The organism is Flexistipes sp. (assembly GCF_036172515.1).
Lineage (GTDB): Bacteria > Chrysiogenota > Deferribacteres > Deferribacterales > Flexistipitaceae > Flexistipes.
Genome location: NZ_JAXKVW010000002.1, coordinates 1 through 57,671 on the forward strand (window position 1 = coordinate 1; position 57,671 = coordinate 57,671).

The following is a 57,671-nucleotide window of genomic DNA, read 5'->3' on the forward strand; positions in this document are numbered from 1 at the left end:
TATTAATACCGAAAGGCATTAGTAGCAGTAATAAAAATGTTTATATAAATATTGGGGTGGTTTTACTACTTTTTTTCAGTTTATTTGTTGTGGTTCGTAATTATTATTATGATGAAAAAATTTACAATGATATTAAACTTGTGAAACAATTTGGTGTTACTGACAATTTTATTCAGAATGTTAATGAAATGGAAGAAAAAAACAAATTTATATATTCATATGCAAATAAAGATCTTGTGTATTATGCAACATATAACAAAGACGATGACATAGCAAAAATGCTTGAAGAGAATGTCCAGGATGCTTTAAAATTTCAAAAATCACACTTAACATATTATTCCAAAGCATGGAATATGATTTATAGTACAGATAACTTTCTATCTGATTATGATGGCATTGTTGATACAATTAAAAAAGGCATAGATTTAAAACCTGACTATGAGAAGTTATGGACGCTATTGCATTATGTAAATATGAAAAAAGCTTCTGAGGTAACTGGAAAGCCAATTGAGAATTTTCTTTTATCTGAAGAAGATAGAAAAAATCTTTTAGATAAAATGCAGAAAACTATGGAGGCAATTAAAGAAGGCAAAAAATAAGTGTTAGTGGAAATAGAGACAGATGAATAATACTTAACAAAAAAAATTCCTCAACGAGGTAGGGAAAACTTTTTCCCAAAAATAGGGAATTTCCACTTGCAAAAAAAATGCTTCAGAATGTTCAACACTCATGGGGGCGGAAACGATGCAATCTCTCTTTTTTTGTTATTTTTGATTGTCACAACGTAATATTTGATTTCACAGAATAGCTGAGTTTTTATTTTTTGAAACTGATATAATTAAATAGGCTTCTTTTTATTTTACTAAAGCAGGTGACTTATGAAAAAAGATACCATAATTATCGCTAACGAACGAGAGGGTTTTACACTGATTGAAGTGCTTACGGTTATTGTTATTATAGGCATTTTGGCAGTTATTGCTATTCCGCAGTTTGCAAGTTACAGGATTAGCGCCTTTAATTCTGCAGCTCAAAGTGATTTGAGAAATGCCAAATCACACCTTGAGGCTTATTATTTAGAGCATGGAACGTATCCCGCCGATTAAAGTATGAACCAATCTCACACTTACGAAGTGTGAGAATATCAATAGTGGATATTAAGCACTTATAGTAAAAATATCTGGCTCTATTTTAGCGATTCCTCAATTTTTTTGGGTTCATTCTTCCCCTAAGGCAGGGGAAGGAACTGGTTTCTCCCTCTAAATTAGGGGAAGATCGAGAGGGGGTATTTCTTTGTTATATCAAATATATCTGCGTACCTGCTTATTAAAATATACAAAAGTACATTAAGCGAATATTGACAAAACATCAGCATAGTTTATACTTTTAAGTGTAAACTGTATGAGGATTAAAACTATGGAAGCTACTGCTAAAGATTTGAGATTTTACTCAAAAGAACTTTTGGAAACAGTAAAAAGGGGTGAAGAAATTACCATTACATATAGAGGAAAACCATGTGCAAAGCTGGTTAAGTTTGAAAAACCAAAACAAACAAACAGTGGAAATGAGCTTTTTGGAATTTGGAAAGATAACGATAAAGTAAAAAATGTTGAAAACTACGTAAGAAATTTAAGAAAAGGTAGATTTTAATGCTTGTGGATACTGATGTAATTATTTGGTATTTGAGAGGAAACACCCGGGCATATGATTTAATAGAAAGTTTGGATAATTTTTTTATTTCTTCAATAACTTATATGGAACTGGTTCAGGGAATGAGAAACAAAAAAGAGCTTAATCTTTTTAGAAAAAGTCTGCATAACTGGGGCACAGAAATAATATATATAACTGAAGAAATTTCAGCGAAAGCTGTATTTTTTATTGAAGAATTCTATCTAAGTAACTCAGTTGAAATTGCTGACTCTTTAATAGCATCAACCGCCATTGTATATGGTTTACCTCTTATAACCGGTAATGATGAACATTACAAACCGTTGAAAAATTTGCAGATTAAAGTATTCAGACCTGATGAATAAAGTATAGCTTTAAACCTTATTCATAGGGCCAGCTGCGATGGAAAATTGGCGGGAGTGTGTAGGAATCGAACTTAGCGTAAAGTGTTATAAATAAAGAGAAAAAAGTATAAGTGATTATGGTTGTGATTATTTTTAAAAGTCACTTTATAATCATTTATAACAGATTATAATTAAAATTTATCACACTTTTATCACTTAAATCTAATTAAAAAAAAGTTAACTGCCCAGAGGCCAAAATTAATACAAAGAAAGTTTATGTTTTGTTTTCATAAATAACGATAAGCTATTTAAAATAGAATACTTTTAAGATAAAAAATAAAGGTTGCGTGTCTTAAAAATAGAGTAAAAATTTTGCTGTAAGTTTGCTTTTGAAATTGTGAAATGCTATACTTAATTCTAAAGGGGGTTTTTGAAGCTTGGTAAAATATTCAGATCTTCTTGGAGAAATAGACGTTAAACATAGATTCCGAGATCCTATATATGGTTTTATCTGGTTAACAGAAGATGAGCTGAAGATTGTGGATTCAGAACTTTTTCAAAGGCTGAGACGTATTCATCAATTAGCTTTAACTAAATATGTTTATCCTGCAGCAGAAAACACAAGATTTCCACATTCTTTGGGTGTTTTACAATCTGCTACTAATATATTTCTTGAGTTGTATCGTAATAACTATAATAGTTTAAATGAGGTGATGGGCGATACTGTAAATCTTTTTAAAGAGTTACGTTTTGCTGCTCTTTTACATGATATTGGACACATGCCCTTTTCTCATGCTACTGAAGATATATTTTTGGATGAAGGTACTACCCATGAAGATGTAAGTAAGCATATTGTATTAGATTATAAACCTTTTTTGAGTATTTTTAAAAAGAATAACATAAAGCCTGAAGTTATAGCAAATCTTTTCAAAGGCAAATTAACAAGTGAGTATAGGATTTTAAAAAAAATTCTTTCTGATTCATTTGATGCTGATAGAGCGGATTACTTGCTACGCGATTCTTATATGTGTGGGGTTAAATATGGGTTATATGATTTCCAAAGATTTATAAGTAGTTTTGATTTTTCAAAGAAGACTAAAGATTTTACCATAAAGTACGGTAATATCCATTCAGTGGAATCGCTTTTGCTAGCTAGGTACTATTATAATATGCAAGTACCTTTTCATAGAACAAGAAAAGGTTACGATATAGTTCTTAAAAAATTTATCGAAAAATATAAAGAAGAGATAGATTGCGGGATTGTTATTGAAGACGGTAAATTAAAAATGGACTTTGAGCAATTTTTCTTTTTTGACGACAATTATGTTTTTGAAATCATTAAAAGGAAGTATAAAGAAGGAGATAAGTTTGCCAAGACTTTAATGCGTGGTGAAAATAAACTTCATGCTGTATTTGATTTAGAAGTAAAAGCAGAAGAAAAAGAATATGCAAATGAATACGGTGAATTTATTCAAGAGTTAAAAGAAAAAGGTTTTAAAGAAAATGAGGATTATTTTAAGTTTAAAGAAACTATAAAAATTCATAAGTTGATTAAACAAAGTGATGAGAAAGAAGAAACGGACTATGTAGTTATTAAAGATGGTAAGGAATATGACTTGCTTGATTTATCTGCAATTTTGAAAAGCTTGAAGGAACCTATTGTAATTTATAGGGTTTACATTGTATCGGAAAAAAAGGGAGAAGCCGAAAAAATATATAAAAACTTAAAAGAACGGCACAAAAAAATAAAGGGAAATCTATAAGGAGGAAATTTATGTCAAATCGTGAATGGCTCTTAGGGTTAATAAAAAGACTTAACGACCTTAATAATGATATCACAAAAATTGTTTTACAAAAAATAACTTTTTTTCTTCAGGAACTAGGTGAACCTTGTCAATATACTTTTGAAGGTTATAAGTATGGACCTTTTAGTCATGGCCTTGCTAGTGAGATTCAATTTTTAGAGCAAGAAGGTTTTATCGATATTGAAGGCAATAGCATCTTATTTAAAGATAACACAGAGCCTATTAGAGAAAAAGATGAAAAATTAGATAATAGATTAACTTTTCTGGAAAAAGAAATTTTTAATTTTGATCATAGTTTCAATAAGATGGAACTATTGGGTACGATGCTTTATTGTAAAATGGCATTAGAGGAGTTAGGTGATGAAACCTGTAAAGATAATGTTTTTAAAGAGTTTAAGAGTTGGAAAGGTGATAAATTCACCGAAGAAGATTTAGAAAATGCATATCAGAAAGTGCAATATTTTTTAAATAAGGGGAAGTCTGAGTTGTAAGATCATAGTTGCAAAAAATTGTGGAAATATTAGTATGGTCAGAAAAACGAGAGAGTTTAGTTTCTTCTGTATATATCCCATTAAAAACTAATTTTCATCGCCCCAGACTTCGGAGATTTTACTTCAATTTTCGTTTCCATTTTTTCAATTAGTTTTTTGTTTGAATTAACAATTTGCTGTTCGGCTTCAATTTCTTTTACGATTAGTTCTTGGACTTGTATAGATGGTAAAGGCACTTGAATTTTGGATAAATAGTTCCAAGAAACTCTTGGTAATTGAGCACCACCAAGCCCTTGTAAAACTTTATCGTTAAAAAGTTTACTTCTTAAATAATAAGTTAAAAAAAATATCTGTTTCTATTTTAACGATTCCTCAATTTTTTTTGGGTTCATTCTTAAATCAAGTACCCTATATACCAGAATTACACTCTGCTAAATCTTCAATGGTTGAAGAAAGTATTTTCAATTTCATTCAAACCTTTTTAGAAGTTCTTTTTTTGCTGTATGCCAGTCTTTTACACTTTCTTCGTTATTTTTAAGTCTGTTCTCAGTCTCAGAAAGAGCTTTTTTATGCCAATTCGGGGACGATAAATTTTCTTCGTTCTTCGAGAGATCTTCCCAAATTGCTTCCATTAATCTGATTTTTTCGTCTTTCGAAAACTCTTCTAAGTTAATATTTTTTTGCATTATACTTACCTTTTCCTTTAATATAGCATCCAGATCAAATTATGTCAAAATTATATGACTTGGCACCCCCCCATTTTTTAAAGCTATGGCAATACGCAGATATTGTTAGTACATAGATAGAGATCCCTCGGCTTCGCTTGCCCTGTTGAATAATAGCTTTGCTATTTGCCTTCGGCATTCAACAGGGCGAGGGATGACAAAATGCTGTCTAGCATCCGCCTTGGGCGGATAAATAGAATGTAAACATATTTACCAGTCTAAAAGACTGGTGCTAGCCGCAGGCATTCTTTCGAACAAAGTGAGAAATCTCTACCATATGAAACGACATAACGAATAAATATACAACTGTGCTTAATATTGGGATATCTTCATGCATGAAAATCCCGATATTTAGATAAAGTATTGTCAAATTGCACAAGTACAAAAATTTTGGGAGGCTGCTAATATATGACCTAATTCTGTCATCCGATTTCTTTGCTCATTAAATAATCACCGTTTTTACCAATTTCTCTTCCATATTTTTTGATAGATATTTGTTACATACTAAAAATGGACAAAGTTGCAAGAGGAATTCCCGAAAGTTGCATGAAATAATTGAATAAATTGATAGAATAAATTTTCACTGGTGCTGGTTTTGCTATCAGAATTTATTGGCTCTCAGTTCCGGAAAGGTGGCTCAATTCATAACGGACACCTGGCTCTATCAAGACGGAATATTCACATTGCAAAGTACAACTGATATAAACTTTGTTGCCAGACAGTTAGGACACAGCTCCCACCAAATGATTTATAAGACTTACGGCAGGATTATTTCGTTAATAAATGGTGAAAAAAATGAGATGGATAAGTTTATCTTTGCGTAGAAATTATCACAATTTTATCACACTGGCTTTTTCTGAAAAGTTAAGTTACTGATAACAAGGATAAATTTGGCGGGAGTGTGTAGGAATCGAACCTACCTCCCGCCTAACAGGCGGGACAGTCGGCTTTGAAGGCCGCGGGGCGCACCAGCTGCCCAACCACTCCCGTAACAAGACCTTTGAATAATGTATTCTTATAAATTTTACCACCCCTTAATCCCCTCCTAACTCTTTGATAGGAGGGGAGATAAAACTCCTCCCCTAATTTAGGGGAGGTTGGGTGGGGTACTTATTCAAAGGTCCCGTAATGCAATATGAATATACATATATTAAAAAATTCATCAAGACAAACGAGAATTTGTTTTGGCACCCTCCATTTTTTTGAATAAGCTTAAACGAATAAATTATTAGCATATAAACATAGAAATCTTGGCGTCCTCCCATTTTTTAGAGCTATGACAATATCTGCATATCTGCTTACCCCATCTTAGCCTTCCCCTAAGATAGGGGAAGGAACTGATTTCTCCCATTAATTTATAGGGAGACCGAGAGGGGGTATTTTTTTACTAAATCAAATATATTTGCGTTTCTGCTTATGCAGACCCAGACCTCTCCGCTGCGGTCGAGGTGACATTTCTTTGTGTTTTTTCATTTTTTGAGACATTTGAAGAATGTATTCTTATAAATTTTACCACTCTTTGCGCCCTTCCTAACTGCGCACTTAACGCATTAAGTGCGGTTAAGCGGAATGCTTACTCAAAGGCCTCGGATGTATAATTTTGAAAGGTTGCCAAAATTTGTTTAATTGACAAATCGCCAGATTCTGTCTAAATAATCAAAACGCGAGATTTTTGGATAATGTATTTTTATAAATTTTACCACCCCTTAATCCCCTCCTAACTCTTTGATAGGAGGAGAGAAACTGAACTCACTTAATACTAAAGAGTTTGGATGGCTAAGGGGGTAAAGCTTATAACGGTTCAATTGTTCAAAGTTTTCAAACAAAAACCGGAGGTTTGTTTATGCTGGTTGCTCCTTCTCTTTTAAGTGCCGATTTTGCCAATCTTCAGAAAGAGGTTGAAGCAGTTGATAATGCAGGCGCTGACTGGATTCATTTTGATGTGATGGACGGTCATTTTGTTCCTAATATTACTATCGGCCCTATGGTTGTCAAATCGCTGAGAAAGTATTCAGATAAAATTTTTGATGTGCATCTTATGATAGAAAACCCGGAAAAGTTTGTGAAGGAATTTGCAAATGCCGGTGCAGATTTTATCACAGTGCATCAGGAGGCAACGGTTCATATCCACAGACTCATTACATTGATTAAAAGCCTTGGCTGTAAAGCCGGTGTATCAATCAACCCGGGTACTCCTGTTAGTGTGCTGGAAGAAATTTTGCCGTATATTGATATGGTTCTGATAATGAGTGTTAACCCCGGTTTCGGCGGTCAGAAATTTATCGAAACCTCGGTAGATAAAATAAAGAAGCTTCGGGGTTTAGCGGATAAAGCTAATCCTGAACTGCTTATCCAGGTGGACGGCGGGTTAAGTGGCAAGAACATAAATATGCTGGAAGAAGCCGGTTGTAATGTTGCAGTTGCAGGAAGTTATATATTTGGATCAGATGACTATAAAAAGGCCATAGACTCGCTTAAGTAAATTATTTCAGGTTGTTCAACTCTATAACGATTTCTGATATTTCTTCGTCGGAGAATCCTTTTTCTTTTGCAGCTTCCTCTATAGTACCCCATATCGGCTCACCGCACAAAATGCACCTTATCCCCTTATTTTTTAGATACTGGACGGCTTCATCCTTTATCTCCACCAAATCTTCAATTGTCGTTTCTTTAGTTATCATTTTTTACCCTTTACAGAAAACTTTTTAACTGATCCAGGTTTATTTTCCACAGCTCATCCTGAACTTTTTCATCAAAAGCAATCTGTGCCGGTGCTATGGCTTTTTTATCCATAAAATATGCACCGGAAACCTGTTCAGACTCTTCCGATTCCACTGCATAGAGGATATTGTTTGCACCTTTTTTAACATCGGCTCCGAAAGCACCCCATCCTTCTTTAAGTATTTTTGTATTTATTACGCCGGGATGCAGGCAGTTGACTGTAATTCCGTCGGGGCGGGTAATAGCCGCAAGTTTTTTGGTAAACAGAATGTTGCATAATTTGGACATTGAATAAGCTTCGTAACCGGCGTGCTCTCCACCTTTTTTGACTTCTTCAAGATCAATGTCAGAAGCGTGAGCCATCGAAGCGACATTTACAATTTTCTTCTTTTGGCTGTGCTTTATATTTTCAAGAAGTTTTAATGTGAGCAGAACGGGTGCCAGGTGGTTGACCTGGTATGTTATTTCATATCCATCTGCGGATTTTTTATATTCACTTGAGTATATGCCCGCATTATTTATTAAAATATCCAGCTTTTTGAACTGCTTTTTAACCTCTTCGGCAAATTTGTTCACATCACTTAGATTTGCATAGTCTGCAACAAAACCGTAAAATTCACTGTTTTTATTAATATTTTCCAGCTCTATAACTGTATCCTGAACCTTTCCGGTGTTTCTTCCGTGAATTATCAGTGTATAATCTTTTTCAGCCAGTTCTTTAGCCGTTTGTTTGCCGATGCCGTCTGTTGCCCCGGTTAAAAGTATAACAGGTTTTCTTTCCATTATCGCCCTCCTGCCGGAATTCTTTTACAACTAAATTAATACAATTTTTCACATGCTTAAAGGGTTTTATTGCTTAATTCTATACTTTTGAATAAGTACCCCACCCAACCTCCCCTAAATTAGGGGAGGAGTTTTATCTCCTCTCCTATCAAAGAGTTAAGAGGGAATTAAGGGGTGGTAAAATTTATAAGAAAAAATTATTCAAAAGTCCCATTCAGGCAATCAGTCTGTTTATTGATTTATTCATAATCGGATAAAGGAAGGTATTGGAAAAAAGTCTGCCTATAACGAAAGAGATGGCGGCGACAATGGCACCGGGGATTGCTGAAAAACTGATAAAGCAAAAAAGAGAAGTTATAATAACCATAACCTCGATCAGTGTCGCCACAGAAATGGGGGTGGTTATTTTATCCTTGACTAGTACAGATCTTTCAAAAGATATAAACACTGTCAGAGCAGGCAAAAGAGACATTATCATTGCGGGAATTATTGCGAAATCTGCCAAATCGGGTGTGAGTGCGGAAACTTTTATAAACCAGAGGTCAGCAAGTGGGGTTGCGGTTAGCAGAAAAACTGCCGATGTTGAGCCAAAGGCAATCATAAATGCAAAATTGCGTACTTTTTTGTAATATGCTTTAGCATTCTCATTCAGAAAGGTTATGGCTACTTCCTGATATGAGAGCCCCATACTTCTGAAAATAAATGTAAGGGAATGAACCACAGGCATTACCGCAAGTGAGTCAATAGGGCGGACGCTCTTTGCCAGAAAAAGTGTTACTATTGGCTGGGCGGAAAGTGCTATGAAAGGTGTAAGTGCAAGGGGTACATAAAATTTTGTAATTTTATTGTATGTGAGGTCGTTGTCTATGGTGTTATCGTTCAGTCTAACTTCGGATATAGAGCTTTGTGCAAGAAAATAGGCTGCCAAAGCTTCAGCTATTACACCTGTACTTAGAGCAATTGTCCCGACATAAGCTCCCTTAAGGTTTGTGATATTAAAGAGAGTGATTGCGGTAATGCCCATGAAAACGAGCCTGAAAACCGTTGTATAAGCTACAACCCTTGTTAATCCCGACCGTATCAGGATGCCCTGATAAAACCTTCTGAATCCGATGGCAGCAGGCCAGGGAATCAGAAAAACGGTGGCAAGATGGGTAATTTCAGCTATTTTATCAGGGATTTGAAGAATTTTATAAGCCACAAAATCAAAAACAGGAGGAATGATAAGGATGACAATGAAAAGTGTGACAAATAAATTGATATAGATAGTAAAATTTTTGAGTTTGCTGTATGTGAATTCATTTTTAACCAATGTTGTGGAAGCGCTCATCAGCATAATTATCGGTGCCTCAACAACGAGACCGAAAGAGTAAGCAATCCCGTATGCAGCAAGGTTGAGCTTTACTTCGCCCATTCTTGCTATAACTGCAGCCAGAAAAGGACCTTCGATGGACATCATTATCCAGGTCAGTGCCAGCGGGTACCAGAAGACAAAAATTCTGCTGTATTTAAGTTCAGTTTGAGATTGTGACATAAGACGGCTTATATATGTCAAATTAACTTAAAAATAAAGGGAAAAAATACCGCGATGAGTGATGCGTAAAGCGTGATGGGTGATGGGGATGTTTTTGAAGGTGAAGTTATTCGTGGGCTTTTTGTTTGATAATATCGTAATAACTCATAATACGTCTGACATATCTTACCGGCTCTGTTCCCCGTGCATATCCATACGTTGTATTTTTGTAATATTTTCTCTCTCTTAAAAGCGGCAGAGCTTTTTTCAGGGATGACCATTTCTCAGGGCCCCACCCTTTTTTCCTGCATATATCCTGGGCATCTCTTACGTGACCGTAACCAACATTGTAGCTGGCAAGTGCAAACAGCATTTTTGTTTCCGGGTCCTTAATTTCATCAAAGCGATGATATATTTTTGCCAGATATCCTACTCCGGCTTTCACACTTTGTGCCGGTTTCATCCTGTTGTTAATTCCCATCTCTCGGGCAGTTCTTTGTGTAACCTGCATCAAGCCCCGCACACCTGTATAACTTCTGGCATAGGGATTGAAGTGGGATTCCTGATAAACCATTGCTGCAATCAGACGCCAGTCGAATCCGTGTTTTTCCGCAGCTTTTTTGATAATATCTTTGTATTTGGGAAGCCTTGTTTTCAATCTTCTGTGAAATGTTTTGATATCCACGTAATCAAATATAGAAACATTCCTGTAATAACGCTCATAAATCTGACTGAATGTCCCGTTTTTTTCTATTTTATGAAAAAATTCATTGATTTTTTCCCGCAGTTTGTCGCTGTTGTTTCTCACCGCCCAGCCTAACTGCTGGGACTCAGATATGGGAAAAGCTATCCTGATATCGGGATAATAGCGTTGATTAAGTCTTGCAATGTTTGAATCAGCTACAGTTACTTCTATTTCTTTTTCAGCTACCATACGGATAAGTTCCTCTGTAGGCATATTTTCATGAAATACGATATCAATATTAAGACCATTGCTTTTTAATTCTTCAAGGCGCTGTTCGTACGATGTCTGAGGTCGTATGTGAATCTTTTTGCCTTTTAAATCTTTGATTTTGTCAATGGAGTCATTGTTTTTATGAATAATGACCTGCTGCTGTACTTCCAGATATCCTTCTGAAAAATCGGCCAGCTTTTTTCTTGGCTTTGTTATGGTGACTCCCGCTGCAATCATGTCTCCTTCACCAGAATTGAGTGCCTGGAACATTTCGTCCCACCCGGGTGTTATAACGTCTAATTTTACCCCGAGAAACTCTGCGAACTTTTTTACAAGGTCGTATTCAAAACCCATATATTCATCCCGGTAACTGTAATAAACATTAGCATTGTTGGTCATGATAACGGTTATTTTGCCTTTTTCTTTTATATCTTCCAGGGTTCCCTTGCTTGCAGGCTCAGCAATAATATGGAAAAAAATATAGAACACAGACAGTATCGCGATTATAAGCAGCTCTTTATGTTTTCTAATGCTCATTATTATCTCCATTCGTTTGGTAAAGCCCTGTACAAAAAAAGTGAGGTATCACAACCTCTGCCTACCTAATAAGATTAGCCTCTGAAAGGAAAAAATGCAAATTTTATCTTTTTTGCCACTCTTATATTTGTTGGTGAGAGAGTGAGGGGGGAGAGAGTGAAGTGGTGAAGTAGTGAAGTAGGGAGATAGATAGGATGCCTGTTAAAAGTTCTGTTGTTCAAAAGAGAAAAACATGATAACTTTTCAATATAGCCATCAGTAAAATAATAAAAGAGATTAGACATATGTGGACAATAAAAAAGACCTTCAGAAATCTTGGTAGAGTGAGGGAGATATTTTCCCAGGTGGTTTATTACGGTTTCGGACGTTTTCTGGATGAAACCAACCTGTCATCTTTAATAGGTTACGGGAAAAAAATAGTTACTCTGGGCAAAGCTAAAGATATTGAAAAACTGCCGGAAGAGGTACGTTTCAGAAAACTGCTGGAAAGCCTGGGGCCCACTTTTGTAAAAGTGGGGCAATTTCTCAGTACAAGAGGGGATATTTTCCCTGAGAAGTTTACCAAAGAACTGGAAAAGCTGCAGGATGAAGTACTGCCGTTCAAGTACAGTGAAGCTGTCAGGCAAGTTGAATCAAACTTAGGTAAAAAACTTTCGTCTATGTTTAAGGAATTTTCCAGAGAACCCGTCGCCTCTGCTTCAATAGCACAGGTGCACAAAGGTGTTCTCCACGACGGCACCGAAGTGGCTGTAAAGGTAAAAAGACCCGGAATAGAAACGAAGATAGAGCACGACCTGGCTATTCTTATATTTTTGGCAGGTGTGGCAGAAAAATACAATCAAGAGGCAAAAAACATACAGCTTCTCGAAGTTACACAGGAATTTGCCGATCAGCTGAATAAAGAACTGAATTTTGTACTTGAAGCCAATTATATGGAGAAATTCAGAGACTATTTTTCAAAAAATGACAATATCCTTATTCCACAGGTTATGTGGGAATATACGGATATGGATGTACTTACCATGGAATTTGTCAAAGGTATACCTATTGACAATATTAAGGAGCTTGAAGAGAAAGATATTGATATGGTCAAACTGTCGGAAACAGGCGTTGATTTTTACCTGAAACAGGTTTTTGAATTCGGGTTCTTTCATGCCGATCCGCACCCGGGGAATTTTCTGGTAACGGACAAAGGTGAGACTGCAATTCTTGATTTCGGTATAATAGGAAAAGTTGACAGGAAGCTTCTTGAGCACCTGAGTGCTGTTTTCCTTGGTCTTATCAATTTCGATATTGAATCCATTATAGAGGAGATGGTTTCATTCGGGCTTATCGACAGAGACGCCGACTTGAGAAAAATCCAAAGGGATATGATGGACGTTATACTTCCTGTTTACGGTCAGAATATTGGCAATGTAGACGTTGTGCTGCTGTTAAATGATATAATAGATATCGGCAGAAAACATTATTTTAAATTTCCTATCGATTATCTTTTAATTTTTAAAACGTTTTCATTTCTCGAATCCACAGGACGAAAACTTAATCCGGACTTTAATTTTCTGAATTTTGCCGAACCGTATGCGAAAAAGATTCTGCTGAAAAAATACAGCCCCTCATATCTGTTCAATGACTTCAGGGAAATCTCCTCAAATTACAGCGATGTTTTGAGAAGGGCGCCCAAGGACTATAAAATTCTTGTGGACAAACTTAAAGAAGACGACCTGAGTATTAATTTTATACACAGAAATCTGGATGTTATGTCCAGGGAAATGGACAGGTCGGCAAACAGACTTTCCTTCAGTATTATTATTGCCGCGATTGTTTTGTCATCTTCCCTTTTTATCCTGGCGGATGTTGGTCCCAAAATACTGGATATTCCGTTTCTCGGGCTCTTCGGTTTTGTTATCGCTTCCTTTCTCGGATTGGGACTGGCCATCGGAATTTTCAAGTCGGGGAAACTGTAATGTCTTTTGATGTAACTTTTTTGGGCGGAGCCGGGGTTATCGGCATGAATATGTATTTGTACGAGTCCTCAGATACAGCACTCATAGTGGACTGTGGTGTTATGTTCGCCGATTATTCCTGTCCGGGGGTGGATTATATCATTCCGGATTTCAGATATCTTTACAAAAAAAGAGAAAAACTGAAAGCCCTCCTGCTTTCCCACGGACACGAGGATCATATAGGCGGTGTACCTTACCTGCTTAAAGACTTTAATATACCTGTTTACAGCGGGGAATTGACACTTAAGTTTTTAAAGGCAAAGCTCGGTGAGCATAAAATTAAAGGTGATTTAAATGCAATTACGCCGGGGGATTCTTTCAAAGTCGGTGATTTTACTGTCAGCTTTAACCCTGTCAATCATTCCATTCCGGAAACGTACAGTGTACTTCTCAGTTCAAATGATTTTTCCTTTCTGCACTGCTCAGATTTTAAAATAGATGATACTCCGGTAAGCGGTGAGCCTTTTAACAGAAAGCTTTATAAAAAAATCGGCAGTAAAGGTATAGATGCTGTTTTAATAGATTCCACAAATGTATTTGAAAAAGGGAAAACTGTGTCAGAAAGCAGTTTAAAGAATAACCTGCTTGAGATTTTCCGCGGAATAAAAGCAAGGATATTTTTTACTACATTCTCATCCAATATCGACAGAATAAAACAGGTACTGGAAGTTTGCAGGCAGCTCGACAGAAAAGTTGTCTTTGAGGGGCGATCGATTTTAAAAAATACACTTCTCGGGAATGAAGCCGGGTATCTGCCTTTTCCTGAAGATACAGTGGTTAAGCTGTCTGAGGCAAAGGATCTTCCTGATGACAGAATCTGCTACATTGTATCCGGCTGCCAGGGGGAAGCTGGAAGCAGTCTTTTTAAAATTGTTTCCAGGGAGCGGAAAAAATTGCAGATTCAGGAAGGTGATACGGTTGTTATTTCTTCCAGAGTGATACCGGGCAATGAGAAAAATCTGAACGCTCTTATGAACCAGGTTGCTTTTTACGGAGGATATGTTGTGGATATGGATGAAGGAGGGATCCATGCGTCAGGACATGCAGGAAGAGAAGATATAAAGGAATTTATCTCACTTGTAAGACCGAAAAAGGTTATCCCTGTACACGGAGAATTCCGTCATCAAAAGGCGGTGTGCAAAATGGTAATGGAAGATAATCTTGCAGAAGAATGTATATTTGCAATTACAGGAGAAAAGCTGGTTTTCAGTGATGACAAAAAAAATGTTTTTACCGAAGAGGTTGAGATTGAAAAGCGGTATGTGGATACGAGGGGAGATTTTCTTTTCAGTGAAGAGCAGCTGAAAGAAAGACGGCAAATGGCAAGGGACGGTGTTGTGATAATTAACGCTTATTCTGTTGATGAAAAGGTTCATATAGATACTACCGGTTTTGTTCTCAGTAATAATTCCTTTTTCAGGCTAAGAAAGTTTTTGAGCGAGAATCTAATATTATTGAATGATGTTATAAAAGATGATAAAAACAAACTTGCCGAAATGGCAATGAAACTTACCAAGACATTTTTCAAAAAGAATATGGACAGAAGGCCGGTTATTAAGGTTTTTATCCGGGGGGAAAAATGGAACTGATCCAGTATATTATGTTGGGGGTCCTGCAGGGTTTGACCGAGTTTCTGCCGGTGAGCAGTTCGGGGCACCTTGTGATAGCACAGTCTCTTATTAAAGATTTTCAGCAGCCGGGGCTTCTGTTTGATGTTTTGGTTCATTTCGCAACATTTTGTGCCGTTCTTATTTATTTTCGCAAAAAAATATTTAAGCTTTTAAAGGCATTGATAGGTTTTGTTGTTCTTAAATACCGTGTCACTTATTTTGAAAACAGAAATATGCTGTGGGGGGTTATTGTCGCTTCGATTCCCACTGCAATAATCGGTTTGTATCTTGAAAGAATTTCAGAAGTACTTTTTTCCTCAACCACTTATGTGGGTTATGCTCTTATTTTTACGTCTCTTCTCCTTGTATTTTCAGACAGGGTTACCGCCAGAGGGGATATAAACACTCCCAAGTCGCTGCTGGTGGGTATTATGCAGGGTATTGCCGTTATTCCGGGAATTTCACGGTCGGGCTCAACCATTGCAGTGGCGCTGTTTCTGAATATCAAAAGACAAGAGGCAGCAGAATTTTCATTTATTATGGCTCTGCCCGCTGTTTTCGGTGCCACAATTCTTCAGGCAAAACATTTGAATTCACTGGATTCGCTGATGATATTTCCTTACTTAACGGCGATGGTGGCTGCTTTTTTCAGCGGTTTGTTTGCTATCTTTCTGATGATGAAGCTTGTTAAAAAGGCCAGACTGGCCTATTTTGCAATTTACTGTTTAATTCTCGGGATTATAACAATAATATGGCTGTAGAGAAAAATTATAATGAAAAGACTTATGATGTTCTTTTTCTGATTTTTTTGTTTATCAGTATATTTCTTGCCTTATCCATTTATTCCTATTCCCCCGATGATCCTTCATTTTCCAATATTGTTTTTACCGACTACAAATCGGAAGTGCACAATTATTTCGGCAAGCTCGGAGCCTATTCCGCTGATTTTTTCGGTACTATTTTCGGATGGTCCTCACTTTTTCTGCCTTTAATGTTTTTATTTCTGACCTTTAATATCTATTTCGTAAAAAAGGGTAAGCACAGCAAAGGCATTATATACCTCAATGCCCTGCTGTTTTTTCTTATTTTGGCAGGTATGAGCCTTTTTACCGGCTTTACAGGTGTTGATGATTTTTATTTTCACCTGAAATACGGAGGGGGCGTCATAGGCCTTGTTTCCAGAGATTTCCTTGCTTCACTGATCGGGGACATCGGCGGAATAATACTCTCTTTATTTGTGGTACTCTCTTCTGTTTTTCTTTTTGTAAGGATTAATTTTACAAATTTTAATATAAGGCAGATGAAACCGCATATTAAATTCAATCTTAAAAAATCAAAAACCCCAAAAACTACAAAAGAACGACCTTCAAAAAAATCATCGAAAAAGAACAATAAGAAAGCGGATAAATCTCAAAAAACACCTGCTGCTGATGCTGAATCCGAAGATGAAGACGTAAAGGTTTCGGATACATTTGAGCCTGAGAATGTGAAAAAAGCAAGATACAGTATACCTTTAAATTTGCTGGAAGAATCTGAAAAAATCAGTTTTGCGGAATCCGAGGCAGAATTGAGGCAAAAGGGTAAGATTCTGGAAGAAAAACTTCATGATTTCGGTGTTAACGGACATATCAGGGAAATAAAGCCCGGTCCTGTTGTTACTCTCTATGAATTTGAGCCTGCCCCGGGGGTAAAGGTAAATAAGATATCCAATCTTGAGAATGATCTGGCTTTGGCCATGAGTGCGGTAAGTGTGCGCATAATAGCACCGATACCAGGTAAGTCGGTTGTGGGGATTGAACTGCCGAACAAAAGGAGAGCCGCAGTTTCTCTCAGGGAGCTGATAAACACGAAAGATTTTGCAAAGCCGGAATCACAGCTTACCATAATTCTCGGAAAAGATATTGCAGGCAAACCGTATATCACCGATCTTACAAAAATGCCCCATTTGCTGATAGCAGGCACTACGGGAAGCGGGAAATCTGTTTCCGTGAATACGATAATATGTTCGATAATTTATAAATCTTCCCCTGAGAATGTAAAATTCGTAATGGTGGATCCTAAAATGGTTGAGTTGAGTGTATATGAAGATATCCCGCATTTGGCGGCACCAGTGGTTACCGATCCCAGGAAAGCCTCAAATGTGTTGAAGAATGTTGTGGAGGAGATGGAAAACAGGTATACCCTTTTGGCTGATAACAGAGTCAGGAATATAGATTCCTATAATGAAAAAGCTTCGAAAAGTTCTGAGATGGAAAAGATGCCTTATCTCGTTGTCGTGGTCGATGAGTTTGCCGATTTAATGATTGTTGCCGGTAAAGAGGTTGAGCAATCCATCATGAGGATTGCCCAAATGGCAAGAGCTGTTGGAATTCACCTGATACTGGCCACCCAGAGGCCTTCCGTTAATGTGATTACCGGGATAATTAAAGCCAATATGCCCGCACGGCTTTCTTTTCGTGTTTCTTCAAAAACGGACTCAAGAACGATTCTGGATCAAAACGGTGCTGAAACACTTCTCGGTAAAGGTGACAGTCTTTTCATCCCGCCGGGGCACAGCGATCCCGTTCGCATTCACGGCTGTTTTGTAAGTGAATGGGAAGTTAACAATATTGTGACTTACCTGAAAAAACTGGGAACTCCGGAATATAATATGGATCTGGTAAAAGAAGAGGACTCTGATGCCGGTGGTGTCGATGAAACGGAGAAGGATGAGAAGTATTATGAAGCTCTTGATCTTATTCAGAAAAAAGGTACGGCATCCATATCGATGGTTCAGAGATATTTGAGGATTGGTTATAACAGGGCTGCACGTATAATAGAAATTATGGAAAAAGAAGGGGTGATTACGCCGAGCGACGGTACATCCAAACCCAGGGAAGTAATTATAAAGGACTGAATATCCGGGAGGAAAATATGGCCGATTTGTCAGTAAAATATATGGGACTTAACCTGAAACATCCTGTAATTGCCGGGGCATCATCCCTGAGCAAATCCATTGAGGGGATTAGAAAACTTGCATCAGCCGGAGCGTCGGCTGTGGTGATTAAATCGCTTTTTGAAGAGGAGCTGAGACATGATGAGGATTACGGCGATGACTATCACCCGGAAGCATATGCCTATGAAATTTCGGATGCCTTTGTTATGTACGGCACAAGCAACTATTTGAAACTCATAGAAAAGGCCAAAGCGGAAGTGGACATTCCCGTGATTGCAAGTGTCAATTGCCTGGGCGGCAAATGGTGGACTGACTTTGCATCTGAAGTGGAAAGTGCCGGAGCCGATGCTCTTGAGCTCAATATAGCTTACCTGCCATTTGATAAGGATGAAAAACCTTCAGAAATAGAAAAGAAATATTCACAAATAGTTTCGAATGTGAAAAAAGTCGTTGGGATACCCGTTGCCGCTAAAATAGGACAGTATTTTACAAATATCCCCGGTATTGTTTCAGAGATTGAAAAAAGCGGGGCAGACGCAGTTGTAATGTTTAACAGGTTTTACAGACTCGGGATTGATATAGAAAAACTTGAATTTAAACCGGTGGAATTTTTCAGCACCGAAGCTGAAACATACAGTGCACTAAGATGGGTGGGAACAATTTCACCACAAACAAAACTTGATATCTCCGCCACTACGGGTATCCATTCGGCGGATGCTGCTATTCAGCATATTCTCTCCGGTGCTAAAACGTTACAGGTGGCTTCAGCCATGTATACAAAGGGGGAGAAAGTCCTTCAGGAAATTGCTTCCGGAATAGAGCGTTATCTGGATGAAAACGGATATTCTTCTCTTGATGATATCCGCGGTAAAATGGTGAAGAGTTTGGAAAACCGCCGGGCTCTGGAGCGTACTCAATATATGAAAGTAGCCGGCGGCTACGGAGTTAATGTTTAACATTCACCACTTCCCTAATAATGCATCACGGTTTTTTCTGCGTACATTTTGGGGTCTCACCAAATTTGCCCTGATTAATAATTATTACGATTCAGGTAAATTTTTACTTTAATTACGGATAAAAAACAATATAATAATCCTGTGTACGTTAGAAGTTTGCGCCGGCTGGAATATGTTTGAGAAGACCGAGATTTTTTTATGCGGGAAAATGGATTATTTTTTCCTTTCTGTAAATTTTTAACGACATTTATTTACTGAACTCAAGTTTTGTATAGGTTAACCGGAGGTTTGTTTGGATAGGATTACAGCAGAGGAAGCCAAAAGGCTTTTTGAAAGAAATGATATACTTCAATTGGGCAGACTTGCCAATGAAAAAAAGAAACATCTGCATCCGGGCAATTATGTAACTTTTGTGGTAGACAGAAATATTAACTATACTAACATTTGTACATGCAAGTGCAAATTCTGCGGATTTTACAAAGACAAACAGGAAAACGGCGCGTATCTGATTGATCAGGATGAGCTCGCCAAAAAGATAGAAGAAACCACGGCTCTGGACGGCACACAGATACTTCTGCAGGGAGGACTTCATCCCGGCCTTGATATTCAATACTACGAAGAACTGCTGGGATTTATTAAGAAAAATTTTGATATCTGGATTCACGGGTTTTCTCCGCCTGAAATCGATCATATTGCAAAACTGAGCAGTCTTACCATTGAAGAAACATTTACCCGATTAAAAGCTGCCGGTCTCGATTCTATGCCGGGAGGCGGGGCGGAGCTTCTTGTGGATACTGAGCGCTCCCGGATAAGCCCGAATAAAATCAATTCGAAACAGTGGCTTGATATTATGCGTAAAGCACATTCAGCAGGACTCAGGACTTCTGCCACAATGATGTTTAAGAAAAGTGATTCGGTTGATAATATTCTTGAGCACCTTTCAAAAATCAGAGAGCTGCAGGATGAAACAGGCGGTTTCACCGCCTTTATTCCGTGGCCTTTGCAGCCTGATAATACGGAGCTGGATGAAGAACACTCAACTGCTGTCGACTATTTGAAAGTTTTGGCACTAAGCAGGATTTTTCTGGATAATGTTAGTAACATACAGGTTTCCTGGGTTACCCAGGGTGAAAAGATAGGGCAAACCGGCTTGTTTTTCGGCGGTAATGATTTTGGCAGTCTTATGATAGAGGAAAATGTTGTGGCGGCATGCGGTGCAACATACTCGATGAGTATAGACTCAATTCTGCATAACATAAGAGAGGCCGGTTTTGTGCCGGCTCAGAGGGACATGGAGTACAATATAATCAAGGTATTTGATTGAAAAAATTGTTTGATAAAATTGACAATTTTGCAGATCAAGCTAATGTTAAGTATATATGCGCGATGGAGTACATTGATACAATCCGGCCTATGTCCGGATTGAGTTTCAACAGTTATAATAAAAGAGGAGCTGTTAAGGGGTAAAATGAATAAACATATAATCATTAAAGGGGCAAGAGAGCATAATCTTAAGAACATCTCTTTGGAAATTCCCAAAGACCAGATGGTCGTTATTACAGGCGTGAGCGGTTCCGGTAAGTCCACACTTGCTTTTGACACCCTTTATGCTGAGGGTCAGAGGCGTTATGTGGAATCCCTTTCCGCATATGCAAGGCAGTTTCTGGAACTTATGGAAAAGCCCGATGTGGATTCCATAGAATTTTTGTCACCTGCTATCAGCATTGAGCAGAAATCCATAAGCAAAAACCCCAGATCCACTGTCGGGACAATTACGGAGATTTACGATTATCTGCGTTTACTTTTTGCCAGAGCAGGGGAAGTTTACTGTCCTTCCTGCGGGGAGAGAATTCAGAATTACACGGTTCAGCAGATTGTAGATTTTATTATGGGGCTGCCGGAAAAGTCAAAAGTGCAGATATTATCACCCGTTGTCCTGGGTCGGAAAGGAGAGTACAAACAGCTCCTTTCAAAACTTCTTAAAAGCGGTTATGTGAGGGCGTTTGTCGATGGAGAACTGCATCGGCTGGAAGAGGAAATATATCTTGATAAGAATGTAAAGCATTCGATTAGTGTCGTTGTGGACAGAGTGAAGATAAAAGAGGATATCCTGCGGCGGGTTACCGACTCCGTAGAAACGGCGCTCAGATTGTCCGACGGTCTTTTAGAAGTGGATGTTGAGGGAGCTAAGCATCTCTTCAGCGAGCATTTTGCCTGTCCGGACTGCAATGTAAGTATAGCTGAAATCGAGCCCAGGAGTTTTTCTTTTAACAATCCATTCGGTGCCTGCCCGGCATGTGACGGTCTCGGCGAAAAAATGATTTTTGACCTGGACTCTTTGGTTCCTGATCAGAACATCAGCATAAGAAACGGTGCTATTAAACCGTGGGAAAAATTTGATAATTTCCATTATTACAATACACTCAATGCGCTGGCTGAAAAGTACGGCATTGATTTGAACGTTCCGTTCAAGAAGCTTAAAAAGGAACATATTGATATAATTTTATACGGAACCAAAGAGCCCCTGCGTTTGTTTACGTTTAAAGGGGATAAAAAGATATTTTATGACAAAAAATTTAACGGTGTGGTGGGATATCTCAGGGAAAAGCTTTATTCAAACAGACCTTCAGATGTTGAATATGCAAAAACATTTATGTCCAAGATGCCCTGTGACGAGTGCGGTGGCACAAGACTGAGAAAGGAGAGCCTTTCGGTAAAAATCGGAGGAAAAAATATTTATGAAATCTCCACACTCAATATATCTCATGCCTTGGAATTTATATCCTCCACCAGATTTGAAGGTTTTAAAAAGGAAGTTGCCGAAAAGATAATACGGGAAATCGGCAGAAGACTCAGGTTTCTTCTCAGTGTAGGACTGGATTATATAACTCTCGACAGGAAAGCATCCACCCTGAGCGGGGGAGAGGCTCAGAGAATAAGACTGGCCACTCAGGTGGGTTCCGGACTAACAGGTGTTATGTATGTTCTGGATGAGCCGAGTATCGGTTTGCACCAAAGGGATAACGATATGCTTATTTCCACATTAAAGGATTTGAGGGACATCGGCAATTCTGTTTTGGTGGTGGAGCATGATGAAGATACGATATTAAAGTCCGACTATGTTGTGGATATGGGCCCCGGTGCCGGAAGGCATGGCGGGGAGGTGGTTTTCACCGGTTCTCCGGAAGAGTTGAAAGACTGTAAAACAAGCCTTACAGGAGATTATTTATACGGCAGAAACGAAATTGCACTGCCGGAAAAGAGAAAATCTCCCCAATCCGGTTTTATCAAAATACTCGGCGCAAGACAGCATAATATGAAAAATGTAGATGTTTCCATACCTCTGGGGCTGTTTACATGTGTCACCGGTGTAAGCGGCTCAGGCAAATCAACGCTTATTATGGACATTTTGTATCCTTCCCTTAAACGCAGGATACTATCCTCACCGATAAAACCCGGGGATCATGACGGATTAAAGGGGTATGAAAATATAGATAAAGTTATTGATATTGACCAATCCCCCATTGGCAGGACGCCCCGTTCAAATCCTGTTACATACACCGGAATCTTTACAGACATCAGGGATATTTTTGCCCAGACACCGGATTCAAAAATCAGAGGATTTAAACCGGGGAGATTCAGTTTTAATATCAAAGGCGGAAGGTGCGAGAATTGCAGCGGAGAGGGTTATATTAAAATTGAGATGCATTTTCTTCCCGACATGTACGTAAAATGTGATGTCTGCCAGGGCAAACGTTATAACAGAGATACCCTTGATATAAAGTATAAGGGGAAAAATATTGCAGATGTGCTTGATATGACCGTAAATCAGGCTTTTGAATTTTTTGAAAATATCCCTAAACTTAAGAATAAGCTGCAGGTCTTAAGGGATGTGGGGCTGGGTTATATAAAACTTGGTCAGCCTGCAACAACATTATCCGGCGGAGAAGCACAGAGGATAAAGCTTTCTAGAGAACTGATGAAAAGGTCAACAGGGAAAACTCTTTATATTTTTGACGAACCCACAACAGGTTTGCACTTTGAAGATATAAAAAAATTAATAAATATATTTGAAAGGCTGACAAAAACGGGAAATACAGTTATAGTTATAGAACATAATCTGGATGTTATAAAATGTGCGGATTACATTATTGATTTAGGCCCGGAAGGTGGAGACCGAGGGGGAGAAGTTGTTTTTACAGGGACTCCAGAGGAATGTGTGAAATGTGAAGAGTCTTATACAGGCAAATATTTAAGGAGTAAAGTGGAGCATAATGTGGTACTCCAGGACTAAGGCGTTATTTTTAATTACTGTATTCATCTTATCTCTGGCTGCACAGAGTGCAGCATCATTGAAATCTGAATATTTTGCAGCAAAAGATGAACTGGCTGCGCTGGAAAAATCAAAAAATGTTTCTCACAGTGCATATGACAGGGTTGCCAACAAATTTTACAGTATATACAGCCGTGATCCCAAATACTGGCTTGCTGATGATTCTTTATACCTTTGCGGTAAAACCTATCTGAAAAGTTACTGGAGATTTGACAAAAAATATGATCTGAAGAATGCCCTTAAATATTACAGACTTCTCGGTGCAAATTATGATTCGAAATGGGCTGCGGATTCGTATTTAAAATCGGCATATATATATTCGGAACTTAATGATTATATTTCTGCCAAATATATGCTCAGAAGAGCTATTGAAAAATTTCCCGGCTCCTATTCTGCAGAAGAGGCTGAAAGACGGCTTGACGAGATTGAAAAAAAGCTGGGGAATGATAACGAAATCAATGTGAATTTTACTCAGAATAATCCCAAAGAGGAAGCTTTTGATAATGTTGTGAACGGCAGTAAAAACACCGGCAATGATGATGCTGAAAGTGTGAACTCCACAGTTGGTTCCGGAGATATCCTGATAGAAGATATCAGACACTTCAGCAGCAAGGAATACACAAGGGTTGTACTTGATTTATCCGAAAAAGCTGAGTTCGAGAAGCACTGGCTTAAGGCAGACCCATCGCATGACAAACCGCCGAGACTTTTTCTGGATATATATGATACCAGGGTTAATTCCAATATTCAGGAAAAAATTAAGATTAAAGACGGTCTTCTGAAAGCTATACGATGGGGGATTTTTAGAAAGGGTGTAACACGGGTTGTACTTGACAGCCAGAATGTGGAGGATTTTACCGTTTTCAGTCTGAGCAATCCGTCAAGAATCGTAATTGATGTAAGTGACGGGACACTTGTAAATAAAAAGGCTGAGAATAACTGGAATGTACCGGATGACCCATCCACAGATACACTTGCCGGGGTATTCGGACTAAAAGTTAAAACTATTGTCATAGATCCCGGGCATGGCGGTAAAGATCCCGGGGCTGTATATGACGGGTTGCTTGAGAAAAATATAGTTCTGGATATAGGCAAGTATCTCAGGAATTATATTAGAGAAAATACCGACTTGAAAGTTTTTATGACGAGGGAAACTGACCGGTTTATACCACTGGAGGAACGGACTGCTTTTGCCAACAGGAAAAAAGCTGATATATTTGTTTCCATTCACGTGAATGCAGCGAGAAACAGGAGAGCCCGGGGTGTTGAAACCTATGTTCTTAACGTTACAAATGATGAAGAAGCCCTGAAAGTGGCCGCTCTTGAAAATAAAGCTACAGAAAAATCACTTTCGGACTTACAGGGTATTTTGAAAGATATTATGCTTAATTCCAAACTTGAAGAATCTCTTATGCTTGCCCAGTTTGTGCAGGATGATGTTGTGGCTCAGATAAAGAAGAAAAGTCTTGGTGTAAAGCAGGCACCGTTTTACGTACTGGTGGGAGCTAAGATGCCTTCAATTTTGGTGGAATGCGGTTTTCTCTCAAACAGCACCTTTGCTAATAAAATACGCTCTTCTGACTACAGACGCGATATAGCCCGGGGCATATATAAGGGGATAATCGGTTATATAGAAAAGTACAATGGCAAGGGTTAATGTTTTTACGCAAAACAATACGATCTTTTCTTATTTTATTCCTTTCAGTCACTTCGCTGCTGGTGATGCTGAATCTTCTTCTTTCCATTTATCCTGAAAAGATTATTTCATACTTTCTACCTGAAAATTATTCCGTTGCAATCGAAGAAATGCCTTCGGTTTTTCTCCCTTTTTACTTGACTGTATCAGGGCTGGAGGTCAGTTCTGAAAAATTCGACCTGAGTGTCCGTAAAATGGATTTGAAAGCTGACTATAAATCGCTTGTGAATTCAGGTCGCTTCCTTTCGGTAACCGTCTTTGACGGCGGCTTTCGATATCGCAGTGGCCGGGATATAAATGATGTTGAAGTAAGCGTCATTCCCGATATTTTCAAAGTTATTCGTATATATGATACAACCGTAAAATATGAATCTGAGCCGGTAATAGTTACTTTAAATGCCAATAGTCTGTTCTTTGATGGTTTCTCAGGTGCAATCAGCGGACATTTCAGGGAGTCTTCGATATCCTCAGACAGAGCGGAACAGACATTCACAGGGAGTGTAAAAGCACGTTTGCTGGAGCAGAATGAGCTGATTGTTGATCATTTGAAACTGAACGGCAAGGATTTTTATATAAATATTGAAAACGGTAAATTCAGCGAAGGGGAAAATTATGCGGTTTTCGATGGGGCTTTCGATACGGAAGTTTTAAATATTTTTACTAAACTTGATGAGGGGAAGCTTAATGTAAAGGGCAAATATGATTCGGGGAAATTGTCCGCAAGAGCTGAATTAATCAATATAAGAGCGGATAATTTAACAATTGGCGGTTTTGTTGATGTGTATGGGAATATTTTTGAGAAGCTTCTTTTTGAAAGCAGCAAACTAAGCATTTATGGCATGCAAATAAGCTGCGAAGGCAGTTTTATGCCTAAATCTTTTGATACAAAGCTGACCTACCGTTTTATAAAACAGCCTGTTTTGTTTGAGAATAAAAATTACAGGGTAAAACTGGGAGGCGGCAACGCTTCAATCACTCAGAATTTCAGTAGATTCGCCGGGAAATTTACCGTTTCTTCCCATGAACAATACAAAATAAATTACAGAGCGAACCTCCTGAGTAATAAATTAGTGATTGAGCATGCCGGGCTGAAGGCAGGAAAAACACAGTTATCAGGATCAGGGGTTTTTGAGAATGAAAAATTGAGCCTGGATTTCAGCGGTGAAGTTGTAAATAACAAAGATTTACAGGTTCATCTGGATTTCAAACATCATCTGAAAGTTGATATGATGATGACAGCCGGTACAGGCTCGCTGCATCTTACAGGCACTTACAGAAATATTATCCCTTCAGTTTTGTATAATATTCCCACAAAAAGTGTTAGCGGCAAAATAGATATCACAAACAATAACCTGGATTTTACTGCCAACGGAAAGCTTAAAAAAGGGAAAGTCAATGTAGCAGGAAGTATTTCAAAAAATACGCAGAATTATAATATCCATGCATCTTCAGTCCCCTTTAATATGATTCTTGCATATTTTAAAGTAAACTCTGATTTTGATAATCCGGTAACCGGAAACGCAGATATCCTTGTAAAAGACGGTCAGGCGGAAGTTGAAGGTGAAGCATATTTTAATGAGCCGGCAATGCTGCCGTCACATAATATTTCTTATTCATACAGCAGCGGTGTATTGAACATTGATAGTTTAAAGCTTCAGGACAAAAATATCGTCAATGTCGGATTTCTGAATTTTAAAAGGAACTATCTTAAAGGGAGAATACTTTTAGATAGATTCAAGTACAAAGATTTTCCTGTGCTTAAAAATATAAGTTTTTTTATAAATGGAGCCATAAGCGATCCTGCTGTGAATCTTGATTTCAAAATAAAACCTGCTGAGTATTTTGATAATGTTTCCGTTTCGGCAACCGGCCATTTTGACAATATTTTCATAAATGCCCGAAGCAGTCAATTTAGCTTTACCGGCACTGCCTATCCCCTTGAAAGGTCAATAAAAGGAAAAATTGATTTGAAAACAATCAATTTTAATGGAGTAAAGCCTGACGGTTCGTTTTTTGTAAACTCTTCTGATTTGGAAAAGTTTTTGATAAAATCTGACCGATTATCGGTTGATTACAAGCGCTATGAAACACAAATATCAAATTTTTCAATGATTTATGAAAATAAAAAATTCCAGAAAATTTCCGGCATAGTTGACAGTAAATATATTAAAAATGTTCAAATAAAGAACGGCATTGCTGATAAGCATAAATTCAGCGGGGATGTATATTTGGACAATTCAAGTTTGTCAACTTTTTTTCTTAAAGATGCTTATGCATCCGGCAGTTTGAAATTTATTTACCCGTATGAAGGATATCCGGGGGTGTATGGAGATGCGGAAATTTATGGGAAATTATACTCAGATTTTGCAGAACTCCGTCTGAGAAACGTTAATGCGGATATTGTTTTTGATAATCACTCTACAACCGGCCGGGTCAGGGGCCATGAGCTTGATACAGCTTTGACAGGAAATTTTCAGATTCCCAAATATTATAAACCATTGGAAGGTAATGCTTATCTGAAAACAAACAATCTTTATGTTGAAAAATATGGATTTAAAGGGACCCTTGATATTGAAGGCAGTTATTCCGGAAAAGAAAAACTTGTCCGTGCGGATGTTATAATTAAACAAGCCTATTTCAGTCATGATGAGCAGATTCCGGATTCTGTAAGTCAGAAGGGAAAGGGCGGGTTCCCATTTGAGCTTAATATTGATATTCAAACAGCCGAGCCCGTTCAGCTGCAAAATAAATATATTTCCGGCGGACTTGCTCTGGATCTCCATGTGGAAAAAGAGAATCTGATTGATATAACGGGTAGAATTGATGCCGTAAATTCAGAGATAACAGTGGGTGAGGGCAGCTTTTCTGTTACAAAAGGTTATATAAGGTTTATGGAAAATTCCCCGCCGTTTCTTTTTATTGACGCTTCCGGTGAAGAGAATTTCAGCGATTTGCGTTTAAAAATCAAGGGGTTTCTTCCACAATACGAGGTGGAAGTGAGGAGTACAGACCCGGCGGTGTCTTCAGATTATCTGGATACGACCTCCAATATCGGAGAAAAACAGCTGCTTTCAAGAATACTTGGAGGCATGCTGCTGAAGGATATTGTTGGCATTACGGAAAAAGTTGTCGGCATCAGCGGAATTGATGTGGATATCAATAGAAATGCCATTATGGGCGGACAAAGGGAATATTTAGCTATAGGCAAAAGATTTTCAAACAGATTAAGGTTGAGATATATGATAGGGGTCTCCGGCGAGGAAAGTTTTAACAGTGTTGTAGGGGAGTATACACTTCTGGACTGGCTGAATCTTTTTGTATACACTACGCCTAACGGAGGTACTGGTGCGGGCTTTACTCTTCTTAACGGTTTTTAGTTTTCTTTTTTCAACAAATATTTTTTCTCTTGAAATTCAGGGTAATGTTGATAATGGAACAAAAGCGCAAATAAAGAAATTTTATTCAAAAAACGGGCGCTCCAAAACAGGAAAGCTGCTCAATTACCTGGGATACGATTTTTTTACTTTTAACAGAAATCAACTGATAATAAGCAATCCCGAGCGGATTGACAATGTTGTTTTCCACGGGAACCTTATATTTCTTGACAATACGCTCCAGGGAGCTTCAGGTTTGGCAAAGGGTGATCCTATATATGCTGAAACTATTGAAAATTCAGCTGAAAAGGTGCGAAAATATTACGTCCGCAACGGTTACAGAAATGCAGAAGTCAGTGTCAGTATTACCGATGGTGATATTGTTTTTCATGTAAGAGAGGGCAAACGTTTTCTGGTAACGGATATCAATGTGAAAAATGCAGATTATCCGGAGTCTTTCAATTTTTTAAATCCAAAGATTTTTGATGAAGAACTTGAAGACAATTACGTAAAAACGATTGAAAACTATTTCCGGGGCAAAGGGTATTTTAATGTATCCACAGATGTCAGTTATGCGAAAAATAACAAATACACTTTTTTCCTGAATATTAACAATCCGGTCTCCTCTGTAATGTCTGTACTGCCAAATTTTCATCAGGGAGTCTCACTAATAGTTTTCGTAAAAAAAGGCAAAGAATTTTCCCTGCGTATAGAAGGCATTGAGGATAATGAAACTGAAAAGTTAGTACGTAGTGAAATAAGCAGAAATTTAAAGGGGATTAGCTCCTTCTATGTCAGATATACGGAAGGTGAGCTGGAAAAACTTCTTACTGATAAAGGATATATAAATCCACAGGCTGTAATTATTGTTAAAGAACAAGAGATTATTGTTGATGTGAATTACGGCGAAAGATTTGTCAATACGAAGGTTAATTTCATATACAACAGTCTTCCTGTAGACAAGTTTTCTGATGAATTTGGCATAAACCGCAGTCTTTTATACAGTAAAAATGAAAAAATAATAAAAAGATTGGTTACAGATAAGCTTTACAGCAAGGGCTATATTTATGCAAAAGTGGAAGATATAAAGTTTACTAAGAGAAACGGACAGCTGTCTGTTGATATAATAATAAATGAGGGGGATATATATAAAGTTGATGATGTTTTTGTGAATGATAAGGAAATTCTGGATAATCTTCAGAGAACGGCAACAGCAAAAGAAGTGAACAATCTGCTGGGGATTGTAAAATCCAATATAAACAATAAATACTACTTTACTTCAATCTCGTTTGACAAATTTATTATGAATAAAGAAAATAATGTGGATTTGGTGTTTAAATCCGATTTATCACGGTTTCGGCTGAACAAAGTGATATCTTCTGACGAAAGCCTGAAGGCTTTTATAAAAGAACATTTTTTTGACAATCCAAAGATTACAAAAGTCAAGATTGATTCTCTTAAAATTTTTCTGGCTTCGGAGAAAAACTATATAAATTATTCGGTGGGTGTTATTCCGATATCGGAAAATGAAGCTGATATTGTTGTTTCAGGCATAAAAGGCGAATCCAATGAAATTTTCGGCGGTTTTGCATATGATGATATAGAAAAATTTAATGTTTTTGCCGGCTACAGAAGATTTGATATCTTTGGCACAGCCCATCAGTTTCAGATATTTACAACATACTCGAGCAGAGAGAAAAGCCTGACTTTTTCTTTGGGGAGCAAAAACTTTTTTGCGCCTAATCTTGCCAATATTTATTCTCTTGGGTGGAAAAAAAGAGATGAGGACACTTTTGAATATGAGCAACTGAAAGCGAGTATACAATTTTTTAAAACATTAAATAATTTTAGATATGGGCTGGGATTATATGCGGAAGAGCTTAATTTTACAGGACTTGTATATGATAAAAATTTTACGGAAAAATTAAGTGATAATTACAGGCTTATAGGAATTCCGTTGTCTGCAGGCAATGCCGGCTCGTATCTCGGACCTGTCATTGAAGTGGAGTATTCTGCAGAGCTTAGATTAAAACCGCTTTTTCAGATAGGCCAAAATAGCTTTATCACCAGTGAACTGAATACGATGCTGAAAATTTATCCGGCTGACAGATTCAGATTTAAACTGAAGAATGACTTTGGGTATATAAGCCGCAATAACACCGATATCCCTCTTACTTACAGGTACACACTTGGGGGACCTTACAGGATGAAAGCCTTTGATTACCGGGATATCGGCACGGAAGATAAAGAGGGGAATGTTTACGGCGGCAGTAGATTTTACTATTTTCTTTTCGGGGCTGAATATGAAATTAGAAATAACGTTTATCTGGGCCCTTTTGTGGAATACGGAAATGCCATAGATCAATGGGATTTCTCGGGCGGATATACAGATGTAGGCATCGCATTGACAGCAGATACAATACTTGGGTCCATTGGAATAAGTTTTGCACACGAAACGGTGGGCAGCAGTAAAAGTGATTCAGCTCTTTATTTAACGTTCAGTGGCTCATTCTGATATGTATTATTGGCAAATCATGTGAGTTCTGTGTTCAGGGTTTTTGATTATTGTTGAAAAACCGGACAAACCAACCAATTGACGAATAACAAATATACAAATAAAGACCCTTGAATAATGTATTCTTATAAATTTTACCACCCCTTAATCCCCTCCTAACTCTTTGATAGGAGGGGAGATAAAACTCCTCCCCTAATTTAGGGGAGGTTGGGTGGGGTACTTATTCAAAGGTTTCAAATAATCAATATACCACTCAACCACTACTCCAATTTTTTTAAAAGAGACTAATTTTATCTTAAAAAATGCTTGACAATTTGTGAAAACAAATTAGAATGATTTTAAAATAAAACAACTAAGGAGGAGTATATGAGTTTAGTAGCAAAAAAGGCACCGGACTTTTCAGAGGATGCAGTTGTTAACAAGGATTTTAAAAAGGTTCATCTTGAAGATTACAAAGGAAAATGGGTTGTACTGTTTTTCTATCCGCTGGATTTCACTTTTGTATGTCCCACTGAAATCACAGCTTTAAGTGATGCTTATGAAGAGTTTAAAAAGCGCAATTGTGAGATTGTCGGTGTTTCCACTGACAGTAAATTTTCTCACTTAGCATGGATTAACACACCGAGAGAAGAAGGCGGACTGGGTGATTTGAATTATCCTTTGGTGGCCGATTTTGCCAAAAGGGTTTCCGAAGAGTACGGCGTGCTTCTACCGGAAGGAATGGCTTTAAGAGCGACCTTCATTATTGACCCTGAAGGTAATGTTCAATTTGAACTTATTCACGATTTGGGAATCGGTAGAAATGTAAATGAAATTTTAAGAAACCTTGATGCTTTACAATACACCAGAGAACACGGTGAAGTTTGCCCCGCAGGATGGGAGCCCGGTAAAGATACAATGACACCGGATCCAGAGAAGATGAAGGAATTTTTCAGGAAAAATCCTCAGGGGCACCAGTAACAGATAAGGCTTTTTCAAAAGCTGGAGGAAATCTTAAAAATTTTCTTCATACAAACCTCCCTATTGTCCGCTTTCGAGCGGACTTTTTTATTTGTTAATTTAAGACCATTGAATAATGTATTCTTATAAATTTTACCACCCCTTAATCCCCTCCTAACTCTTTGGTAGGAGGGGAGATAAAGCTCCTCCCCTAAATTAGGGGGGTTGGGTGGGGTACTTATTCAAAGGCCTTTTATTTGTGTATTAGTTGAGCAGTACATTTGTTATTGGTGGGAGCAATCGGTACCTCAGTTTCTTTGATACCGTTAATACTTTTACTACCCATACTACCTCAAGTACCTACCCAATCACCCATCACACATTACGCATCACGACTTAAGTGTTAAGTTGAGAAAATGTGTTTACATCCAGATACTTGCCTATGGGTTTATACATTTTGACGTTGTCAAAATGTTGTCCGAATTTTTCATGAAGGAGACCGTCGTGAATCGCCCATGAGCGCCCCCTTAAACTGTTCCAGTATTCTTTCTTTCTGAAGATATTACTGTTATTAAGGGACCTGTAAAGGCTTCCGCCGGGTTTGAATTCTTTATCAATAGTTTCCATAAGATTCTTTCCGTGTATGTAGGCAAATCCTTTCTTTTCGTAAAAAATCGCGTTATTATAAGCCAGCGGGTCTGTTTCGATAAGATGCTTATCCATCGGTTCAGCAAAGTTTTCAAGCCTCTCCAGAAGTTCATCAAAAATTTTTAAGCCTTTTCTTGCCTGGTGGGGGAATAATCCATCTTTCAAGGCTTTTTCTTCTTCCGGAATGTTTCTGATCATTGTGGCAAAGTAATTCTGGTGACCGAATTTATCTGAAAAAACATCGTAGAAAGGATAGTGGGGGTCACCTGTGACAATTAATGACAGTTCAATCTGATAGTATATTGTGTCAGCCAGTTCCAGCAGAAAAACCCAGTCCTTTTGGCTTTCATTTATTTTTATCTCTATTTTCACAAAATCCGCATTTTTATCGCAAAAGATTTTAAAGTAGCAGCTGTCTTTTAATAAATCGGTGTCACGATTTTTAATTTCAAATACAGAGTACACCTGATTGGGGATAAGCTCTGAATACAGTTTTTCCTTATCCGTGTACGGGAGTTCGTTTATTTCTTTTATTGAATAAAGTCCTAATTTTCCAGGTTTTTTGTTAATAACAGCACTCCCTTACTTCAATATATGTACCGAAACAATACAGGTTTAATTTTTTAATGTCTTCTGCGGTTTTCCTCCATCTGCCTGAGCTCAACCCTTCTGATTTTTCCGCTCACCGTTTTCGGCAGATTATCTACAAAATCAATTTCCCGTGGGTATTTATACGGTGCTGTCTCATTTTTTACATGCTCCTGTATGTCCCTGATGAGCTCATCACTGCCTTCAAAGCCGGGTTTTAATACAATAAAAGCTTTTACAATTGTTCCCCTCAGTTTATCAGGCGCTCCTATAACGGCACTTTCTGCAACTGCGTTATGTGTCTGCAAAGCACTTTCCACTTCAAAAGGGCCCACTCTGTATCCGCTTGATTTTATCACATCATCGGATCTTCCCACAAACCAGAAATAACCGTCTTCATCCTTATAAGCCTTGTCGCCTGTAAAGTACCATCCGTTATGAAATGCTGCATTTGTGGCCTCTTCATCTCTGTAATACCCTCTGAAAATACCAACCTGATTTTTCCCTTCCGCTTTTATTGCTATATGTCCAGCTTCGTTAAACGGCATGGGATTTGCCTCATCATCAACTATATCAACGGTAAACCCAGGGGCCGGCTTGCCCATTGAGCCGGGTTTTACTTCTAGGCACGGATAATTGGCTACAGTATTGACAGTTTCCGTCTGCCCGTAGCCGTCGTAAATAAGGGTTTTTGTATGCTCCTTCCATTTTCTGATAACTTCAGGATTTAGCGGCTCTCCAGCACTGACGGAGTGTCTGAGTTTTGAAAAATCGTATTTTGATAAATCCTGCAGAATAAGCATTCTGTATGCTGTGGGGGGTGCGCAGAATGTGGTTACTCCGAAATTCTGCAGTATGTTCAGATGCAGTTCCGGGTCAAATCTGTCGGACTGGTTGTGCATTACTGCCGTTGTTCCGATCAGCCACTGTCCGAACAGTTTACCCCATACCGCTTTTCCCCAGCCTGTGTCACTCAGTGTCCAGTGTATATCATTTTCAGCAAGATCCTGCCAGAATCTTGCTGTAATGTAATGTCCAAGAGCATATGTCTGATCGTGAAGTACCATTTTGGGAAACTTTGTGGTACCGCTTGTAAAATAGATTATCAGAGGATCTGTGGATTTGGTGGGTTCCACATCGTCCCGTGACAGATTTTCCCCGGCTTTTGCCATAAGATCCTCATAATTCTGCCACCCTTTGCTTTCGTATTTTATGGCTATTTTCGTAAAACTGTCAGGTGTTGACAGATTACCGAATTTTTCTATTGAATCACCGTAGACAACTGCTCCGCGTGCTTTTGAAGCTTTAAGGCGGTAGTCAATATCCTTTTCCCTTAAAATTTTTGGAGCCGGCATAGGTATAACCCCGAGCTTAAAGCAGCCAAGCATGACTGAATACCACTCGGGTACTCTGGGAACCATAACATACAGATTGTCACCTTTTTTAAAGCCCTGTTCTTTTAATACATTTGCAAATCTGTTGGACATTCTTTTTAAATCGCCAAATGTATATTTTTCATGGGTTTCACCGTCCGTATCGATCCAGATTAATGCAGTTTTATCCTTTGTTTCGGCATTTTTGTCTACAACATCAAAACCGAAATTGAAGAAATGAGGGACATCGATGTTAAATTTTTTGATTGTTTTTTCATAATTTTTCATGTTGTGCATAATAACCTCTCATCTTTGTTTATTTATAGATTTCTTTAATTCTGCCAGAAACAGTCTGTTTTTGTTTGTAATGTTACCCGTGAATTTATCAGCATAACTGTGCATATTTTCGCAATTTTCAAATGTTTCACTTAAAAATCCTCCTTCTTTCATAAACTCAGCAGAGTATGTTTCACCAGTGATGAAATGTTCTGTAAAATGTCGCTGTTTCATTAAGCGGCTGATCCGCTGGGTTCCTCCGAAACCTGTTATGATTCCGAGCTTTGAGCCGGGGTGGGCAAATTTGCTTCTGAGGGTGGCGAATCTGAAATCACATGACGATGCAAAGTCCATCCCGCCGCCCATGCAGAATCCGTCGATTTCCGCTATTACAATCTGCGGAATTTTGTCCAGCAATCCGAACAGTTTGCTCCCGAGCATTGAAAAACCCTTGGCTGTGTAACCGGAATATTTTAACATTGTCAGAATATTGGCTCCGACAGCGAAAGAACCTCCGTGACCGGAAATTCTCAGTACTTTTACAGGTGTTTCCGAAAGTGAGGCGATATTGTCGTATAACTCTCTTATGGTTTCAGGTTCAAGGAGGTTGAATTTATTATCAGGATATAGGTTAAGTTTTGCAGTCTCTTCTTTTATTTTCAGTTCTATCATATTTTATCTACAATGTCTCAAAATCTTCCCATCTGTCAGTAAAATCAGGAGTCCGTTTTTCCTTAAATGCTGTCATGCCCTCTTTTTTGTCATTACTTGCAAATGAGGCCATAAAGGCATTCTGCTCATAAAGGAGTGCCTGTTTTAAGGGCATGTTCAATCCATTATTAACAGTTTCCTTAGCAAGACCGAGAGCAAACTTGCTTCTGTGCTTTATAATATCAGCCATTGCATACACTTCTTCTTCATTGCTGCTTTGACTTTTTGTGATTTTGTTGACTATTCCCTTATCAAACAGCTCTGATGCCGGAACGGTGTTTCCCGTAAATATCAGGTATTTTGTAAATGTTTCGTATATTTTGCGGCTTAAAAGCTGTGTCCCGCCGAATCCCGGCAGCACTCCGTAATTGACCTCAGGAAAGCCGAACTGAGAACGCTCTGTGGCAAAAATCAGGTCACACGAGAGAACAATTTCAAAACCGCCTCCAAGTGCCGCACCATCCACGGTACAAATGATTATTTTTTTGCACCCCTTTATTGTTTCCACAAGCTCGGCACCAGCTTTTGCAAAATATCTGCATTCAGCTTCATTTTTTTCGTCAAAATAACCGATATCGTATCCTGAGGAAAATACTTCCTTTGTGCCGCTTCTCAGCCATATCAAATCAGCCTGTTCGTTAGTTTCAAGTTTTTTTATTGAACGGGTTAGGTTTTCCAAAAGATAGATATCAATGCTATTTTTTGTTTCCGGATTGTTCAGGGTGACAATTCCTATATTCTCATAAAAAGAAGTTGCTGCCTTATCCATATTAAAAATGTCCTCTTTGCTATGATTTTATATCTCATGGATAATAAAACAATGTTAATAATAAATCAAGAAAAGCGGCTGGATTTATTTGTTATTAAGAAAATTTTTTATATCCTCACTACCGAATATTCTGAGTGTGCTTGTGGAGCCGGGGACACCGAGCGGATATCCAATAGTAGCCAAAAACTTATCCTCAGTATCCAGATCCCCTTTTGAATAGGCATATTTGATAAAGTGCTCTATCATCTTATCGATGTTATTGTATTTTTTAAGAACAAGGTAAGGTGTGACACCCCAGACTAATGCCAGCCTGTTTGCCGTTTCTTCACTGTGGCAGCATGCCAGTATGGAAACGTTTGGTCTGTAGGAAGCAACTTTTAAAGCAGATGTACCGGAACTGGTAAACACAACTATGTGTTTTATTCCGAGATTTTCAGCTATATGACAGCTTGCTGATGGAATGGCAGAATCTTCCGAGGTTTCCACTATTCCGTAATTAAAATATTCCAGATATTTTTCCGATTCTCTTATTGTTTTATTTAACACCTTTACTGCTTCCACGGGATATTTCCCCACTGTTGTTTCGTCAGAAAGCATTACAGCATCCGTCCCGTCAAAAACTGCATTTGCAATATCGGTAACTTCCGCTCTGGTGGGTCTGGGGCTGGAAATCATGGAGGTAAGCATCTGGGTTGCTGTAATGACAGGTTTCTGGAATTTATTAGCTTTTAAAATCAACTCCTTTTGTAAAACGGGCAGTTTCTCCAGATCAATTTCCACTCCCAGATCCCCCCGTGCAACCATTAGTCCGTCTGAGACTTCCAGAATTTCATCTATGTTTTCGATGGCTTCGTGTTTCTCTATTTTGGCTATAATTTTGGGACGAAATTTTTTCCCGGAAATTATATTTTTAATGTTTTTGACATCGTCTGCCGTTCTCACAAAAGAAAGAGCTATGTAGTCAAATCCCAGCTCGAGTCCATATTGCAGATCTTCAATATCTTTTTCCGTACAACTTTGGATATCGAGCTTGACATTGGGAAAGTTGACTCCTTTTTTTGATGAGACAATACCTCCCACCAGAACTTTAGCAGTAACAAGCTCATCAGACGTTTCCACTACTTCGAGTTTAATCATCCCGTCTGCAATGTAAATCCTGTCACCTTTTTTAAGCTGTTTTAGTATCGACGGGTTGTTTAATGTTAAAAAATTTTTTCCAGAAGATTTGCCGTTTTTATCAAAGTAAATATATTCATTCTGATGTACACTAAAAGGTTCTTTTATTTCACCAAGTCTTATTTTAGGTCCTGCCAGATCCTGCAATATTGCTGTATGGATTTCAAACTTTGCCGAAATCTTTCGGATTCTTTTGAAAATTTCTTTATGACTTTCATGCGTTCCGTGTGAGAAATTCATACGGAAAACGTTTACACCATTTGATATCAGCTCTTCTATTTTTTCTTCACTCTGGGTTTCCGGACCGATTGTAACCACTATTTTAGCTTTTCTGTTGTCCAAAATTATCCTCCTGTATTGGTTGTTGAGTAGTTGAGTGGTGTATTTGTTATTGGTCAGTGCGGTTGGCACTTTAAATACTCCTACTACCTATAGTACCCATAATACCTCTAATACCAATAATACCTCAACAACCCTTGCCCGGTAACGGGCGGGTCAAATACCCTTAACCACCTCTTCTTAACGCTTTGCGCATCACTTATCACGCATTACAGATTACCCATCATGGAACCTATCTACAATTCTAAGTGATTTGAATGAAAAAGAAAAGGTTGATATGACTTCTTTATATGGTAAAATTAACGGAATTTGATGATTGAGGATTTAAATGCCTGATAATTTTTGGGAAGATGTTATTAGTACTGCCGTTGAAGCCGGTGATAAAATTCTGGAAATCTATGAAGGGGATTTTGATGTGGACTGGAAAGATGACTTTAGCCCTTTGACCCAGGCCGACCGCAGTTCACACGATTATATAACAAATAAGCTGGAAAAGATTACACCCCATATCCCGGTTTTTTCAGAAGAATCGAATAACATAAGCTGGGATATAAGAAAAGAATGGGAAGATTACTGGCTTGTGGATCCTTTGGACGGAACAAAGGAGTTTATCAGAAAAAACGGAGAATTTACCGTAAATATAGCTTTGATAAAAAATTCAAAGCCCTTTTTCGGGGTTGTGGTGATCCCTGTCCAAAAGGTTATATACTGGGCACATAAAGACTGCGGCTCTTATAAAAGAAACTATGGCGCTAACGATAAAAAGCTGCCGCTTGAAAATAAAGGAGTGGATCTGGACAATTTGAGGATATTGGGGAGCCGTTCCCACCGCAGTACTACCATAGAAGTTTTCAGCTCCTATTTTAATGAGCCTGAAATTGTGTCAGCCGGAAGTTCCTTGAAATTCTGTCTGCTGGCTGAGGGGAAAGCCGATGTATATCCGAGGTTTGGCCCCACTTCAGAATGGGACACAGCTGCGGGGCAGTGTGTACTTGAATGTGCCGGGGGGTATGTACTGGATAAAACAGGGTCACCTCTTAAATACAATATGCAGGATTCCGTAATAAATTCTCATTTTATAGCTCTCAGAAAATACGATAAAAGACTTTTTAAGTATTTTAAGGAATTTGAAAATTAACCACTTGTTGGGCGGTGCATTTGTTATTGGTGAAAGAGCGAGGTGGGGATATAGAGGAAAAGGTTAAGGTATAGATATAGATAAAAGTTTGCAGAATGCTTTCTGCACAAGCAGTTTATTCAACCGTCTCAACTTTTTCAACCACTTCAACTACCTTGAATTTCGCAACGCTTTATGAATCACCCTAACCCATCACCCATTACCCATGACCCCTCACGCATTACGGGTCACGCATCACCTTTCACGGACATAAAGGCACTACTTCAATATTCTGATGTTGTCTTATTGCAAAAATTGTTGACAATTTATATACTATTTGCTAATGATATCAGTCTCGTACGCCCGGCTTTAAACGGGTGTATACTTGCGCCCGTAGCTCAGCTGGATAGAGCAACGGACTTCTAATCCGTAGGTCGCACGTTCGAATCGTGCCGGGCGCGTGTTATGGTGGGTGTAGCTCAGCTCGGTAGAGCACTGGATTGTGGCTCCAGTGGTCGCGGGTTCAAATCCCGTCACTCACCCTTTCCCTGATTTCAGCGAGTGTGGCGGAACTGGTAGACGCGCTAGACTTAGGATCTAGTGCCTTCGGCGTGGGGGTTCGAGTCCCTCCACTCGCACTTTTGGGTGGTTATCATTGCCTTGGTATTTTACATATACCGCGGGTGTAGCTCAGCTGGTAGAGCGTGACCTTGCCAAGGTTGAGGTCGCGGGTTCGAGTCCCGTCACCCGCTCTCTTTTTCTCCATTCTTATTAACAATTTAGTTTTTTATTTAAGCCGCTGTGATAAAATTGTGATAAGCAAATCATTAAATGTTTCAGAAATGCGGCTGTAATGCTGTAAAGGGTAAATAGTGAGGTAGCAAGATAGAGAAGTGGGGAACTAGAAGCAAAGGAGAAAGGTATAGGAAAAGGCTGATGTTTTTGAGGAAGTTGATAACATCGTTTCTGTAAATGCCATTTCCACACTTCGTAGGTGTAGGTGAACTCACAGGTCTATAAAATCCCACTATCAAAATGTTAAGCTAATTTTTCATTTTTAATGAGCGGTAAATTACATCAAAAATAAGAGTGTTTTCATGTGTTCCTTTGAACATTTCAGCGTTAACGCCGGAAGCAAATATTTTTATTTTATCAGCGGTATGTTCGTCGCTATTCCACTGTATAAAAAATTTCGTGCCGTCAGGCATATAGAATGGTCCGTCTGCAAAAAGAGATTCCTTATCCGCTGTGATTTCAAATTTTCCCGTTTGATGATCCGATGTCACAATGAGGAGAGTTTCTGATGTCTGAGGTAACTGATAAGCTGTTTTAACAGCCTTATCGAATTGCAGCATACTGTTCAGCATATCATCTGCATTATTTTCATGGCTTGCCCAATCAATCTGTCCGGCTTCCACCATTAAGAAAAAGCCATCCGGATCGTCTGAAAGTATTTTAACAGCTTTCTTTGTTAACAACGCCAAATTAGGTTTAATTGGTCTTGTTATCTCTTCCGCACCGAACAAGCCAAGTACGCGATTTGTGATACCGGTATCAAGATTTTTAAGTTCCTGCTTAGAGCAAACATAAACGTAGCCGTTCTTAACTGCTTTGCTTATCAGGTTAATGCCGTCATCCCGTTTTCCTTCACCGGCAAAACAACCTTTTTGATTTTCAGGTAAAAAATAGTTCTCTCCTCCTCCAAAAAGCACTTCAATATTTTTATTTATAATCTGCATAGCTATTTCTTCCATCTGATATCTGTTTCGTACATGGGTTGCGAATGCCGCAGGAGTGGCATGAGTCAGCTGAACAGTGGTCACAATGCCCGTTGATTTACCGTATTTCTCGGCGTATTCTAATATATTCTTTAAGTTATTGTAATCGGGATCTTTTCCTATAATTTCGTTATTTGTTTTTGTGCCAGTTGCCATAGCTGTAGCTGCAGCTGCAGAATCAGTGATTTCTCCATTCGCAGAAAGTGTCCTGATATAGCCTTGCACTTCCAGCTTCTGCATAAATAACTTTTTGTCCTTGCCGCTTTTTACGAGCTTGGCAGCTTTAATGTGAGAGCTTCCCATCCCGTCTCCGATCATAAGGATTATATTTTCAGGTGTGTTCTCAGCGTACAAAAAGGTATTAATGGAAATCTGCTGAATGAAAATAAATGTGACTGCAAGGATTAAGTTGATTATTCTTATCATAGTTGTATAAAATAAAATAACAATTGTATATTTGGCAAGGCAAACGTATTTTTCCCTTATTTTAGCACTATGGCAGTGGTGAGTATTTTAAAAAGAAATACCAGGATCTTGTATGAACAAAAGATGGGATGTTATTATAATAGGTGCCGGTCCGGCCGGGAGTATTTCGGCCTGCAAATTGTCTGAAGCAGGGCTAAGTGTATTAATTTTTGACAAAAAAGATTTCCCCCGAGAGAAAGTGTGTGGTGACGGTCTGCTTAATGATTCCATAAAATGTTTAAAAAGATGTGGAGTATATGATGATGTCGAAAAGAACGCCAATTATATAGATGAAACCTTTTTTTACAGCTCATTCGGCACAAAAGTCGTTATTCCCGGCGAGTATTTCACCATAAAAAGAGAAATTTTTGATAATATTCTTCTAAAACATGCAACGGGAAAAGGTGTAAAGTTTTTACCCAAAAAGATTAACGGAGTTGAAGAGGGGAATGATTGTTTTGTATGTCATTCTGCTGAAGGAGAATCATTTAGTTCAAATTTCGGTATCATTGCCACCGGCACGGACATTAATCTTTTAAAGCCAAGCGTTTCGGATAAAATAAACTGCAAACCGGAAGCTGTCGGTGTAAGGAAATATATACAGTCTGATTATATAACAGATAAGATGTTTGTATCATACGAGCGTTCCATTATTCCCGGATATGCCTGGATTTTTCCATTGGGCAGCGGTTTGTATAATACCGGCTGCTGCGCTTTTTACGGCAAAAAAGGCGTAAACAACCTCAAAAAGGTTCATGATGAGTTTTTGAAAGGATTCACTGAGGCTGGAAAGATTGTTGCGGCTAAAACAGGCGAAACAAAACTTAAAGGCGCGGTTTTAAGATGCGGGTTAAAAACAGGGCATTTATTAAATAATAAAAGCAGCAGATATATATGTATAGGTGAAACTATCGGTACAACCTATCCTTTTACCGGTGAAGGAATAGGTAAAGCAATGGAATCCGGCGAGTTTGCTGCCGAATATATCTTAGAAAGAATTAGGTCGGATTTACCATTGGTGCCGTCAGAATACTATAAACTTCTTTACAACAGGGTATTCTATAAACATTTTGGATACAAAACCGCACAAAAATGGCTTTCAAATAAATTTCTGAATGATTTGCTTGCCAAAAGGGCCACCAAGAGCAATTTTTTATACGAGGCAGCCAAAGGAATTATTAATGAAACGATCGATCCCAGACAAATTTTTTCCATTAAAGGTGTCTTGAAATCCTTCCTAAAGTAAATGAGCTTAATTTATTCTTATTGTCATTGTCACTCCTGAAATTACAACGATGGAGCCTGTGATTTGAGAAAAAGAGATATTCTCATTAAGCAGAAAGTATGCTCCAAGCATTGTAAATACTGGAAGTAGATTTAACATAACAGAAGCCTTGCCCGCTCCCAGAACAATCACCGATCTGCTGTAAAGTATTAAGGCTATAAAAGATGGGAATACGCCCAGATAGAATATGCCTGCCATTTTGCCAGCCTGAAAAATATCCGGCATTCCGGTTATCGACCATTCAATCATTACAATTGGAATCAGAATCATTACCGAAATACCAGTCATAATCCATACAATTCCGAAAATCCGGAAATTGTGCATGTACTGTTTAACATGCAGAGAATATACTGACCAGAAAATGATTGCTGCAATCATGATTAAATCTCCTTTATTGGGTGTATGTTGCACAAGAAAAGTTAAATTTCCGTCGGCTACGACCCAAACAGCACCGGCAAAAGAAATAATCACCCCCAGCCATTGAACAGGTGTGATTTTCTCTTTTATAAACCACACACTTAAAACAACTGTGAGAGCCGGAATAACGGTTTCCAGAATCGAAACATTGGCAGAGCTTGTGAACTGCAAAGCACTGTAGATAAAAGAGCTGAAAAATGTGATGCCTGTCAGAGTCATTATCAGCAGAGGAAGTTTATATTGCAGGTAGAGCTTCTTATCTTTAACAGCCTGAAAGAAGCCGAAAGGTGTTAACATAATAAAGGCCACTGTCAGGCGTCCCAATGCAATTGTGAAGGGAGGGAGTTCGTTGATGGCTTTGCCGACAAGAATATTGCCGGAATACATTAAAATAACCAATAACATTGCAATGTATGCTTTTAGTCGCATAATATCTTCCTCCCTGAAATTTGCAGGTTAAACAATTAACTTTCTGTTTGCAAACGGTATATTTTGTTTTATCTTTTGAAGTCATTTGCTGTAATGTGTTATAATTTTAATACAGGAGTATAAATGCCGGTAATTGACAGATATAAAAAAATATTCGATTTTTTGAAAAATCCGGGAAGTTATGAAAACTTTTTTGCTGAATTGAAGGCGATTAATTCAAAGAATCAGAGAGTAACTAAAGGTGAGTTAAATCAGCTGTCTGTAAAGTACGGTCTGCCCAAAAGTACGGTATTTTCCATTGCCTCATTTTACGGTCTTATCAAGATTGCTGAAGATACAGCCAGTCAGGATAATATTTTGCGCTGCTGCGCTCCCGCCTGCAATGTGAATCATAAAAATATTACGGATGCCGAATGTGTCCATTGTATCGGTTTATGTGATAACGCACCGGCAGCAGTTATAAATGGAATACAGGTGAAAATTACCGAAAACGGCACAAAAGAAGCAGATAAAGCGAAAATATTGAATAGTCAAAAAGAAAAGACGTTTCTGCTTTCCCCTGATCAATGCGAATATTATTCTGAGCGTTTGAGGATTTTGCTTGTAAAAGAACCGGATGAAATAATATCGAAGGTTTCAGAGGCAAATCTAACAGGAAGAGGAGGGGCAGGTTTCCCCATGGATAAGAAACTGGAAACGGTTAGAAATACCGACGGCGAAAAAATAGTAATATGCAACGCCGATGAATCCGAACCTTTTGTGTTTAAAGACAGGGGTATTATTGAGAGCAATCCCTATTCTGTTCTGTCAGGGCTTATATTGGCAGCTCATTGCGTTGGAAGCAGTGAAATAGTCATTTATATCAGGGGAGAATATACCAGGCAGAAACAAATCTTAACGGATACTATAAATTTATTTAAAAAGGAAATAGATGAAAAGAAACTGAAAAGTTTTGATTTCCGGATTATATCCGGAGCAGGAGCATATGTTTGCGGCGAAGAGACCGCCCTGATTAATTCCGCTGAAGGTAAAAGGGGCAATCCTGAGACTAAACCGCCTTATCCGGCGGAAGCCGGCTACAAAGGCAGGCCTACACTACTTTCAAATGTGGAAACGTTTGCCTGGATATTTGAAATTCTTGATAAAGATATAGTACATGCCGGCAAAAAAGTGTTTTCTCTGTCAGGCGATGTGAAAAACAGCGGTATATTTGAGTCCGATTTAAATATTTCCGTAAATGATATTTTGAAAAAATACGGCGGAGTTTCCGGCAAAAAACAGGGCTTTGCTTTATGCGGCGGCGCTTCCGGTTTTTTTATTCATCCTGAAAACTATAATTTACCCCTTTCAGAGCTTTATCAATCTGAGGCAGGAATAACCTCTCTTTATATTTCTGATGATACCAACACCTTGAAAGATGTTATGTTATATATCCTTCGCTTTTTTGCTGATGAATCGTGTGGGCAGTGTATCCCTTGTTTTGCGGGTTATAAACGCATTTATGATATGCTGAATGATTCTTCCTGTGTTGAACAAGAAGCACTTGACATTGCTGAATCGATGTCAGCTTCCACTTTATGCGGTCTGGGTAAATCCGTTCTTACTCCACTCAAATCTTATTTTAAATTAAAAAAGAGGAATTCGTGTGGTTAATATTCGTATAAACGGAAAAGAAACAGCGGTTAAAAGCGGCAAAACAATACTTAGGGTACTTCAGGATATCGGTATCCGTGTACCCACACTCTGTTTTCATAAATATTTGTCTCCCGTAGGGAGGTGTAAAGTATGTATTGTTAAAGCTGATAACCGCTTTGTGACCGCCTGTGATACACCAGTGAAAGATAGCATGGAAGTTGTTACGGATTCCCCTGATGTTGAGAAATTGAGAAAAATTAATATTGAACTGATGCTGAGCAATATAGATACTTCAAAAGTTCCGAAAAAAGCTGAAATCAATGATTTACTCTATTCATTCCGGCAGAATACACCAAAAAATAAGGAAATAAAGGAAAACCCTTTTTTCAGATATGATGCATCGCTGTGCGTGTTGTGCGGAAGATGCGTGGCAGCCTGCACTGAGTTACAGGGGCGCTTTATATGGGATTATGCATCAAAAGGTTCTGATATACATCTTATTGTCGGAATGGATGAAACATTTGAAGAGGCACACTGTGAATTTTGCGGTACTTGTGTTGATTTCTGCCCCACCGGTGCAATTGCAGACAAAACCTCCCTCAGTTCTGAAATAAGTACTGTCACCACTGTCTGCAGTTATTGCGGAGTGGGTTGTAAAATTAAGCTTACCACAGACGGCAAGAAAATTGTTTCCGGACCTTCTGATGAAGGGGATAAGTATAGTTCGCTTTGTGTAAAAGGGAGGTATGCTAACAGTTACGTTCTGAGTGAAGAAAGACTGAAAAAGCCGCTCGTAAGGAAATACCTGCTCTCAGGGAAAGAAAAAAATTCTGATGATGAAGACATGAACAGCTTTGTTGAAACCGGCTGGGATAATGTGATGGATATTGTTTGCGATAAACTTATTCAGATAGAAAAGTCATTTGGCAGCGATGCTTTGGGGTTTCTTGCTTCAGCCAAATGTACAAATGAAGAGAATTATCTGATGCAGAAACTTGCCCGGCAGATTTTCAAGACCAACAATGTGGATCACTGTGCCAGGCTCTGTCATTCCTCAACAGTTGCAGGGCTTATTCAGGCCGTAGGTTCCGGAGCAATGACGAATACAATGGAAGATATTCTGCAAAATGCTTCCACGATATTCATTATAGGGTCAAATGTTACTGAGCAGCACCCTGTTTTCGGTGTGGGAATCCGCCAGGCTGTAATGAATAAAGGTATTAACCTTGTAGTGGCTGATCCGAGGTTTACGGACATTGCTGAATTTTCCGACATATATCTCGGTATTAACGGAGGTTCGGATATTGCCCTTCTGAACAGTTTGTGTCGGATAATTTTAGAGAACGGTTGGGAAGATAAGGAATTTATTAATAACAGGTGTGAAAACTTTGATCAATTTAGAGAACATGCCCTGTCCGTTGATATGAATGATGTTATTGAAAAGACAGGTCTGAAATATGATGAGCTTTATAAAGCAGCTGAAAAAATCGCATGCAGCAAACCTGCTGCAGTTATCTGGGCAATGGGGATTACTCAGCATATCTGCGGCGTTGACAATGTTCTGGCTCTTGCCAATCTGCAAATGCTTACGGGAAATCTGGGAATAAAAGGCGGCGGTTTGAATCCGCTGAGAGGGCAGAACAATGTGCAGGGAGCATGTGATATGGGAGCTCTTCCAAATGTGTTTAACGGTTACCAGAACGTTACCAACCCGGAAAAATTCATTTTTTTTCAGGACAAATGGGGGTTTGCTGATGATAAACCGTTGAACGGTGATCCGGGATTAACGGTTACGGAGATGATTGAAAAGGGGGGAACCGGAGAGATAAAAGCTCTGTACATTATGGGGGAAAACCCTGTGATGACAGATCCGGATGTGAACAAAGTGATGGAATGTTTGGAAAAGACGGAATTTATTGTTCTTCAGGATATTTTCTTCTCGGAAACGTCTAAATATGCAGATGTAGTTTTACCGGCGGCGAGTTTTGCAGAAAAAGAGGGAACGTTCACCAACACGGAGAGAAAAATCCAGAAACTCACACCTCTTCTTCCCCCACTGCATGAATCAAAAACAGACTTAAATATTCTGACACAGTTGGCACAGAAGCTGATTGAAAAGAAAGGGTATCATAAATCCGGAGAATTCAGCGGCTGGGGGTATAATTCGGCAAAAGATGTTATGGATGAGATAAATAAAATGACACCTATCTATGCCGGTGTATTGACTGAAAGACTTGAAGAGGATGAAGCGCTTTATTGGCCGGTGAAAAATAAAAATGATACCGGCACGCCTGTGCTGCATGAAAAAACATTCTCAAATGGTAAGGGAAAATTCCACCCGGTAAATTATATCCGTCCCAATGAGCTCCCTGACAGTGAATATCCCTTTCTGCTGAACACCGGTCGGGAAATATTTCACTGGCACGGCGGAGAACTCACAAGACGTATCAAAGAAATAATGTCCGCGGCAGGAGAAGCGGTTGTTTTGATAAATTCAAATGATGCTGTAGATATGGGCATTGAGGACAATGCGGAGGTTGAGGTTTCATCCAGGCGGGGTGTTATCAGTGCAAAAACTTTTCTGACGGACAGAGTGGGCAAAAAAACAGTATTTGGAAATTTTCACTTTGTGGAAGGTAATGTTAATAAGCTCACAGTAAAGGCACTGGATCCTGCCGCCAAAATACCGGAGTATAAAGTATGCGCCGTAAAAATCCGTCCGCTGAATCATTAGACATCTGTCAGCCTTGGTTATAGTGAAATGGTAAAGTGGCTGAGGGATTGGTATGAGTTTACAGTTTACAGGGCAAAGGCCCAAGGAGCAAGACCAAAACCCGTTGAAATGGTTGATTGGTTTTGGGTTTTTCCTACAGCTCGTAATACCTTTAACTACCAAGCACATAAATCTAGTATACAATACAATTTTCAATAATATAATTCAAGTTTCGCACTTACGCCTTCTGCAAGTCTTTGCGAGGAGTGAATACGACGAAGCAATCTCTCTTCTTTTCTTGTTTTGAGATTGCCACAACCCTGTTTCCACAGGGTTTCGCAATGACCGAATTAAGTGCGAAACTTGAATAATATAATTTTATAATGCGTTTTTTTATGATTAGCCAAAGTATGGTGTCATATGCGCGGCTGGCGCCTCAACTACCTCTAATTACCCTTTAATAATTTTTCCCCCTATTGACATATATAAAATTTTTGCTATTTTAAAATAAACCGGTTGGTCGGTTTATTAACTAAAGCTGGAGCTGATATGAATTTAAACGAAAGAGTAATATCGGAAATTGAATCTCTTGTGGAAAAAAGTAGTTTAAACAGAAACCATAGATATGGTTTTTCCTATTTTAAGTCCCCCTTGGTGGGCTTTGCCTCTGTAAACAATCCGCTGTTTTCAGATTACAAAGATATTATCGGTGATTTTCATTATCATCCGAAAGAATTTTTTGAAACGCTTCCTGAGGATGGTACCGTTATTGTATGGGTTCTTCCGGTAAATGAAGAAGTGAGAAAATCCAATGCCAAAGAAAACAGATTTCCGAGCCTTTACTGGGCACTTCAGCGTGAATACGGTGAGCGTTTTAATATGCTAATAAGAAAACATATTCAGGAATATATGAAGGAATCCGGCTACAATGCAGTATCCCCTATGCTGAGTGATAAATGGAAAAGGCTGGATAATACAAAAGTCGGTTTAGCTTCAACATGGTCTGAAAGACACGCGGCATTTGCCGCCGGTTTAGGCACATTCAGTCTGAGTGACGGTTTTATTACAAGGCGGGGCATCGCACACAGGTGCGGCAGTGTTGTTACAGATGCAGTACTGGATATCAATGAGTCTGAGTATAGTGATCATCGTGAAAACTGTCTGTTTTTTAACAATATAGCTGAATGCGGAGAATGTATAAGCAGATGTCCGGCCGGAGCCATAACTGAAAAAGGACACGATAAAAGTCTTTGCGACAAATACACTTATAATACGATACGAAGACTCAGAGGTGATTATTACAATGTTAAAACTACCGGATGCGGTTTGTGTCAGACGGCCGTGCCGTGTTAATACAGTCTGCCGTTTAAGGAGTAAAATATGGGCGAAAAGGGAGAAATCACAAAAAATAAAATTTTGAAAGCCGCTGTTAAGCTGATTTTTCAAAAGGGTATAGAAGCAACGAGTATCAGCGATATTGTCAAAGAAGCCGGTGTGGCAAAAGGGAGTGTTTTTTTTCATTTTCCTGATAAGCAGACTTTGGTGTCTGAAGCTTTGAAGCAATACGAAAATAAATTCTTTATTTTTCTGGAACAATCTTTGTCAGGCAATACTCCCGGAGAGCGGCTCATTAATTTTTTTGAGAATGTAAGCAAAGCTCATAAAGAGAGGAATTATACAGGGGGCTGTATATTTGGAAATACTGCCCTGGAGATGGCTGATAAAAACGAAATTTTTACCGGGATCGTGTCAAACGTTTTCAAAAAATGGGTAATAAATCTTGAAGAAGTTATTCAAGAAGCTGTTAAAACAGGTGAAATAAGAAAAGATATCCAACCGGATGTTCTGGCATCAACAATTGTAGCAGCCCTGGAAGGCGGAATTATGCTTGCCAGGCTGGAAAAAAGTGGCAAACCGTTGGAAAAATCTATGTGCGCATTTGTGAAAATACTTGATATAAAAACACAGAGCAGAAAGGAGGAAACATGTCTAAATTATTGACAGACAATGAAGCAACCGGGAAAGCGAAAGAAGTGTTTGATGAACTCAGGGAGAAAATGGGAATGGTCCCCAATTTTTTCAGGGCTCAGGCAGCCGTTGATCCGGAATGGACAGCTATTAATTTGAGCCGCTGGAAGCATATTATGCATAATGAGCGCAAACTGGACCGTAAAACGAAAGAACTTATAGCTCTTGCTGTGTCGTTGGTAAATAACTGTGAGTACTGTAGTATGGCACATGAAGGTGCTGCGAAAATGGCCGGAGCGAGTGATGAGGAGTTAAATGAATTAAGGCAGGTTGTGGAACTGTTCCAGAGCTTTACTGTAATTGCCGATTCGCTGAACGTGCCATGCGAGGTTTAAATATAGGTCTATAAGAGGCGTCTATGTCACTTAAAGAAAAATTAGAAGAGTTGAAAAAACAAAGTGCCGGGAAAATTCCCGAAGATGCCAGGGAAGTAATGCAGAGAGCAACAGAAGACTTGATAAAGAGCGGAATCGAAGAAAATATTCCCAAAGCTGGTTCAAAAGCTTACGATTTTACCCTGCAAAATTATGACGGTTCGGCAGTCACCCTCTCTGAAGAGGCTTCAAAAGGTCCTGTTGTCCTGAGCTTTTACAGAGGAGGCTGGTGTCCGGTGTGTAATTTGGAACTGAATTATTTGCAGAGCAGATTGTCCGATTTCCAAAGCCATGGGGCAAATCTAATAGCGGTATCTCCGGAATTGCCGGAATATGCCAATGAAACGGTGGAAAGACACAGTATCGAATTCCCGGTTTTATATGATTCAGACAATAACGTTGCTGCAAAATACGGTCTGGTATTCAAAATGCCGGAGGATCTTGTGGAGATTTATGAAAAATTCGGTCTGGATGTTGCAAAGCACAACGGCAACGAAAAATATGAAATACCGATTCCTGCTACCTTTGTGGTGGATAGAGACCTTACCTTAAAATATGTATTTGGGAAAGCTGATTACAACCAGCGGGCTGAACCTGATGATATTATAGAGGTTTTGAAAGGCCTGTAAAATAATGATAATTTTTAATGGTTATAGAAGCAGGATTTCAGCCCTGCAGGTACAGGGAGCTCTGTTCGAAAACAAAATGTACCCCTCTGCGTCTCCCCCTATTTCAGGGGGAGAAGAAAGTCCTGAGCGCTTAAAGCGTTAAGTGATCGGGTAGACTGAGTAATTATTTAAAGTTTTCAGCAACATATGCAGAAGCATTGGAAATGGCGGACAGATTAAATTAAAATAAAGGAGGAAACATGAATAAGGATACTTTGGTGATTTTATGGACAAGCGGCGATATTGAAGTCGCAGAAAATATGGTTTTTATGTATACACTAAACGGCAAAAAACGCAGCTGGTGGGAAAATATCAACTTTATTATATGGGGACCATCTTCAAAACTTCTAAACGATACACCTGAGTTGCAGGAGAAAATAAAAGAATTTATCCGTGAGGGCATAAAAGTGGAAGCATGTAAAGCGTGTGCAGATAATTACGGGGTTGCAGATAATCTTGAAAATCTGGGAGTGGAAGTCAAGTATATGGGGCAGCCATTGACCGATTATATCAAAGAAGGTTACAGTGTTCTGAGTTTTTAAAGTAGAAATATTTTGAAAATTTTTATTGAGGATAAACATGGAAATTATTAAAAAGTCTGTAATAACATGTCCGGAATGCGGATACGAAAAAGAAGAAACGATGCCTACAGATGCCTGCCAGTATTTTTACAGATGTGATAACTGTAAAAGTATATTAAAACCCAAAGAGGGGGACTGCTGTGTTTTTTGCAGCTACGGTTCGGTTAAATGTCCCCCCGTACAGCAGAAAAAAAGCTGCTGCTGATTCGGTTGTCTAAATCTAAACAATACTTATATCGTTTTCGTATGCGCGCTTGAAATTGATTTCTGAGATAATTTTGTTATATCTTTCAATCAGATCCTTTTCATCGAAAGCCGGGATGTAAATATTCGCCAATTCGTAACTGTAACTGTCCTGATAAGTCAACTGAGATAGTCTTGTTCCTTCCTTTACCAGAGGTTTGATTATAATATCTTTATTTTCCTTGTTGATTTTTTTCAGTTCCCGGTATGTAGGCACTTTTGTAATAAAGCCGTCTTCAAATGTTCTGGTCATAAATTTGGCAGCCTTTTTATATTTTCCGCTGAATTTTTCCGGCAATTCAGGCTTTTTCCCAAGGGCCAGATCCAGCTGGATTTTATGATTTGCCACACCGTCAACGCTGTCAAAAAGAAATGCATGTGACTGTGAATGTCTTGGATTTATCTCCAGCAGAGTAATTTTGCCGCTAGTCTGATTATAGAAAAATTCAATGTTAAAGGTATTGTTGTTATAGCCTATGTGTTTCATTATTTTCCGGGTAATTTTTTCCATCTCCTCTTGTATATTCTGAGGGATTTTTGAGGGGTATTCATATCTGGAAAATGAGGAGCTGTCTGTTTCCCTTACAGAATCGACAATCCCGTATACAAAAACTTCATTGTTATAAACATAGCCTTCCAGTGTACACATACTCCCGGAAAGTAAGCTTTCAGCTATACACGTTTTGCCTTTATTTTTCGTCAGTTCTTCCGGCAGATTAAGTTGGTGTATAAAATCCTCGAAAGGTTCGGTTACTTTCCCTATATATCTTCTGATCTCTTCTCTGGCATCCATAAAATCCAGGTCACTGTTTATCCGATAAGCCAGATAAGAGCTGAATGATTTTATCGGTTTAATCCAGTATGGCGGCAGCATTTTCACATCTGACATATAGTTGTCGTTAAAGGGGTCGAAAACTTCAAAAAGTGGAATATGCTCCGGAATGACTTTTGCCTGCTCGAGTCTGCTGAGATATTTGTGCTCACATTTTAATATGCTTTCAACGGGAACACCGGGCAGTCCGTATTTTTCTGTGAGAATAGAAGCAAGAAGGGTAACGGGATAGTCCCAATAGCCCATTATCGCATCGACGCTGCCGTCAAAAGATTCAATCCGTGAAACAGCTTTTTTCAGCAGTGATTTGATGGGTTTTCCGTCACCGTCTCTTATTTCCTTGAAAGATAATAGAGAGATAAAATTGTGCTCTTTGGATTCAGGTAATGATTCAAGCATATCGATGTTAAAATCGTCATAACCGACAATAAAAATATTCTTTTTTTTCATATAATACTCCTTTTAAGCAGAAGATGCACTTTTATTGTATTAATTTTGGTAGATAGAAACGTAAAAAAAGCTTAAAGATAAAATAATAAAGTTTAAATCAATCGGGAAACTATACTGATTACTCTTCCCAGTAGATGCAATCAGTGGGGCAGGAATCGATAGCTTCCTGAATTTCTTCTTCAGGTCCGCCTTCCGGTTTGATTACATATGCCTTTTCCTCGTCTTCATCAAAGCCGAAAACTTCTTCGCAGATTTCCACACAAGCTCTGCAGCCGATACATTCTTCCTGGTCCAATGCTACTTTTGCCATAACAGACTCCTATGTGGGAAATTATAAAACCATTTTATATATTTTGCTTGTTATGTTATAAAAAGTCAAGGTTTTTTTTATAAAATAATACTACCTGGAAGCATATAAAATCCATTTTTTAGGAGGCGTTTAATGTTTAACATTCTATGTATTGTCGGAAGCAGAAGAAAAAAAGGCAACACAGCAACATTGGTGAAAGAGGCAATGAAAGCTTTTGATACAGAAGAAGTGCAGGCGGAGCTGATTTTTTTGGACGATTACAACTTTGAAAGCTGCAACGGATGCAACGGATGCCAAAATTCCTTTACCTGTGTGATTGATGATGACATGCAGAAAATTTATCCGAAAATTCTTGCATCTGATGCTGTTGTTTTAGGCTCGCCAACATATTTTTACAATATTACTGCGGAAACGAAAGCCTTTATCGACAGATGCTTTTGCCTTGATTTTTTTGATGAGGATGACCGTTCTGTCTGGATAAGTATCAACGATACCGGAAAACAAAAATATGCAGCTGTAATATCGGTGGCTGAGCAGCATTCTGAAAAGGATATGGGAGTAACCCCTGAAGTGATGAAGGGTTCCCTGGAATCCCTGGGATATCGTGTAGTTGATGTGGTCAAAGCTCTTGGTCTTTTCAGCGCGGGTGAGGCAGCCCATGATACAACTGCTTTGCAGGATGCTTACAATGCTGGTGAAAAACTTCTCAGAACACTCAGGCTGAGAAGAAAGATTGAAATATTAGTGCAGAATAAAAAGTCTGAATAAAAGCAGAAACCGGAACCTTTGAATAAGCAGCCTACCCAACCACGCACCGAGCACATAAGTTCTTATGTGCTCGGTGCGTGGAGCTTTATCTCCCCTCCTATAGAAGAGTTAGGAGGGGATTAAGGGGTGGTAAAATTTATAAGAATACATTATTCAAAGATCTGAAACCGGGGCTCCGGCTTCTGCACATTATTCGATTTTTGTCTTTTTACCTTCAAACCAGTAGCAGAACATAGGAATAAAAACAAGAGTGATTACCGTGCCGATAAGCAGTCCGCCGATGGCGACATCAGCAAGCGGTGATACCCTTTCCAGTCCTACAGCCATTTCCAGAGCCAGGGGTATCATTCCGGCAATTGTACTCACAGCCGTCATCAAAACCGGTCTGAAACGAACCTGTACGCTTTTAACTGCTGCATCAAAAGGACCGTACTCATCCTTGAATTCCCTGTAAAAATCAACGAGTAGAATTGCATTATTAAGAATGATGCCGAAAAGAAGGAGCAGTCCAACCATAGCAGGAAGGCAAAGGGGTTTGTTAAAAAAGAGAAGTGCCCAGAATGCTCCGATTGCAGATAACGGCAGCATCGGTATCATGATAAGCGCCAGCTTCATCGATTTATAAATCGTGTACAGGGCGATTAAAAGGAAAATTGCAGATATTCCTACAGCTACTGACAACCTTTTGAAACTGTCATTAAGGGCTGTAATATTTCCCTCCTGGCTTACCTTGTATCCGGCGGTATCCAGTTCTGCAATCTTTTTCTTTACATCGGAGGTAACAATCGATACCGGTCTTTTTCCTGTGTATCCGTTCACATCTATACTATATAACAAATCTTCCCTGGTAATTTTGGCAGGAGTAAATCCCGTTTTAATATCTGCTAATTGGGACAAAGGAATAAAACCTTTATCAGTTTTTATTGGCAGCAGACTCAAAGACCGGATATTCTCACCAAAAGGTTTTTCATAGTAAACTTTTATCTCCTGGCTTTTAATGGATGAAAAGGAAGATTTATCTCCGGCTCTGACACCTTTCAGGGCAAGCTGCCTGCTGAGCTCGGTACCGGTTAAGCCGTAAAAAGCGAGTTTGTTTTTATTTATATCCAGCAATACCTCTTTCATGTCATTATTCCAGTTGATATCAACGGAATTTATACCTTTGACATTCAACATTCTTTCTCTGACTTTAGAGGCAATCTGTGGAAGTGTTTCAAAATCCTCAGCTTTGATTCTTGTGACCACCGGTGCTTTTATCGAAGAAAAAGGGGTGGCTCCGTGATCGGAAACATTGACATATTTCGCCCCTTTAATCTGACTCAATTGTTCTCTGATCCTTTCTTCCACGTCCCACATACTTGCTTCTCTGTTAAATCTGTTAGTCAGGTGGATTATAATATTAACCTCGCCTGAAAGGGCACCGTTGCCCATTGCCAAAACCCCGGGCTCGCTGCCGATGGAGACGGATGATTTTTTTACTTCAGGCTGTTTGTGAAGCCATTCAGTAAATCCTTTTATACGTTGCAGGCTCTCATGCGCAGGCATATTGGAGCTGAAACTCACCTGAACTTTAATAATCCCTGTATCCATAGGGGGCATCACATCCCTGCCGATAACGGGTACAATATTTTTTCCGCTTACAACGAGCAGGGCAAAAGCTATTACAATAATAAGAATTTTTATAAAATGTGATTTTTTCGTAAACCTAAGCAGAGTGACATAAGGGATTTTCAATTTATCAAGTGTTTTGAAATAAAGATTGTTCAGCACTTTTTCAATCTTCCACTGACCCATTCCGTTTTTATAAAAAAGTATAAAAACTCTTGGAATAAAAGTTATTGAAAGAAAATATGACACGGATAAGGCTATAATAAGTGTGAATGATAGAGGTTTGAAAATTTTTTCAGGAAATCCGCCGACAAACATTAAAGGAAAAACGGCGATAATTGTGGTCAGAGTCCCACTGAAACTTGCCAGCGTTACCTCTTTTGTTCCCTCTTTTACAGCCCTGTCTATAGGTTTATTCAAATCATTAAAGTGACGCTCAATATTTTCCAAGACAACAACAGAGTCATCCACAACCAATCCAAGAGCCAGCACAATTGCAGTCATCACAATCAGGTTAAGTTCGCCTCCGGTAATCCAGATAATGCCTAAACTTGTGAAAAATATAATGGGTATTGTTATTGCGGAAGCCAGCGTAGCCCTGATATTTGCCAGAAACAAAAGTATGACAAAAACAACAATAATTATAGTCAATTTTAATGTATCAAACATATTTCTCAAAGATGTATCTACCAGATCTTTTTGGGTGTCGGATATGCTGAATGCAATATTATCAAATCGATTTTTCAATTTACCGGCAATTTCCCGTGCAGCATTGCTGGCATCAACTATGCTGCCGCCCGGAGGGCGTTTTACGATTACGGCAATTCCGCTCCTTGCATTCCCAACATATGCAGAACGGTTCTTTTCATGCCCCCAGCTTATTTCAGCCACATCTTTCAGCTTTACATTGCTCTTTACAGGAAGTTTTCTAAGAGAGCCGACGGGCACATCTTCACCGTAAAAGTTGACAGTAATATAGTTGTTTTCGGACTGCAGAAAGCCCATCGGGATATCTTTGTAGGTATTGTTTATGATTTTAATTACATCTGCTGCAACAAGTGAGTATTTGCGCATTTTCATGGGATCAAGCTCAACAGATACCGCTCCCTTGTATCCGCCGAAAATTTCCACATTCCCGATATATTTGTTTTTCAGCAATTCACGTTTGACGTCGCTTTCAGCAATTTTCCGGACATCTGCCAAAGTCATTGAGTCAACCGCAGGAGTTAGTGTGAACACATCAACAGGTGCATTAAAAGCGCCTGAAGTGTAGATTGAAGGTGCGGCATCTTCCGGCAGCTGTGAGCGTACACGGTTAAGAGCATTGTTTACATATACCGCCGCTTCACCCAGCTCTTTTGAGTAATCAAATTCAGCTCTGACAACGGACATACCGGCGATGTTTGTGGAGCTTACGCTTCTTATGTTTGCAAGGGTGTAAATTTCCTCTTCCAGTACTTTTGAAACAGTGGAAGATACTGTCTCTGCAGTTGCTCCGGGAACCTGTGTGATCACAAATACCTGGGGGTATTCGGCATCCGGGAAAAAATTTCTCGGCATTTTCATGAAACCGATCAGACCTAAGAATATAAATCCAGCCAACAGGCTGTATAATAACTGCGGTCTTTTATAAAAAAAATCGAACATATTTCACCATCCCGTGTTAGTTCAAAGTTCAGCGTTCAATGTTCTATGTTGGTATTTTCCACATTCATTTAAACCAACACAAACACTTAACCTTTAGCACTTAGCGCTCAGTGCTTAGCACTTTCACCGGCACTCCGGAGAGTACTCTCAGAAGGATATCCGGTTTTGCTGTAATTACCCGTTTTACACCGCTTAGGTTATCGGCAATTATTCCCTGGATGCCCGAATGAGCCACATCAATCTGTCTCGCTTTAACATTTCCGCTTGAGTAAACAAAAACAAATTTATCACTGTCTTTATCAAGCACTGCATTATAGGGTAAAAGTTTATTATTTCCCCGATAGGTAACTAATTCAATCGGCAGAATTTCGCCCGGCGATGCTTTAAGCTTTTTTATATAAGATGTTTTATATCTGAGCGTACCGGATGCATCAGTATCATTCAGGCCTTTTATGTTATAAAATTCGCCATTGGTTTTTATTGTTTTTGCTGTTTTATCCGGTGGCAGTTGTATTTCCAGATACTTTTTGTCATTGCCGGTAA

The 57,671-nt window shown here is 38.7% G+C and carries 45 protein-coding genes and 5 tRNA genes (1 of these 50 running past the window's edge); 33 read left to right on the plus strand and 17 right to left on the minus strand.

What is annotated here, in order from left to right:
* From UMU13_RS01725 to UMU13_RS01750, 6 genes are all read left to right on the plus strand, one after another.
* Positions 1 to 599 (plus strand): hypothetical protein (locus UMU13_RS01725; protein WP_328216676.1); only part of this gene is annotated, 599 nt, incomplete at its 5' end.
* Positions 600 to 878: 279 nt separating this feature from the next.
* A complete protein-coding gene (locus UMU13_RS01730) occupies positions 879 to 1,103 on the plus strand; it encodes a type IV pilin protein (protein WP_328216678.1) in 225 nt (74 codons plus the stop codon).
* Between the two features lie 310 nt (positions 1,104 to 1,413).
* Positions 1,414 to 1,647 carry a type II toxin-antitoxin system Phd/YefM family antitoxin gene (locus UMU13_RS01735; protein WP_328216679.1) on the plus strand — a complete coding sequence of 78 codons (234 nt, stop codon included), beginning with the start codon at positions 1,414 to 1,416 and terminating at the stop codon, positions 1,645 to 1,647.
* Positions 1,647 to 2,030 (plus strand): type II toxin-antitoxin system VapC family toxin, encoded by a 384-nt coding sequence (locus tag UMU13_RS01740; RefSeq protein WP_328216681.1) that lies wholly within the window; start codon positions 1,647 to 1,649, stop codon positions 2,028 to 2,030. The genes UMU13_RS01735 and UMU13_RS01740 overlap by 1 nt, the downstream gene beginning before the upstream one ends.
* Before the next feature lie 416 nt (positions 2,031 to 2,446).
* Complete coding sequence (locus tag UMU13_RS01745) at positions 2,447 to 3,772, plus strand: HD domain-containing protein (protein WP_328216682.1); 1,326 nt, start codon at positions 2,447 to 2,449, stop codon at positions 3,770 to 3,772.
* Between the two features lie 11 nt (positions 3,773 to 3,783).
* Positions 3,784 to 4,305 (plus strand): hypothetical protein, encoded by a 522-nt coding sequence (locus UMU13_RS01750; protein ID WP_328216683.1) that lies wholly within the window; start codon positions 3,784 to 3,786, stop codon positions 4,303 to 4,305.
* Positions 4,306 to 4,772: 467 nt separating this feature from the next.
* On the opposite strand, the gene UMU13_RS01755 is transcribed toward UMU13_RS01750, so the two are convergent.
* Both UMU13_RS01755 and UMU13_RS01760 read right to left on the minus strand, forming a co-directional pair.
* Complete coding sequence (locus tag UMU13_RS01755; RefSeq protein WP_328216685.1) at positions 4,773 to 4,991, minus strand: addiction module protein; 219 nt, start codon at positions 4,989 to 4,991, stop codon at positions 4,773 to 4,775.
* A 930-nt stretch (positions 4,992 to 5,921) separates the two neighbouring features.
* Positions 5,922 to 6,018: transfer RNA gene (locus tag UMU13_RS01760), tRNA-Sec, on the minus strand.
* Positions 6,019 to 6,873: 855 nt separating this feature from the next.
* Here UMU13_RS01760 and rpe point away from each other — a divergent pair.
* Positions 6,874 to 7,512, plus strand: coding sequence for a ribulose-phosphate 3-epimerase (rpe, locus tag UMU13_RS01765; protein WP_328216687.1), 639 nt, complete (start codon positions 6,874 to 6,876; stop codon positions 7,510 to 7,512).
* A gap of 1 nt (position 7,513) precedes the next feature.
* On the opposite strand, the gene UMU13_RS01770 is transcribed toward rpe, so the two are convergent.
* From UMU13_RS01770 to mltF, 4 genes are all read right to left on the minus strand, one after another.
* Positions 7,514 to 7,711, minus strand: coding sequence for a DUF1858 domain-containing protein (locus tag UMU13_RS01770; RefSeq protein WP_328216688.1), 198 nt, complete (start codon positions 7,709 to 7,711; stop codon positions 7,514 to 7,516).
* A 10-nt stretch (positions 7,712 to 7,721) separates the two neighbouring features.
* A complete protein-coding gene (locus UMU13_RS01775; RefSeq protein WP_328216690.1) occupies positions 7,722 to 8,534 on the minus strand; it encodes an SDR family NAD(P)-dependent oxidoreductase in 813 nt (270 codons plus the stop codon).
* Positions 8,535 to 8,748: 214 nt separating this feature from the next.
* Positions 8,749 to 10,068 (minus strand): hypothetical protein, encoded by a 1,320-nt coding sequence (locus UMU13_RS01780; RefSeq protein ID WP_328216692.1) that lies wholly within the window; start codon positions 10,066 to 10,068, stop codon positions 8,749 to 8,751.
* Positions 10,069 to 10,174: 106 nt separating this feature from the next.
* Positions 10,175 to 11,539, minus strand: coding sequence for a membrane-bound lytic murein transglycosylase MltF (gene mltF, locus UMU13_RS01785; protein WP_328216693.1), 1,365 nt, complete (start codon positions 11,537 to 11,539; stop codon positions 10,175 to 10,177).
* Between the two features lie 284 nt (positions 11,540 to 11,823).
* Here mltF and UMU13_RS01790 point away from each other — a divergent pair, with 284 nt between their 5' ends.
* From UMU13_RS01790 to UMU13_RS01840, 11 genes are all read left to right on the plus strand, one after another.
* The gene (locus UMU13_RS01790) at positions 11,824 to 13,503 is read left to right on the plus strand and encodes an ABC1 kinase family protein (RefSeq protein WP_328216695.1); all 1,680 of its coding nucleotides are present in this window, start codon (positions 11,824 to 11,826) and stop codon (positions 13,501 to 13,503) included.
* Positions 13,503 to 15,131 carry a ribonuclease J gene (locus UMU13_RS01795; protein ID WP_328216696.1) on the plus strand — a complete coding sequence of 543 codons (1,629 nt, stop codon included), beginning with the start codon at positions 13,503 to 13,505 and terminating at the stop codon, positions 15,129 to 15,131. The genes UMU13_RS01790 and UMU13_RS01795 overlap by 1 nt, the downstream gene beginning before the upstream one ends.
* A complete protein-coding gene (locus UMU13_RS01800; protein ID WP_328216697.1) occupies positions 15,122 to 15,913 on the plus strand; it encodes an undecaprenyl-diphosphate phosphatase in 792 nt (263 codons plus the stop codon). Before UMU13_RS01795 ends, UMU13_RS01800 begins: the two co-directional genes overlap by 10 nt.
* Complete coding sequence (locus UMU13_RS01805) at positions 15,904 to 18,048, plus strand: DNA translocase FtsK (RefSeq protein ID WP_328216699.1); 2,145 nt, start codon at positions 15,904 to 15,906, stop codon at positions 18,046 to 18,048. Before UMU13_RS01800 ends, UMU13_RS01805 begins: the two co-directional genes overlap by 10 nt.
* Positions 18,049 to 18,065: 17 nt before the next feature.
* Positions 18,066 to 19,043, plus strand: a complete 978-nt coding sequence (locus UMU13_RS01810; protein ID WP_328216701.1) for a dihydroorotate dehydrogenase-like protein — start codon at positions 18,066 to 18,068, stop codon at positions 19,041 to 19,043.
* Positions 19,044 to 19,335: 292 nt separating this feature from the next.
* Positions 19,336 to 20,367 (plus strand): cyclic dehypoxanthinyl futalosine synthase, encoded by a 1,032-nt coding sequence (gene mqnC, locus UMU13_RS01815; RefSeq protein ID WP_328216702.1) that lies wholly within the window; start codon positions 19,336 to 19,338, stop codon positions 20,365 to 20,367.
* Positions 20,368 to 20,511: 144 nt separating this feature from the next.
* Positions 20,512 to 23,337 (plus strand): excinuclease ABC subunit UvrA, encoded by a 2,826-nt coding sequence (gene uvrA, locus UMU13_RS01820; protein ID WP_328216704.1) that lies wholly within the window; start codon positions 20,512 to 20,514, stop codon positions 23,335 to 23,337.
* Positions 23,318 to 25,033: an N-acetylmuramoyl-L-alanine amidase gene (locus UMU13_RS01825; RefSeq protein ID WP_328216707.1), complete on the plus strand. Its 1,716-nt coding sequence runs from the start codon at positions 23,318 to 23,320 to the stop codon at positions 25,031 to 25,033. The genes uvrA and UMU13_RS01825 overlap by 20 nt, the downstream gene beginning before the upstream one ends.
* Positions 25,033 to 28,449 carry a hypothetical protein gene (locus UMU13_RS01830; RefSeq protein ID WP_328216710.1) on the plus strand — a complete coding sequence of 1,139 codons (3,417 nt, stop codon included), beginning with the start codon at positions 25,033 to 25,035 and terminating at the stop codon, positions 28,447 to 28,449. The genes UMU13_RS01825 and UMU13_RS01830 overlap by 1 nt, the downstream gene beginning before the upstream one ends.
* Positions 28,418 to 30,961 carry a POTRA domain-containing protein gene (locus UMU13_RS01835; protein WP_328216713.1) on the plus strand — a complete coding sequence of 848 codons (2,544 nt, stop codon included), beginning with the start codon at positions 28,418 to 28,420 and terminating at the stop codon, positions 30,959 to 30,961. Before UMU13_RS01830 ends, UMU13_RS01835 begins: the two co-directional genes overlap by 32 nt.
* Positions 30,962 to 31,327: 366 nt before the next feature.
* Positions 31,328 to 31,921: a peroxiredoxin gene (locus UMU13_RS01840; protein ID WP_328216716.1), complete on the plus strand. Its 594-nt coding sequence runs from the start codon at positions 31,328 to 31,330 to the stop codon at positions 31,919 to 31,921.
* A gap of 375 nt (positions 31,922 to 32,296) precedes the next feature.
* Here the strand turns inward: UMU13_RS01840 and UMU13_RS01845 are convergent, their stop codons facing one another.
* The 5 genes from UMU13_RS01845 to pyk form a co-directional block, all read right to left on the minus strand.
* Positions 32,297 to 33,013: a hypothetical protein gene (locus UMU13_RS01845; protein WP_328216718.1), complete on the minus strand. Its 717-nt coding sequence runs from the start codon at positions 33,011 to 33,013 to the stop codon at positions 32,297 to 32,299.
* A gap of 158 nt (positions 33,014 to 33,171) precedes the next feature.
* Positions 33,172 to 34,806 carry an acyl-CoA synthetase gene (locus tag UMU13_RS01850; protein WP_328216720.1) on the minus strand — a complete coding sequence of 545 codons (1,635 nt, stop codon included), beginning with the start codon at positions 34,804 to 34,806 and terminating at the stop codon, positions 33,172 to 33,174.
* 9 nt (positions 34,807 to 34,815) lie between these two features.
* On the minus strand, positions 34,816 to 35,457 hold the full coding sequence (locus UMU13_RS01855; RefSeq protein ID WP_328216722.1) for an enoyl-CoA hydratase/isomerase family protein: 642 nt from the start codon (positions 35,455 to 35,457) through the stop codon (positions 34,816 to 34,818).
* A 7-nt stretch (positions 35,458 to 35,464) separates the two neighbouring features.
* Positions 35,465 to 36,265, minus strand: a complete 801-nt coding sequence (locus UMU13_RS01860; protein WP_328216724.1) for an enoyl-CoA hydratase/isomerase family protein — start codon at positions 36,263 to 36,265, stop codon at positions 35,465 to 35,467.
* 84 nt (positions 36,266 to 36,349) lie between these two features.
* On the minus strand, positions 36,350 to 37,783 hold the full coding sequence (gene pyk, locus UMU13_RS01865; RefSeq protein ID WP_328216726.1) for a pyruvate kinase: 1,434 nt from the start codon (positions 37,781 to 37,783) through the stop codon (positions 36,350 to 36,352).
* Positions 37,784 to 38,108: 325 nt separating this feature from the next.
* Here pyk and cysQ point away from each other — a divergent pair, with 325 nt between their 5' ends.
* From cysQ to UMU13_RS01890, 5 genes are all read left to right on the plus strand, one after another.
* Positions 38,109 to 38,918, plus strand: coding sequence for a 3'(2'),5'-bisphosphate nucleotidase CysQ (cysQ, locus tag UMU13_RS01870; protein ID WP_328216728.1), 810 nt, complete (start codon positions 38,109 to 38,111; stop codon positions 38,916 to 38,918).
* Positions 38,919 to 39,284: 366 nt separating this feature from the next.
* Positions 39,285 to 39,358 (plus strand) — tRNA-Arg (locus UMU13_RS01875).
* A gap of 7 nt (positions 39,359 to 39,365) precedes the next feature.
* A tRNA-His gene (locus tag UMU13_RS01880) sits at positions 39,366 to 39,439 on the plus strand.
* A 15-nt stretch (positions 39,440 to 39,454) separates the two neighbouring features.
* A tRNA-Leu gene (locus UMU13_RS01885) sits at positions 39,455 to 39,535 on the plus strand.
* A 41-nt stretch (positions 39,536 to 39,576) separates the two neighbouring features.
* Positions 39,577 to 39,649 (plus strand) — tRNA-Gly (locus UMU13_RS01890).
* 291 nt (positions 39,650 to 39,940) lie between these two features.
* Here UMU13_RS01890 and UMU13_RS01895 read toward each other — a convergent pair.
* Positions 39,941 to 41,101, minus strand: a complete 1,161-nt coding sequence (locus UMU13_RS01895) for an alkaline phosphatase (protein ID WP_328216731.1) — start codon at positions 41,099 to 41,101, stop codon at positions 39,941 to 39,943.
* A gap of 112 nt (positions 41,102 to 41,213) precedes the next feature.
* Here UMU13_RS01895 and UMU13_RS01900 point away from each other — a divergent pair, with 112 nt between their 5' ends.
* Positions 41,214 to 42,386, plus strand: coding sequence for a geranylgeranyl reductase family protein (locus UMU13_RS01900; RefSeq protein ID WP_328216734.1), 1,173 nt, complete (start codon positions 41,214 to 41,216; stop codon positions 42,384 to 42,386).
* A 6-nt stretch (positions 42,387 to 42,392) separates the two neighbouring features.
* Here the strand turns inward: UMU13_RS01900 and UMU13_RS01905 are convergent, their stop codons facing one another.
* Positions 42,393 to 43,271, minus strand: coding sequence for a DMT family transporter (locus tag UMU13_RS01905; protein WP_328216736.1), 879 nt, complete (start codon positions 43,269 to 43,271; stop codon positions 42,393 to 42,395).
* A 123-nt stretch (positions 43,272 to 43,394) separates the two neighbouring features.
* Here UMU13_RS01905 and UMU13_RS01910 point away from each other — a divergent pair, with 123 nt between their 5' ends.
* The 8 genes from UMU13_RS01910 (at position 43,395) to UMU13_RS01945 (ending at position 51,475) form a co-directional block, all read left to right on the plus strand.
* Positions 43,395 to 44,924: an NADH-ubiquinone oxidoreductase-F iron-sulfur binding region domain-containing protein gene (locus UMU13_RS01910; protein ID WP_328216738.1), complete on the plus strand. Its 1,530-nt coding sequence runs from the start codon at positions 43,395 to 43,397 to the stop codon at positions 44,922 to 44,924.
* Positions 44,917 to 47,640, plus strand: coding sequence for a formate dehydrogenase subunit alpha (fdhF, locus tag UMU13_RS01915; protein ID WP_328216741.1), 2,724 nt, complete (start codon positions 44,917 to 44,919; stop codon positions 47,638 to 47,640). The genes UMU13_RS01910 and fdhF overlap by 8 nt, the downstream gene beginning before the upstream one ends.
* A 528-nt stretch (positions 47,641 to 48,168) precedes the next feature.
* Entirely contained in the window at positions 48,169 to 48,972 is an 804-nt protein-coding gene (locus UMU13_RS01920) for a hypothetical protein (protein ID WP_328216744.1), read from the plus strand.
* Positions 48,973 to 48,999: 27 nt separating this feature from the next.
* A complete protein-coding gene (locus UMU13_RS01925; protein ID WP_328216746.1) occupies positions 49,000 to 49,620 on the plus strand; it encodes a TetR/AcrR family transcriptional regulator in 621 nt (206 codons plus the stop codon).
* The gene (locus tag UMU13_RS01930; RefSeq protein WP_328216748.1) at positions 49,605 to 49,982 is read left to right on the plus strand and encodes a carboxymuconolactone decarboxylase family protein; all 378 of its coding nucleotides are present in this window, start codon (positions 49,605 to 49,607) and stop codon (positions 49,980 to 49,982) included. The genes UMU13_RS01925 and UMU13_RS01930 overlap by 16 nt, the downstream gene beginning before the upstream one ends.
* A 23-nt stretch (positions 49,983 to 50,005) precedes the next feature.
* Positions 50,006 to 50,650, plus strand: coding sequence for a peroxiredoxin-like family protein (locus tag UMU13_RS01935; protein ID WP_328216751.1), 645 nt, complete (start codon positions 50,006 to 50,008; stop codon positions 50,648 to 50,650).
* A 239-nt stretch (positions 50,651 to 50,889) separates the two neighbouring features.
* Positions 50,890 to 51,231: a DsrE family protein gene (locus UMU13_RS01940; RefSeq protein ID WP_328216754.1), complete on the plus strand. Its 342-nt coding sequence runs from the start codon at positions 50,890 to 50,892 to the stop codon at positions 51,229 to 51,231.
* A gap of 37 nt (positions 51,232 to 51,268) precedes the next feature.
* Positions 51,269 to 51,475, plus strand: a complete 207-nt coding sequence (locus UMU13_RS01945; protein ID WP_273266611.1) for a GDCCVxC domain-containing (seleno)protein — start codon at positions 51,269 to 51,271, stop codon at positions 51,473 to 51,475.
* 15 nt (positions 51,476 to 51,490) lie between these two features.
* On the opposite strand, the gene UMU13_RS01950 is transcribed toward UMU13_RS01945, so the two are convergent.
* Positions 51,491 to 52,795, minus strand: coding sequence for an ATP-grasp domain-containing protein (locus tag UMU13_RS01950; RefSeq protein WP_328216760.1), 1,305 nt, complete (start codon positions 52,793 to 52,795; stop codon positions 51,491 to 51,493).
* A gap of 118 nt (positions 52,796 to 52,913) precedes the next feature.
* Positions 52,914 to 53,105, minus strand: coding sequence for a ferredoxin (locus UMU13_RS01955; protein WP_328216763.1), 192 nt, complete (start codon positions 53,103 to 53,105; stop codon positions 52,914 to 52,916).
* Between the two features lie 132 nt (positions 53,106 to 53,237).
* Here UMU13_RS01955 and UMU13_RS01960 point away from each other — a divergent pair, with 132 nt between their 5' ends.
* Complete coding sequence (locus tag UMU13_RS01960) at positions 53,238 to 53,873, plus strand: flavodoxin family protein (RefSeq protein ID WP_328216765.1); 636 nt, start codon at positions 53,238 to 53,240, stop codon at positions 53,871 to 53,873.
* Positions 53,874 to 54,062: 189 nt separating this feature from the next.
* On the opposite strand, the gene UMU13_RS01965 is transcribed toward UMU13_RS01960, so the two are convergent.
* Both UMU13_RS01965 and UMU13_RS01970 read right to left on the minus strand, forming a co-directional pair.
* Entirely contained in the window at positions 54,063 to 57,128 is a 3,066-nt protein-coding gene (locus UMU13_RS01965) for an efflux RND transporter permease subunit (RefSeq protein ID WP_328216767.1), read from the minus strand.
* A 100-nt stretch (positions 57,129 to 57,228) separates the two neighbouring features.
* Positions 57,229 to 57,671, minus strand: partial view of an efflux RND transporter periplasmic adaptor subunit gene (locus UMU13_RS01970; RefSeq protein ID WP_328216769.1) — the 3' portion only. It continues 700 nt past the right edge of the window; only the last 443 of its 1,143 coding nucleotides appear in the window; its start codon lies beyond the right edge, outside the window; it ends in the stop codon at positions 57,229 to 57,231.

Excerpts from the sequence above, each read along its gene's own strand:
- UMU13_RS01730 (WP_328216678.1), top strand. The coding sequence starts at position 879 with ATGAAAAAAGATACCATAATTATCGCTAACGAACGAGAGGGTTTTACA.
- UMU13_RS01735 (WP_328216679.1), top strand. The coding sequence starts at position 1,414 with ATGGAAGCTACTGCTAAAGATTTGAGATTTTACTCAAAAGAACTTTTG.
- UMU13_RS01740 (WP_328216681.1), top strand. The coding sequence starts at position 1,647 with ATGCTTGTGGATACTGATGTAATTATTTGGTATTTGAGAGGAAACACC.
- UMU13_RS01750 (WP_328216683.1), top strand. The coding sequence starts at position 3,784 with ATGTCAAATCGTGAATGGCTCTTAGGGTTAATAAAAAGACTTAACGAC.
- UMU13_RS01755 (WP_328216685.1), bottom strand. The coding sequence starts at position 4,991 with ATGCAAAAAAATATTAACTTAGAAGAGTTTTCGAAAGACGAAAAAATC.
- rpe (WP_328216687.1), top strand. The coding sequence starts at position 6,874 with ATGCTGGTTGCTCCTTCTCTTTTAAGTGCCGATTTTGCCAATCTTCAG.
- UMU13_RS01770 (WP_328216688.1), bottom strand. The coding sequence starts at position 7,711 with ATGATAACTAAAGAAACGACAATTGAAGATTTGGTGGAGATAAAGGAT.
- UMU13_RS01775 (WP_328216690.1), bottom strand. The coding sequence starts at position 8,534 with ATGGAAAGAAAACCTGTTATACTTTTAACCGGGGCAACAGACGGCATC.
- UMU13_RS01780 (WP_328216692.1), bottom strand. The coding sequence starts at position 10,068 with ATGTCACAATCTCAAACTGAACTTAAATACAGCAGAATTTTTGTCTTC.
- mltF (WP_328216693.1), bottom strand. The coding sequence starts at position 11,539 with ATGAGCATTAGAAAACATAAAGAGCTGCTTATAATCGCGATACTGTCT.
- UMU13_RS01790 (WP_328216695.1), top strand. The coding sequence starts at position 11,824 with ATGTGGACAATAAAAAAGACCTTCAGAAATCTTGGTAGAGTGAGGGAG.
- UMU13_RS01795 (WP_328216696.1), top strand. The coding sequence starts at position 13,503 with ATGTCTTTTGATGTAACTTTTTTGGGCGGAGCCGGGGTTATCGGCATG.
- UMU13_RS01800 (WP_328216697.1), top strand. The coding sequence starts at position 15,122 with ATGGAACTGATCCAGTATATTATGTTGGGGGTCCTGCAGGGTTTGACC.
- UMU13_RS01805 (WP_328216699.1), top strand. The coding sequence starts at position 15,904 with ATGGCTGTAGAGAAAAATTATAATGAAAAGACTTATGATGTTCTTTTT.
- UMU13_RS01810 (WP_328216701.1), top strand. The coding sequence starts at position 18,066 with ATGGCCGATTTGTCAGTAAAATATATGGGACTTAACCTGAAACATCCT.
- uvrA (WP_328216704.1), top strand. The coding sequence starts at position 20,512 with ATGAATAAACATATAATCATTAAAGGGGCAAGAGAGCATAATCTTAAG.
- UMU13_RS01825 (WP_328216707.1), top strand. The coding sequence starts at position 23,318 with ATGTGGTACTCCAGGACTAAGGCGTTATTTTTAATTACTGTATTCATC.
- UMU13_RS01830 (WP_328216710.1), top strand. The coding sequence starts at position 25,033 with ATGTTTTTACGCAAAACAATACGATCTTTTCTTATTTTATTCCTTTCA.
- UMU13_RS01840 (WP_328216716.1), top strand. The coding sequence starts at position 31,328 with ATGAGTTTAGTAGCAAAAAAGGCACCGGACTTTTCAGAGGATGCAGTT.
- UMU13_RS01850 (WP_328216720.1), bottom strand. The coding sequence starts at position 34,806 with ATGCACAACATGAAAAATTATGAAAAAACAATCAAAAAATTTAACATC.
- UMU13_RS01855 (WP_328216722.1), bottom strand. The coding sequence starts at position 35,457 with ATGATAGAACTGAAAATAAAAGAAGAGACTGCAAAACTTAACCTATAT.
- UMU13_RS01860 (WP_328216724.1), bottom strand. The coding sequence starts at position 36,265 with ATGGATAAGGCAGCAACTTCTTTTTATGAGAATATAGGAATTGTCACC.
- cysQ (WP_328216728.1), top strand. The coding sequence starts at position 38,109 with ATGCCTGATAATTTTTGGGAAGATGTTATTAGTACTGCCGTTGAAGCC.
- UMU13_RS01895 (WP_328216731.1), bottom strand. The coding sequence starts at position 41,101 with ATGATAAGAATAATCAACTTAATCCTTGCAGTCACATTTATTTTCATT.
- UMU13_RS01900 (WP_328216734.1), top strand. The coding sequence starts at position 41,214 with ATGAACAAAAGATGGGATGTTATTATAATAGGTGCCGGTCCGGCCGGG.
- UMU13_RS01905 (WP_328216736.1), bottom strand. The coding sequence starts at position 43,271 with ATGCGACTAAAAGCATACATTGCAATGTTATTGGTTATTTTAATGTAT.
- UMU13_RS01910 (WP_328216738.1), top strand. The coding sequence starts at position 43,395 with ATGCCGGTAATTGACAGATATAAAAAAATATTCGATTTTTTGAAAAAT.
- UMU13_RS01920 (WP_328216744.1), top strand. The coding sequence starts at position 48,169 with ATGAATTTAAACGAAAGAGTAATATCGGAAATTGAATCTCTTGTGGAA.
- UMU13_RS01925 (WP_328216746.1), top strand. The coding sequence starts at position 49,000 with ATGGGCGAAAAGGGAGAAATCACAAAAAATAAAATTTTGAAAGCCGCT.
- UMU13_RS01930 (WP_328216748.1), top strand. The coding sequence starts at position 49,605 with ATGTCTAAATTATTGACAGACAATGAAGCAACCGGGAAAGCGAAAGAA.
- UMU13_RS01935 (WP_328216751.1), top strand. The coding sequence starts at position 50,006 with ATGTCACTTAAAGAAAAATTAGAAGAGTTGAAAAAACAAAGTGCCGGG.
- UMU13_RS01940 (WP_328216754.1), top strand. The coding sequence starts at position 50,890 with ATGAATAAGGATACTTTGGTGATTTTATGGACAAGCGGCGATATTGAA.
- UMU13_RS01945 (WP_273266611.1), top strand. The coding sequence starts at position 51,269 with ATGGAAATTATTAAAAAGTCTGTAATAACATGTCCGGAATGCGGATAC.
- UMU13_RS01950 (WP_328216760.1), bottom strand. The coding sequence starts at position 52,795 with ATGAAAAAAAAGAATATTTTTATTGTCGGTTATGACGATTTTAACATC.
- UMU13_RS01955 (WP_328216763.1), bottom strand. The coding sequence starts at position 53,105 with ATGGCAAAAGTAGCATTGGACCAGGAAGAATGTATCGGCTGCAGAGCT.
- UMU13_RS01960 (WP_328216765.1), top strand. The coding sequence starts at position 53,238 with ATGTTTAACATTCTATGTATTGTCGGAAGCAGAAGAAAAAAAGGCAAC.
- UMU13_RS01965 (WP_328216767.1), bottom strand. The coding sequence starts at position 57,128 with ATGTTCGATTTTTTTTATAAAAGACCGCAGTTATTATACAGCCTGTTG.